Raw genomic sequence first — 57671 nt, 5'->3', positions numbered from 1 at the left:
GTTGTCATAGATTTAGTTGCTTTCTCAACCTCTTATTTTCATCATACACTAACAAACAAAAATCACCTAAAGCCGCGCTCCAGGTGTTATAATTCTTAACGGAAGCACAAGAAATCAACTTCTTTCTAACAAAAAAGCTCACATGACCGATCCAACGATACCCCCTTTAAACGAGAGTCTCTCCCGTGGTATAATGACTACTTGTTTCTTGGGTATTATGAAAGTGTCATAACCTCTATTCAGAGAAGCGTGTCTAATCGAGCGTGTTTTATTCATATAGGCAGCAGCTGCTGCCAATCCCCACAACAAATCATCAATTGATAAGGAGAAAACAAATCAATGACCTATGCACTTGAAATAAAAGATCTAAAAAAAGTCTATGCGACCGGCGTCGAAGCATTACGCGGTATCAACTTGACAGTTGAAGAAGGTGACTTCTATGCGCTTTTAGGGCCGAACGGTGCTGGCAAATCAACAACCATCGGGATCATTACTTCACTAGTAAACAAATCTTCTGGCAGTGTCAAAGTTTTCGGTTATGATTTGGACAAAGAATTGGTTCAAGTCAAGCAACAAATCGGCTTAGTTCCACAAGAATTCAATTTCAATCCTTTCGAAACAGTACAGCAAATCGTCGTCAATCAAGCGGGCTACTACGGCGTTCCTCGCAAAGAAGCGATCGCTCGTAGCGAAAAATACCTAAAGCAATCCAATTTATGGGAGAAACGCGATGTTCGGGCCAGAATGCTTTCGGGAGGAATGAAGCGCCGTTTGATGATTGCACGGGCTCTGATGCACGAGCCGCGACTCTTAATCCTCGATGAACCAACATCTGGCGTAGATATCGAACTGCGCCGAGAAATGTGGGCCTTCTTGCAAAAATTAAATAAAAATGGTACGACGATTATTCTAACCACTCACTATTTAGAGGAAGCAGAAATGCTCTGCCGCAACATCGGAATCATTCAATCCGGTGAATTGATCGAAGATACCAGCATGAAGACCCTTTTGTCCAAATTACAGTTTGAGACATTCCTCTTTGACTTAGATACCTATGTGAAACCACCTGTGATCTCCGGCTATAAAAGTGCTTTTGAAGATGATCAAACGTTAGCAGTCGAGATTGAGCGCAATCAAGGCGTTAATGATTTGTTTGAGCAATTTACTAAGCAAGGAATCAAAGTTCTTTCCATGCGCAACAAATCGAATCGTTTAGAGGAACTCTTTTTGAAATTAACCGAAGAAAAGCATGAAGCGGGGGAAAAAAATGTTTAGTCTTTATTTTACAGCATTAAAAAGTCTAGCGGTCAAAGAAACCAACCGCTATTTACGGATTTGGGTCCAAACACTCGTACCACCAGTGATAACGACTTCGTTGTACTTTATTATTTTTGGGAAAATGATTGGCGGCCGTATTGGCGAAATGGGCGGCTTCTCCTACATGGAATTTATCGTTCCCGGGCTGATCATGATGTCAACGATCACCAGTTCTTACGCGAACGTTTCGTCTTCTTTCTTTTCTCAGAAGTTTCAAAAGAATATTGAGGAACTTTTAGTTGCACCCGTACCTACTCATGTGATTATTTGGGGATTTGTTTTCGGTGGTTTGGGCAGAAGTATTTTTGTTGGTATGCTGGTCACAGTGATTTCTCTCTTTTTTGTTCCTTTGCATGTTTTTTCTTGGGTAATGGTTATTCTGACATTAGTGATGACCGCAATTCTTTTCTCACTAGCTGGTTTGCTAAATGGTATCTTTGCCCAATCATTTGACGATGTATCGATCGTGCCAACGTTTGTCCTACAGCCACTGACTTATTTAGGAGGCGTCTTCTATTCCATTTCGATGCTGCCACCAATTTGGCAAGCTATTTCTAAAGTGAATCCAATCGTCTATATGATCTCTGGATTCCGTTATGGCTTTTTGGGCACAACTGATGTGCCGATTTTAGTCTCTGTTCTGATTCTAGTTTTATTCATAATTGTTTTGTACGGTATCTGTTGGAAATTAATTGAAAAAGGCCGCGGTCTACGCAGCTAAGAAACTGACGGCTATCTTTCAATAAAAACAGGAAGGCTGTGCCAAGAACTAAGAGAGTTCTTGGCACAGCCTTTTTCTAATTCTTTTTGCCTTGTCTTTCGGGACTGACCCAAACACCGCTGCCGTGTCCCAAAATTGTTTTGACCGCTGGTATGAAGGTCGTTACGATCGTTAAAGCATTGACCATCCAATAAATCAGCATATAAAATGGTGCAAAAATGAAATACTTGATTTTTCTGCCAGCATCGTCCACCAATAAACTAGTCAACAACTGCATGATCCCAGCAACCATTTCAAAACAAACGAATAGGAAGGCCATTGTCACCATATGATACATTCGTTCAATGTTTCCTTCGAATGCAAAACGAAGAAAAGAAAAGATGAACAGTGCTGAAGAGATCCAAAAGAAGATCGACCAAATAATACTCAATGTTTGATCCACAAACATGACGGACCGACCAATATTTTGAAATGGATGAGTGAATACTTTTTTGAAATTTGTCAGCCAGACTTCTGTACCGCCTTTTGCCCAACGTTTCCGTTGGCGATAAAGCATCTTCATGGTCTCAGGAACTTCCATGAAAAACATGATCCGCGGAGCAAACAAGGACAACCAGCCTTGGAATTGGTGATCCCAGGCAATACTGATATCCTCGGTGGCACGATTTTGGCGGAAGAGTCCCACATCGATCAAAGCATTTTTTCGATACATCGTGTTGGCACCGCTGTATGCATAGATAACACCTAGCACGCCTTGTTGCGTCCGCTTGATAATACCTACGATACTTGAAAATTCAACAGTTTGTGACTTACTGACAATCGTCGTCCGATTCTGAACGTCCATGTTTGCAGTGATCGCTGAAATATTTACCGCATCTTGGCGAATAAAGTAATTGACATATTTCCAGAGTGCATCGGGTTCCGGTACAGTATCTGCATCGTTACTCAAAATCAGTTCTCCATTAGCAAAACCGATCCCGATATTAAAGGCATGGGCTTTTCCTTGGTTTTTTTGGATGCGTACCACTCGTAGATTAGGGTAGGTTTGCTGCAAACGCTTAAGGATTTCTGGTGTTTGATCCGTTGAGCCATCATCTGTGACTAACACTTCGTAACGGGTATAATTCAGTTTATTCATTAAGTAATGAATGGTATCTTTAATGACCACTTCTTCATTATGGGCAGGGACCATGGTCGTGATCATTGGCTCTACTTCTTCGGGAATGGGGATCCATTCAATCTGTTGATGCTTAAACAAATACGTATGACAAAGGACGCCAATGAACCAAGCAAAGCCGCCTAAGATTGGATAAGTAAATAAAATGGCCACTAATAGAAAAAGGAAGAAATCCACTATCGGGTATCCCGTATCGATTTGTTCAATCATAGAGAGACCCCCTTATCTTTATACAACTTTACTATTTCTGTTTCCGTTAGATTTTGTTCCGGTTTCACTTCATAATAACAAACAGAATGCCGCATCTCTTCAGGACCAAAACGGTCATCAAAAAATTCTTCCAACACTTCTTTGCGCTGTTCAAGTTTTCTTTCATCATGCAAGACTTCTTTCCGCAATGTATGGCGAAAACGCCGATTGTTCCTCACGGTCAACAGAACAAAAAGAATAACTAAAAGAACGAAGGAAATTCCTAAAAACAATGCTAACAATCTAAAAATAGTGGCTTCCTCCACATAGGTCCTAAATCGTATTTGAGCGGCTGTTTGCGGAAAGAAAACCGGGAAAGCGACCCAAACGAATGGTACGATCACAGCAATCCACGCAAGCAGTGTCAAAAATGATTGCCACAACGTTAACTTTAAATGTCCTTTTTCAAAAAACAAATCTGAAACCAGCTGTTGACTGACTTCTTCTCTGGTGATTCTTTTTTTCATCCCACATCCTCCTTTTGGCTGTAACTCTCTTCTCCATCTATACATCGCTTATTACTAAAAAGAAGCATCAACCCTGGTAGCGGTCACAAAAACACTTAATCAATAAAAGCTATATTTGACCTCTTGTAGGACTAGGTCTAAGCGAGTATACCTACATTTTAGTTGAATCGATTCGAAAGAAAAAGAAACTAGCTTGCGCCAGTTTCCTTGTGATCCTATTCTTTTAATTCGACTTCCTAAAAAGAAAACCGCTAACAACAATTTCAAAAGTTATCAGGCAAGTCCATTTTTTTGAACACCCACGAATCTTGCTTTTTAGTACCCTTTCATCCAGACAGATTCTAATTGATTTCCGTCCGGATCAAGCACTTCAAAACCAAGCATTTCTTCCTCTGGAATCCCCATCTCTACTTGAAACGACTGTCCCCCATTGGCTTCAGCCGCTTTAGCAAAGTCTCGAGCTCCTTCAGGTGTATCAAAGCTAAATGCGATCAAGGCAGCATTCGTCTTTTGCGTATCCGCAATCTTTCTACCATTTAAAAACTGTTCATAAAACGCATATTCTGACAGCATCACCCAAATCGTCTCATTCCACATCATTCCACTTGATGTTTCATTCGAAAATTCTTCATTCTTGCTAAAGCCCAACGCTTCATAAAAACTAGTAGCTCGCTTGATATCTTGAACAGGCAAATTGATAAAAACCATCTTTCCCATGCTGTTTCCTCCTTTGACAAACCCGAGCGACATGTCATTGCTCCTTTATTATAAAGGGCCGATCCAGATAAACAAAACAATCAATTTGAAGCTATTTTCACAAAAAATGCAGCGGCATTTTTCAGGATGACTCCTTTTCTCCATGCCAGCTGCATTGTTTCATATCGATTTTTCCGTTTGTTTTAAAGACGATTCCTTCTGCTAGCAGCCGCTGCTTTCGTTCTACGGCGGTAAAGCCCACGATCTCGCCGTCTGCTCGTACTACCCGATGGGCTGGTAATGACTCTGGGCAATATTTCATGGCGCGTCCTACAGCTCGTGCGCCATTCAAGCGACCTAAAGCCCAAGCTATTTGGCTGTAAGAAGCCACTTTGCCATACGGAATCTTCTTTACGAAACGATACACCTCTTCATAAAATGGATTCATACCTATCAAGCAGCTCCTTTCAAGCGTTAGCGAATTTGCTTGTTCGCTCAATGCACGATAACTTGCATGCCATAAAGGGCATGTTCATAAAACCATTTTGCATCTGCAACAGTCAAACGGATACACCCATGAGAATTGGCTTTTTGTCCTAGTTCTTCTGCTTCTTCTTCAATGTAATCTCCCGAAGCGTCAATCGGCACCGAATGAAACAAGTAGACGCCATGATCTTTCCAAGATACCCAATAGTTCGCTCCCTCACCAGAAGATTCATTAAAAAAAGTTTCTCCTCTTTCAGCTTGAATGGAATAAGTTCCTGTAGGCGTTCTTCGGTCTCCTCCTGATCCAGTAGAGCAAACCATCGTATAAAGCACTCGATTCTTCCGCATGATCTTCACCCGCTGGTTTGCCAATGAGACATCGACCCAATCACCTTCTTGTAAAACAGGATAGGCTTTCTTCTCAGATGGATGACGCCAATCTGCGACGGCTACTTCTGTCGAAGAAGAATCCTCTGAGGATTTAGACGTTCCTGATCTCTCCTTTTTAGTAATTGCATTTTTTTTCGTAGGGATCGTTGCTTTTTTAGGAATGGTCTGTTTGATCTGTTCTGTAGACTGGTTCGTCTGACCAGCGGCTACGTTATGTGATAGGCTGGCACTAACAATGAATAACAGCACAGCACTCACAAACATACCAATGGTTCTTTTAGGGTATCTTTCTTTCATTATTTCTATCCTTACTAAGCCGTCGAAAAATCTCTCAGGCACAATTTCCAGTTCATTTTACCAAAGCTGCTTCTAAAACGTGATTTTAATCAGCAGTGACAAAACAAGTTAACAGCAGATTTCGTTTCAGCGTCTCTTAAAAAACTCTTGATAAAATGATCCATTAGCAGTTTAACGCCTTTGTAACTAAAAAGCCAGTTAAAAATGAAAGAGTAGAACCAGCCTACAACATCGTGCAGCGCTTCAAACGGATGCGGACAGGCCTCATTCAATCGGGTGGTAACTAAACCCTCGTCCTAAAACTTCAGCTACATTGCTGGCAATTACAAATGCCTGCGGATCAATGCTTTCAATCAATTGTTTGATATCAGCAAATTCTTGATCGTTGACAACGATCAATAAAACTTGTTTCTCACTTCTTCGATGAACACCTTGTGCTTCTAACAAGGTTGCCCCTCTAGAAATTGCCGTTGCAATGGCCGCTTGAATCTCGTCAAGATGTTCCTCACTCATGATCATCACAGACTTCTTGCGGTCCATCCCAGTTTCGATATAATTCATCACGATCGAAGTAATCACAATCGAAAGAATCGCAAACAAAAATTCTTCAAACCCAAAAACCAGTAAACTCATTGTTACCACAACCGCATCTGTGGCTAAAAGCCCGATGGAAGGATTGATATGGAAATATTTCTGGAAGATCAGCGGCGGAATCGTAGTTCCGCCACTAGAAGAATTATTTTTATATAAAATAGCAACCCCAGCAGCAAAAATCGCACTCCCAAAAATAACAGACAGCAGACGATCACTGGCCAACATATATTCAGGCACTACGGCAATTGCTAACGGAAAAACTATGCTGCCGAACAGCACCTTGAAGAAAGGCGCTTTCCCCAAAAAAACATAGGCCAGAACCAACATCACACTGTTCAGAACCATGATCACAAGCGCACGGTCCCAGCCCAAAGCAGATTCCATCAAGATTCCAATGCCACTGACCCCTCCAGCTGCAATATGATGAGGACCTAAAAACATGTTGATGCTCACCGCTAGAATCACCAGTGCAGAGAGTATTTTACTATAAGTTATCAATTGCTTCATTGTCTTCCTCTTTTCTTTGATCATCCGAATAGAATCTGTCATTTTTTCCGAGAACTTGTGCTTTTACTATACCCTCATCTCTGAGTTGAGACGAAATTTCTGTTCAGAAGACTGAAACTTTTTTTCTTATAGGATCAAGTACAGGTAAGAAAAATTTGCTCAAAGCTTGGTTGTTTAGGAACCTTTTGACTTGCGTTCTGACGTTCATTTTCTCACAGAATCGTTGGAAAAGAGAAGCATTTTTTTCAGCCTTCTCTGAAAATGATCATCTAGAATGCTGCTGCATTTCCATCTTTTTGCACTTGACTCTCTTTAGAGATTCCCTTATTATCAAGGTTAACGATTTTAAATCAGAATTTTCTGAATTTTTAGGCGAAATAAACAAAATGAGGAAGGATGAACCATTTGAAGACAAACAAACAAACCACTTGGTCTGGCGAACCCAACGAAGCAGCAATCCAACTGCTCCAGCAAGAAGGCAAAGTCATCGTTTGCCCCACTAAAGTAGGCTATATTATTGCCGTCTCTGACAAGAAAGGACTAGAACGCAAGTTTTCTGCCAAAAATCGCAAACGTAATAAGCCAGGAGTTGTATTATGCAGCTCATTGGAACAATTACAAGAATTAGCGGAATGGAACGATGAAATTGCGGCAGTTTACCAAAAATGTTGGGACAACGATGTTCTTTTTGGCGCGATCTTACCATGGAAAGAGTCTGGAAAAGCATATATTCCTGACGGATCGCAAGAATTGATGATGGATACCAGGGAAACGAGTTGTTTCGTCATCAAATTCGGCGTTCCTGGAGAACAAATCGCTAAAGCTCTTTGGGAGGAAAAGCAACAGCTATTGTTTGCCAGCTCAGCAAATCCTTCTGGTAAAGGCAATCGTGGTCTGGTGGAAGGAATTGGTGAACAAATCGCTAACGAAGCAGACCTCATCATTGAAAGCAATGACTATGTCGCTTCGATCCAACCAGATAAAACGATAGAGACCCGCTACGAACAAGGAGTCATGGTTTCTTTCGTAGATTCTGCTGGCAAATTGATTCCTCATCAAGGCTCTCAGCGATCGATCACCCCGGCGCCTGTATTGATTCGGAAGGGTTTAGCTGTAGATAAAATCCAACTGTTTTTGTCCGATCACTTCAATTCCTGGGACTATCGCCACGGCGAATACTACTAAGCAATTCATAGATTAGGACATCAGTCCAAGCATTCAACTAACCTTAGCTACGACTCTTCGACCGTAGCTGAGACTTTAGATCGAACTGCTTACAGCTGATGTCCTAATTTTTTGAGGGTAATTCTTGCATACAACAGCATTTTCCTTTCAATACTACTCTTCACAGATCAAATCATTTCTTTGATCGTCATGATAGCGTTCCAGATTTAATGATTCAGCTTACTGGTTACATCAGTCAGTCCCCTATGAAAACAGTCTCTTCCTAAAGAATAGAGCTACTATTTCTTGATGATCATCTGAATCGCTTGTTCCAGCTTCTGTGCTTGTTCTTGAGGATCTTTTTCTGGATTCTCGAAACAATCTTTCAAGTTCTCTGCAACAATCATGCCCATCACACGATCGATACTTGAACGTACCGCACTTAACTGAGTGATGATATCGATACATTCCTTCTCTTCTTCGATCATTTTTTGAACCCCACGAATCTGCCCTTCGGCACGTTTTAAACGATTCAGCACATTTTTTTGTTCACTTCTTGTCTTATCCATCGTCTCACTCCTTTCCTATTAGAATATACCCTACAACGGTATAACGGTCAAACATTCTTTTCGTATCCGCAATGTTAATCAAATCAAATCATTGACAAATATAGAAAAACTGGGTTTAATATACCCCATACCGTATATAAAGGAGAATGTCTATGTTTTCATTGTTTCGTTCTGTCCCTTCCATCTCTATTCGTGATTTTTCCGCAGCACTAACTGCAAAAACGAAAGTTATTGATGTCCGGACGCCCTCTGAATACCGGGGTGGGCATATTCGAAATGCCGCCAATGTCCCATTAAATAAAATCGCCCACTATTCAGGAAAAAAAGAACCGTTATATGTGATCTGTCAATCAGGCGTCCGCAGCAAACAAGCTGCCAAATTATTGATTAAAATGGGCTATGATGCCACAACGATTCGCGGTGGCATGAATCAATGGCAAGGACCAATTCAAGGAGGAAAATAAAATGAAAGTACTGATTGTCGGTGGGGTCGCCGGAGGCATGTCTGCTGCAACTCGATTACGCCGCTTAATGGAAGATGCTGAAATCATTGTTCTAGAGAAAGGTCCTTATGTGTCATTTGCGAACTGCGGCCTTCCTTACTTTATCGCAGGTGAAATTACTACTCGCGATCAATTACTACTGCAAACACCAGAGTCCTTAATGGCACGTTTTGGTTTGGATGTTCGTCCAAATCAAGAAGTACTGGCTATTCACCCAGAACAAAAGACGGTGACTATCCATCGAGATTCTGAGACTTATGAAGAATCATATGACAAGTTGATTCTTGCTCCGGGAGCAAAAGCAATCATACCAAAAATCCCAGGATTAGACCGTGCCACAAACTGCCGTCAGTTACGAAATGTGCCGGATATGGATGCTATTTTGCAGAAAATCGATCAACATACCCGCCAAGCCGTCGTAGTCGGTGCCGGCTTTATTGGATTGGAAATGGCAGAAAGTCTGAAAAACCGTGGCTTAGAGGTCACCGTCGTTGAGAAAGCATCGCAGGTTTTACCTTCGATGGATGAAGAAATGGCTGCCTATGTCAAAAATGAATTGATAGCGAAGGGAATCAAGGTCATTACGGGCCAATCCGCAGTTTCTTTTGAAGAAGAAGGGAAAAAAATTCGGTTAGAAGATGACACTGTACTGGACTCAGACCTGACATTATTGTCTATCGGGGTCCAACCAGAATCAAGATTAGCAGCGGAAGCTGGGATCACTACTGGTATTCGAGGAGGAATCCTTGTAGACGAAAACTACCAAACGTCGCAAAAAGACATTTACGCTGTCGGAGATGCTATCGTCACGAAACAACAATTAACTGGAGAAGATGCGTTGATTTCTTTAGCCTCACCAGCTAACCGTCAAGGCCGGCAAGTCGCAGACGTGATCGCTGGTCTGCCAAGGAAAAACCGTGGCAATATTGGAACTGCTATCCTGCGAGTCTTTGGGCTTACAGCAGCCATGACCGGATTAAGCGAGAAAGCAGCAGTATCTGCGGGCTTGCAGCCAGCTGTGATTCATGTCAGCGGAAAAGATCATGCTGGCTATTACCCTGGTGCTAAAGATCTGCTATTGAAATTGATTTTTAATAAAGAGACAGGTACTCTCTATGGTGCTCAGGCCGTTGGACAGAGTGGCGTCGATAAACGAATGGATGTATTAGCCACAGCCATCAAAAGTGGATTGACGGTGGCAGATTTAACAGAACTGGAACTAAGTTATGCACCGCCTTTTGGTTCCGCCAAAGATCCAGTGAACCTGATCGGCTATGCGGCATTGAATCTAATCGAAGGGATCAGTGAATCAATCCAGTGGCATGAACTTTCTGCAGAATTAGCTGCCGGCAAACAATTACTAGATGTCCGCAATACAGCGGAAATGACTGGCCGCTTCAAAAACGCCCTGCATATTCCGCTGAATGAATTACGAGACCGACTGACTGAACTTGATCCGACTGCTTCTTATATCGTCAGCTGTCATAGCGGACTGCGAAGCTATTTAGCCGAACGGATTCTCAAACAATCTGGCTACGAGGCAAAAAATCTAGACGGGGCTTTTGCGCTTTATCAAACTATCAGACCGGAGGAAATCATTCATGTATCGCTCGATCACAATGCCTGAATTTTATCAAGCAAGCAAACAACAGAAGTTCCACCTGATTGATGTCAGAGAAGTCGATGAATTTATCAGCGGACATGTACCAAATGCGCAAAATAATCCGTTATCTCACTTCACTACTGCCAATTTGGAGAAAGACCTTGACTACTACGTGATTTGTCACTCAGGTGCTCGGTCAGAGCAAGCCTGTCACTATATGGACCAGCAAGGGTTCAAGGCGATCAATGTATTAGGCGGCACTTCTGCTTGGCCAGGTGAACTCGTTTAAAACACGTTACACCAAATAAAACCCAATGACCGCTACTTTGATCCAAGTAGCAGTCATTGGGTTTTGGTTTAAACTCGTCAGTTAACTATTCAAAAACAAATTGATTGTGGTAAAGTTCGGCATAAAACCCGTTTTCTGCCAATAATTCTTGATGGCTACCTTCTTCGATGACTTGCCCCTCCCGCAAGACAACGATTCGATCGGCATTCAAAATCGTCTTTAGACGATGGGCGATGACAAAACTGGTCCGCCCTTTGATGGCTTCATCCATTGCTTGCTGAATCTTCGCTTCCGTCACCGTATCAACATTACTGGTAGCTTCATCCAAAATCAATAAAGATGGATTGGTCAAAATCGTGCGAGCGATACTCATCAACTGCTTTTGCCCGGTACTGAATAGATTGTTTTCTTCCGTGATTGGTGTATCATACCCTTGTTCTAACGTCATGATAAATTCATGGATGTTGGCCTGTTTTGCTGCTGCAATAATCGCTTCCTCACTGGCATCCGGCTTACCAAAAGCAATATTTTCCCGAATCGTCCCAGAAAACAGTACCGAATCTTGCAACACGATCCCCACATGCTCCCGCAATGCATCTAAATCTAACTGTCGAATGTCCTGACCATCAAATGTTACTGAGCCATTCGTCACATCATAGAAGCGATTCAAAAGATTCATGATGGTTGTCTTTCCAGAACCAGTTGGTCCTACCAATGCCACCATTTCACCCTTTTTGACATGGATGGTGACATCTTTAAGGATTAAACGATCACTATCATAACCGAAATCAACATGATTCAATGCCACTTCTTGCTTGATACCAGTGATTTTTTCACCATTTGCCGGTTTTTCTTCATCCGGTTCATCAAACATCTCATTCAAACGACGGGCGCCAGTGATTGCCAATTGAATCATGCTGTAACCAGAAGAAATCTGCATCAACGGTTGATAGTATTGTTGAGAATATTGAACGAAAGTCACCACAAGGCCTAGAGCAACTGAACGTTCCAAATCCCCATTCAATGCTAACCAACCGCCAAAGAAAATCACGATCGCCGTGTTGACCAGCGACATTCCTTGCATCATTGGGAAAAGCAATCCTGAGTAAACTTGTCCTTTGTAAGTGGCTTCCCGAACACTTTGGTTGTGCTGCAAAAATCCATCAATCGTTTCTTCTTGAAGACCGTTGGTGATGATGATCCGTTGGCCGCTGATTTTTTCATCAATGTACCCGTTTAGTTTTCCTACTTCATCTTGCTGCAGATCGACATATTTGCGAGCTTTTTGGATCACAATGACTGCAATCAGGATGGCAATTGGTGTAGACGCAATCGTCGCCCAAGCTAATGTGACATTTTGTCGGAACATCATGATCAAAATCCCGATCATCAATACCACATTGGTCAATACTTGCAGCAATGCTTGATTCAAGCTGTTTTGAATGTTATCCAAATCGCTGGTAAAACGACTCAAAATTTCACCATCTTGATGGGAATCAAAAAATTTGATCGTCAATTTTTCCAATTTATTGAATAACCCGATTCGCATTCGATTGGTGGATTTCCCCACCACTTGCGTGAACAAGATACTATAAATAAAGTTTGCTCCACTTGCCAATACGTAAAACAGCAGTAACTTCCAGATGACAGATACGAATTTTGACTTGTCATCTACGCCTTGCATCAATCCACCAACATAATTCGCTAATTCCTGAAAGGCTTGCCCCACATAGACCGGTGCTTGGACTTGCAGATAAGTGGCTGCAATCACGGTAATGAAAATGAAAAAGAAAGAGAGTTTGTATCGTTTTAAATAGTGATAAAAAAACTTGCTTGCTTTGATCAAATCCGTCATAGTTATTCAGCTCCTTTCTGAGTCTCAAAAATTTCCTGATAAATTGGATTGTTGGCAGCTAACTCTTGATGGGTACCTACTCCAACCAGACGACCTTTATCCAACACCAGGATGCGGTCCGCATTCACAACAGAAGCAATTTTCTGTGCAATGATGATCGTGGTGGTAGCTTGCAGTTCTTTTTCAAAGGCTTCACGAACCAGTTTTTCCGAACGAGCATCCAATGCACTCGTACTATCATCTAGAATCAAGATTTTTGGTTCCCCGATGACACCTCGTGAAATAGACAGCCGTTGCTTTTGACCACCAGAAAAATTACTGCTTCGTTCCGCTACGGGTGCTTCAAAACGGTTCGTCAATTTTTGAATGAATTCACTTGCCTGCGCGATTTCTGTTGCATGGGTCATTTCAGGGACAGTGGCGTTCTTTTTGCCGTGGCGCAGATTTTGGGCAATGGTTCCGGAGAAAAGAATCGCTTTTTGTAGAACAAAGGAAACGGTTTGACGTAAGCTTTGCTCATTTACTTCTCGTAAATCGACGCCTCCAACTCGCACGGTTCCTTCTGTTGGATCAAACAAGCGCGGAATCAATTGAGCTAATGTCGATTTCCCTGCACCAGTTGCCCCGACGATCCCAATCATTTCTCCAGGAGCGATTGAAAAACTGATGTCTGTCAAAGCATTTTTCTCATCCCCAGGATAACGGAAAGAAACGTGCTCGAATGCCACACTGCCTGCTAATTCTTGCTGTGGAACATCTTTGTAGGACAAGTCTGGTTCGGTAACCAGAATTTCTTTCAATCGTTTGAGAGAGACCGCTGCCCGAGAAGTCATCATCATCATCATACCGCCGATAATGATCGCCATCATGATCTGCATCAAATAATTCATGAAAGAAGCGATTCCCCCGATCAATGTCGGATCGTCTTTTGCAAGGTCGCTGACAAAGAAGATCGCGCCTACGACCGCTAAGTTGGCTGCCAGCATAAAGGACGGAATCATCACAGAGAAAAGCGTACCAACGATGATGTTGTGTTTTGTTAGTTCGTCGCTGACTTTCGTGAAACTGTTCAATTGATTTTTTTCTTGAACAAATGATTTCACCACACGAATCCCTAAAAGGTTTTCTTTTGCTGCACTATTGATTTTGTCGATCAAATTTTGAATGATCATGAAATGTTTGCCCATCTGTGTAAAAGAAAGACCAGTAATGATCACTACTGCAACGATCAATGCGACGATTACCCACCAAAGTTGAGGCATCGTGGTCATGGCTAAGATAAAGGCACCAATAAATAAGAAAGGAATCCGAAACAACGACTGCAAGGAGATCATCACTAAATTTTGGATTTGGGTGATGTCATTGGTCAGTCGAACCACCAGATTTCCTGCTGAGAATTTCTCGATATTACCAAACGAGAAAGTTTGGATTTTACGAAAGGCTTCTTCACGAATATCCGCACTGACTCCTTGCGCTACTTTGGCAGAGAAAATAGTATTGATGACCCCAGCCACCAGCCCAAACACGGCTAGACCGATCAATTGGACCCCAATCGATTTCATTTCATTGTCGTCTTCTTTAATGATTGCTTCCAATACTTGTTGCAGCAGCTTCGGCTGCCATAACGTAGCCAGTACCATGACAGCTACAGAAACCAGCGCAATGAAGACAGCGCCTTTGTATTTCTTTACATGGCGTAAAACAAGATCCATCTTAAAACACACTCCTTTACAGTTTGACAGGCATTATTTAACACTGTAAAATAAAGCCGGACAATAATTTACCATTTTTAGAAAAATGTTGCAAGCGAACAAAGGATGATTTTTTTATGGAACAAAAGTTATCAAAAGAATCAATTATTCATGCGGCTTTTGCCTACCTAAAGGAAACATCTGACCTTTCTCAGTTAACCATGCGCAAATTGGCAAAAGTACTTTCTGTTCAAGCACCGGCATTGTATTGGTATTTCACGAATAAACAAGAGCTGTTGCAAGCGATGGCTGAAACGATGGAAAATGATCTGCCGGATGTCCCTGCGGGTAGCTGGCAAGAACAGTTGCAAACCTTTATGGCCAATTACTACGATCTCTATCTCCAATATCCCTGTGGTGCAGAACTAGAGATTCATACGATTCCTTCCTATCCTAGCCGACTGCTGCATTTAGAGCAAATGATCACTATATTGATCGAAGCCGGCTTCACTCCTGCCCAAAGCCGTCAAACCGTTCAGGCATTGCATCATCTCTTATTGGGACACTTACTCGATCGTCAAAAAGAAGAACAATTACGAGCAAAAATTGTAACTGGCGATGAAAAATTGCGGGCACATGTCTCTGCTATGCGCAGCTATGCTGTTGAGAATCATTTAAATGGGATGGCAGAAGGCATCCAACAACGCAAACAAATCGACGAACGTCAAGTTTTTCTGGAGAGTATCGCGATTTATCTGGCTGGCTTAAACAAGCGAAATACCTCTCTAAAATAAAAAAACGCCAACAAATCTCACTAAGTTTCCTTAAATCGCTTTCCGATTTCAAGGCACGAGGCTCGTTGGTGTTTTTGTTGCGTTTTTTAAAGCGTTGTTAGTTCTTCTTTTTGTTTTTTCGTCAATTTCTGATAAACCAGTTCATAAGAGGTCAAAATCAACTGTTCAATTTGTTCGTCTGTTACCTCATCCGCTGCTAGACGAATAGAATTCCAGTGGGTTTTATTGGCATAGTATCCGGGAATAATCGCCTCAGGGTATTGTTCACGTAATTCTTCATTGACTTCCGGTTTATTTTTCAACGTAATGATCGCATCATCATTCGCTTCAGGACTCATCATACCAAACTGTTTGCCGATTAGACCAAAATAAATCGTCCCCCAATCCTCACGATAGGCCACATTAGCACCTGCCAATGACTGACCGTAACTTTTCAGGCGATCGATTCGTTGTTGGATCTGATTATTCATTGCCATCCCTCCGGTTTGAAACTGATTTTTTCTTTAGTGTACCATATCTTAGAGGGTTTCTTTCATAAGCAAACTGTTGATTTAGATAAAAAAACAGACCCGCTAAGCGAGTCTGTGATACGTATGAATGTTTGGCTTGATTAATACCAACCGTTAGCTTCCCAGAATGCTTTTGCTGCAGACCATGAACCATAACGTGAAGCAACATAATTATCGGCTACTTTTTCTTGATTGGCCGCTGAATAGTCCCCATTCAAGTAAGAGTTAGTCAACTGATAACGTCCATAGTATTGGCCATTTGTTGCTGTATAAGAACCGCCAGATTCTTTGTTCGCGATCCATTCTTTAGCTGAAGCTTCTGAGCCTGTTGCTGCAGAACTGCTTGATGCAGATGAGCTTGGGCTTGTTTGTTGGCTGCTGGCAGGTTGTGAAGCTGGTTCTTCATAAGTGACTGATGATTCTGCAGCTGCTGAAGAACGTTCAATTGTATAGCTGGCATCGTCTGTTGGTAAGACCAGTGTTTCACCAACATAGATCAAGTTTTTGTTCGTAATGCCGTTTGCTTCAACAATTTTATCAACGGCTTCTGAGGTGCCAAAATAGTTATAGGCAATCGTAGATAGTGTATCCCCAGATTGCACCGTGTATTCTTCATCAGCAAACGCATCTTGTCCACCTAGAAACACACCCAGACCTGCAAGGACAGCTGTACTAAGCAAAACAGTTTTCAATGACTTCATAAAATAATTCTCCTCATCTTGTAGCGTTTATAGTCTATCGCAGGAGAAATCTCCAACGCATAGACTAGTCTAACACCAGAGAATATTTCATAGGTGAAAATCTCGTTACAGATGATTACGAATGCGTCGAGTTCCTTACGTTTCGTAAGCGTCGCGTAATTCCTTTTGAATCAACAACGATTATCAACATAAAAATATAAATTAGTTATTTTATTTCAATAAAAGTGAATCCCCTCTTTTTTATTTGTGAATTGTTACAAATTGGATGAATTTACACACAGTCGTAACAAAAAAAGCTGCAGCTGAACAGCGCGTTTCCATGAATGCTTGTTGCATCGATTGGAGCAGGCGTTCACTTGCTGCAGCATCTTTCGCTGACACTTTATCAAACCGTTTTTTTCACTGGAATCAACTTATTCATCACAATAGCAGCAATCGCACTTAACGCAATCGGTGAATCCAATAAGTATTGTAGAAATTGCGGAGTTTCTTGTTTGATCTCAGCCGGCATGAACAAAAGACCGATCGCTAAGATTAGCGGAACACCAATAATATAGAGTTCACGTTCAGAAAACTCTTCATTCTTGATCACTCGAAAGCCGCTAAGCAAAATGATCACACAGACAACTGCGAAGACACCACCGATTACCGCTGAAGGTACGGCATGGATCAACGCTGATAACTTGCCGACAAATGACAAGAGGATGAACCAGCAGGAAGCCATCACAAAGACTTTTTTACTGGCAACCCCAGTAATGGAAATGATACCGGCATTTGTTGAATACCCCGTCACTGGTGTCGTTCCTACTAAAGCAGCCACCAGGCAACCGATTCCTTCACCAATGACACCTTTATTGATTTGTTCATCTGTCACAGCTTCCTCAGTGACAGAGCTGACGGCATACCAAGTTCCTGTTGTTTCTGCTAGTAATACCATATAAATCACCAGCATCGTCAAAATAGCTGAAACATCAAAATGAAGACCATAATTGACGAAAATAAGTTTTGGCAAACTGAAAAATGAAGCATCCGCAACAGACTGGAAGCCTACGCCGCCCATGAACCAAGCAATCAGCGTCCCGATCATTAAGGCAATAATCACCGAGCTAATCCGGAAATATTTACCTAAACGAGGGAAGTAATCACCTAACATCGAGAATAAAATCAAAATTGCTGCTGTCACTGCAGCCAAAAACATGTTCTGATTAGCCGATAATGTCTCAGTAGCTGGATAAATGTTGCTGGTAAAAGCTGTAGGTAACAATGTCAGTCCAACGATCATGATAATCGTGCCACTGACGATCGTGGGAATAAAGTTGCGGACAATATACTTATAGATCCCTGTCATCCCTAAAAGAATAACAGCCAATGCCCCGACAATACTAGCTCCTAAGACAGTATCCATACCTTGCGCTCCAAAATAGATACCAATGATTGCGCCTACTGGTACAAAGGACGGCCCTTGACAGACGGGCAATTTCAAGAAAAAGAGAACTTGGATCAGCGAAGCAATCCCAGCACCTAAAAAGGTGGATTGGATCAGCCCGGCTGCATCCGACGAGCTCATGGCAACAGCAGTTGCAATAATAAAGGGTGGGACATACACATCCATTGCCAACACGTGTTGTAAGCCAAGAACAATGGCTTGTCCTAAAGGTATATCTTCATTCATTCCGATCGTTAAACGATTACTTCTGGTTTCCACAGTATCAATCTCCTCATTTTTCATGTACTTTTTTTCCTTGCACCCAGACCTGACGAATGTTTTCAGCCGTTGCTAGATACAAAATCTTTTGTAATTGTTCTTTCGGTTGGTTCAGTACACCAAAAGCTGGCAATGGATTACCAGAATAACAAGTATCGATCACTTGAAGGTCGCAAGCGTAGCCTTCCTTGATAAGACCAATCGGTAGTCGTAGCGCTTCGCCCCCTCCTTTTGTCGCCAATGAAAAAGCGTCGATGACTGAGATACGCGCATTCGCAACACCTCGATTCGTTTGGGGCAATGTAACATCCACACCGTCTTCTAACATGCGGGAAGACATAACAGCTTGCTTGATATTGTCATACAAACTTGGAGAAAAGCCGCCGGAGATATCTGTGCCTAGTCCAATCGTTACGCCTTGTTCTTTAAGCCGATTGATAGGGATCACACCATTGGCAAAGTACGCATTGGAAATCGGGCAGTGAGCAACAGCAGTCCCTGTTTCCACAAAGATCTCACCATCTTTTTCATCGATAAAATTACAATGAGCCATCACAGCTTTTTCTCCCAGTAAGCCAAAATCCCGCAAGACTTCTGTGTCGGTTTTACCAAATCGTTCCAAGACGTGATCGTGTTCCCATTGGCCTTCACTGCAATGGGATTGTACATGGACATCGTATTTTTGTGCGAGTTGTCCTAACCCAGCCAGACCTTCATCCGTGCAGCTTGGGACGAATCGTGGTGTCACTACTGGATAGACTCCTTGACGTGTCGTTTTTGCCAACTTTTGGACTTCTTTAATGAAGGTTTCGGTCTCTGCTAGTGCCGTAGCAGTTGAGGTATCTCGATAAAAATCTGGGTTCGCGTCGGGATCATCCATGACTACTTTCCCCACTAGCCCTCGTTGACCCTTCTCAGCACAAATCTTGGCTAATTGTACACTTGCTTCCAAATGAACGGTCGCAAAATAAAGAACCGTCGTTGTTCCTCGAGCCAGTAGTTGCGCAACTAAATCTTGGTACACTTCTGAAGCAAAACTTGAGTCCGCGTATTTTGCTTCCAACGGGAAGGTACACTCATCTAGCCATACATTCAACGGCTCATCCAATGCAACTCCTGCTTGCGGCCATTGGGGTGCATGAACGTGCAAGTCGACGAATCCCGGTAAAAAATACTGTCCCTTCTGCAATTCAACTAGCATTCCTTGTTTGGCAGCTGCCAGCATTTCTGGATAGTCTGATTGTTCTGTTGTGACCACCCTTTTGATCATCCCTTCAGCATCCACGCAAATGAGGACATCCTCTAAGTATTCCAGCACGCCATCTGTGGGTGTATGAAATATAGAACCTTTAAAATATTTTGTTATTGACATAAGTTTTCTCCTTTAACAAACTGCATCAGACTGCTGCTTTGACATTAGCAGTTTTCATTAAAATAAGCATCAATGGTTTTATTTTACATTCATTCGGATTTTTTTCAATAAAAACCGTACATTAATCCTGACAAAAAGAATCTAATGTTCGTTTTTAAGGCAAAAAAAAGACATTTGGTGTGTTCACCAAATGTCTTTCCTTCACTTAAAGCTGAATTGTCGTACCACTATTGCCAGCTAAAGTTTCCGCCGCTTTTTCCAATGAAGCGATCACTGCTTGACGCCCATCCTTGGAAGCAGCAAATGCGATCGCTGCTTCCACTTTTGGCAACATACTACCAGGTGCAAATTGATTTCGGTCAATGTACGTTTGCATTTCAGCGACAGTGGCTGTTGTCAATCCTCGTTGATCTGGTTGACCATAGTTGACAAAGACTTGGTCAACAGCGGTTAAGATAATAAAGATATCCGCATCGATCAGTACCGCCATCTTGGCTGCAGCAAAGTCTTTGTCAATCACCGCGTCAACTCCTTTATAGCGAGTGCCTTCATAAACCACTGGTATGCCGCCTCCGCCACATGCAATCACCACTTGACCTGCATCTACTAATGTTTTTAGACTGATTTTTTCATAAATGTCCACTGGTTTAGGAGAAGGAACGACCCGACGCCAACCTCGGCCTGCATCTTCTATATAAGTGTCGCCGCTTTCAGTCATTAATTGCTGAGCCTTAGCTTCACTATAGTAGCCACCGATTGGTTTCGTTGGATTCGTAAAAGCTGGATCAGCTGGATCGACCACCACTTGCGTCAACATGGAAACGACCGGAATATGTGCCAATCCGCGAGAAACAAGCTCTTCATCAATCGCTTGTTGCAAATGGTAACCGATGTACCCTTGACTCATAGCTGTGCATTCAGGAAATGGCATGACGTCTTCTTGCGTTTTGCTGGTTTCCTCAAATGCTAAGCGAATTTTGCCAACTTGAGGACCATTCCCGTGAGCAATCACCACGTGATGGCCGTCACTGATTAGATCAGCAATCGATTTTGCTGCCACTTGGGCTTTGGTCAATTGTTCGTGCGCAGAGTCGCCTAAAGCATTTCCGCCTAAAGCGATGACAATTTTTGACATACGTCTCCTCCTATCTTTGCGGTTGTTGTTGCGTGATACAGTGAATATTCCCGCCACCGTATACGATCTCAACTGTATTTACGCCCACAACTTCTTTATCTGGGAAAATCTCTGCTATTTCTTCAAGTGCCCGCGCATCATTTTCGTCTCCGTATTGAGGAACGATCACACCGTTGTTTGTAATTAGAAAGTTCATATAAGAAGCAATACAAATGTCGCCATCTTCTCGCGGCATGGTTCCTTCTACGTAATCAATCTTGAAATCCCCATTGATCGTGACATTTTCTACTGGGCAGCAAAGCTTATGAACTTTTAATTTGCGGCCTTTGGCATCGGTCATTTCATTCAAACGCTTGTATGCAGCTTGAGCCGCTTCATAAAATGGGCTGTTTTTATCTTCAGTATAGATACAAGCCACTTCTCCAGGACGTACAAAACATGCCACGTCATCCACATGTCCATTGGTTTCTTCCGGATCGATCCCGTCAGCTAACCAAAGGACCTTCTCACAGTTCAAGTAGTCGCATAATTTTTGTTCGATTTCTGCTTTTGTCATATGGGGGTTCCGGCCATCACTCAACAAACACATCTCCGTCGTTAACACAGTGCCTTCCCCATCGACATGGAAGGATCCCCCTTCTAAAATAAACCCTTCCGTCCGATAAGAATCCACTTGCTCGATCTCACAGATCTTTTGAGCAACTAAATCATCTTGATCCCAAGGAAAATACAAGCCATCGACTAATCCGCCCCAAGCATTAAATCCCCAGTCATTGCCTCGTAATTCGCCTTTGTCGTTGATGACAAAGCTAGGACCACAGTCACGAATCCATGCATCGTTATTGGACATTTCATAGACAGTGATGTCTGCAGGCAATTGACGACGGCAGTTTTGATATTGTTGTTGCGACACGACCACATTCATTGGCGTGAATTTGCTGATCGCTTTTGCGACTTCAGCAAATGCTTCTTGAGCTGGTTTGCCCCCATCACGCCAGTTATCCGGGCGCTCTGGCCAAATCATCCATACTTTCTCTTGTGGTTCAAACTCTCCGGGCATTCTAAACCCGTCTTGTTTCGGTGTGGTCTTTTCGATTCGTTTCGCCATGATACAGCACTCCTTCTTTTTTGATTTTTTTGATCCAGATAATGGCTTCACCAACGAGGGCAAATACAATTGCTCCAATCGTGATTGGTAATTGCTGACTCAGTGATTCAGCGTCAAATTGCAAAGGAAGCGCTGTGAAAATCAATGAGATCACGATCATGATCATCGGTAGTGCGACTAATACCTTCAAGAACAAATCGCTGCCGCTCACCTTGAAAGGTCGAGGTGTGTCTGGATCAATTTTACGTAATTTATAAAACGCAGGAAACACAGGGACATACGATAGTAGGAACATTACTAGGTTCAGTGAGAAAAATGCCCAGAATAAATCTTGATTTGGTAAAATTGGGGCGATGACGACGACGATAGAAGCAACGATACCATTCATAATTGCCGCACCAGTAGGCATGCCATTTTTTTTGCTGCGTTTGGCAAATACTTTCGGCATATCGCCATTTTCGGCCGCATAGCAAGCAGTATTATTGACCCCTAACGACCAAGAAATCATGTTGCCAAACAATGTCAGCAAGAACAAAAAGGCCATCGAAATAATGAACCAGCCGCCTGTTGATCCTGTCAATAATTTAAAACTATCCATCAATCCACTGCCGGTACTGATTTGATCCGTAGGAATCGCTACACCGATCCCGAAAGCAGAAAAAATGTAAATGGCGGCAATCACCAGTCCACCGGCAATGATCGATTGAGGAATTTGCTTCTTAGGGTTTTCCATGTCACTTGCAAATGTACAAATCACTTCGAATCCTAATAAGTTAAAAATGATTACCGAGATAAAAGACAAACTATTCAAATTGAAGCTTGGCACCATCGAAGAAAGAGTGAACTCATTCGCAACACCTTTGGTAAGGGCCGTATAGAGACCTAAGCCACCAATCAAGATTGCTAACAGCATCTTGATCACTGCTGCCCCATTCAAAATCCACACACTGTCACTGACCGGATAAAAACTGATCCAAACGATGACCCATATAAAAATCAGTTCGATCACGATAGCAGCCACCGTGGAAAATTCACGACCTGTGATAGTCGTCAACAAGTCAGGACAGACTACGGCTAGAGAGGCTAACCATAATGGATAATTGATCCAGTAGTACCAAGAAACCCGAGAACCCCAGCGATGACCGAAAGCTTGTGTCACCCAATCATAAATACCGCCATCACCAATATACGTTGTTCCTAATTCTGATGAGATTAACCCATAGGGCAAAAGGAACGCAACCAATAGAAAGATCCACCAAAAAAACTGTGAATTTCCGATTGCTGCTACCGGTGCAGCCGCTTCTGCCACAAATACAACACAAATAACCGATAAGATAGCACTCATCAAACTAAATTTTTTCTTTTCTCCCATTGTTTTCTTCCTTTCCGGTACAAGGGAATAAGGGTTGACCAACGATTGAAGGATTCTTGCAACTAGCGGATTTCTCTCTCGTGAATCCCAGTTCAGCACATAAGCTGCGACATTATTAGAACGAGCTTCCGCTCAAAAGAATCGATTCGCAGTTCGTTGGCCCCTCCTCAAGAACCAAAACAGTCTTCACGCATCCCCTTGATACGCAGACTATTTCCTTTCCTCATCTCTTGCGTCTAGTTTCATCTAACAAAACTTCCAAGTCTTTTTCAGCCGCTGCTTTTTTGGTCTCGTCGATTGGATTTTTATCCGCATAATCTCGCATCAAGTACACTAAGAGACCGCGAATCGACGTTAACCGGTTTTCTGCTTCATCAAAACAGATCGAGTTTGGTCCATCCATGACCTCATCCGTGACTTCTTCTCCACGAGTGGCAGGTAAGCAGTGCATAAATTTCGCTTGTTCACCAGCGCGTTTCATCAAGTCAGCGTTCACTTGGTATTTAGGGTAAAAAATACGCATGCGTTCCTCTTCTGATAATTCTGCTTCATACAGTCCATACCAAACATCTGTATAAACAAAATCCGAACCTTCGATCACATCGATTTGATCTGATATCGTATAGGAACCGCCAGAATCTTTACAAATCGCGTCTAATCGTGCGCGATGGTCTTCGTTTAACTGGAACCCTTCTGGACCAAATTGAACGAATTCCATCCCCATTTTTGTTGCAATCAATCCTAAAGAGAAACAGACTTGTGTGGCATCACCAATAAAGGAAATCTTGCAGTCTTCGATTTTTTTGCCTGCTGGAAGATGTTCGATCATGGTGCAAAGATCGCCAAGTTCCTGCGTTGGATGGTTGAAGTCAGACATACCATTAATAACTGGGATCGTCGCATTCGTTGCTAAGTCATACACACTATGATGCCGTTCCACGCGAGCCATCAAAATGTCAACTAAACGAGAAAGAACACGGCTTGTGTCTTCTATTGTTTCATGACCACCCAATTGAATTTGTCCTGGTGCGAGATATTCTGCATGTCCTCCTAATTGTGTCATTGCTGTTTCAAAAGAAACCCGAGTTCTGGTAGATGATTGTTGGAAAATCATCCCTAATACTTTGTTCTTTAGTAAAGGGGGGTAATAACCATTTTTGATGGCCGCTTTGATTTTCAATGACAGGTCAACGATTTGTTGGATCTCCTCCTTCGTGTAATTTTCCGTTGTAATAAAATCTCTTTTTTCCATAATGAAACCTCCTAAGTGATTTGTTTGCTTTTGCATCTTCACTTTAGGTAAAAAAGGCGGAGTTTACGATAAGCTATTAGTTGTAAACGTTATCACACTTATTCTATACTTGCTGAGGACAAGTTTATTTTTGGATATAAACCAGTTATTTTCCAAGGGTTTACAAAAGTTTAGAGGAAAGTTTAGCGGAATTAAAAGTAAAGAAAAAACAAATGGTGTTATAATTAGGATAAGAAAATTGGTGTAAGAAAAATTGAAAGGGGATTCAATATGATAGCTATTTTTATATACAATATTTTATTGATCATTCTATATTCAATCACGATGACTTTTGCTATTTATTCTTACTTAAAAGAAAAAAACAAATTATTTCTTTGGATTAGTTTGTATCTGGCATTCTTTATTTTTGACAATACAATTATTTATATGACGGAATTTCTCAATTCCTTTGCCCAAAGTTATGATCAAGCATTTATGAGTGCACCAGCAGTTAAAACTATTATATTTATGGGAAATGCCTTTTTCTCCATTTCTATTCTTGCCGAACTACACAAAGAAAAACCCTCTCCCCTCCATTATACGCTATTGATCGTTTTGGCCATTTGGATGATTACGACCCCACTGATGGAAAACTCAGCATTTAAAGTTTGGCTCTATTATCTGGGTAATCAACTCTTCCTTTTTTATCTAGGAATTTATTGTTGGCAAGGGACCAAAAAGAAGCTCCCTCTACTGAACAAACGCTATTTAAAACAGTTGATGATCATCAATCTCTTCTTTAGTATTTTGATCATAATTGAAGATAGCTTCGTGATTTTCAATGTCGACCAGTACAGCTCGTTAGCGACAAAGATTTATAATCGCAGTATTTCAGAGGATATCTTTTCGATTGTTGTTTGTATATTATTACTGCACTTCTTTATCAAAGAACGCCAACCACAGGAAGAAAAACCGCAAGAGCAAGACGCCTCTCTCTTGATTCAAAACTTTTGCCGTATTCATCAGTTTACCCAACGAGAAACGGAAATCTTTGCGTTGCTGTTGTCCCATCAAACCAATCAGGAAATCGCCGATCAGCTCTTTCTTTCATTGGGAACGGTCAAAACCCATGTTCATAACATTTTTATCAAACTTGAGATAAAAAAACGCACGCAAATTATGATTCTTTTTGAAAAGTACAAAGAGACCCATGAGGCAGCTGCCTAAAAAAGACCTGGAAGGATCGCTTCCAGGCCTTTTAAAGTTTAAAAACCAGTCATTCATTGCTCTGAACGGCTTATTCTTCCATATATGCATACTTGATGATCGTTGACGGTCCGAAAGTTGGATAGTACACACCTTTCAGGGAAGGATTGACCATAATACTACGAGCTCTTTGGTAGATTGGGACAATCCCGGCGGTTTCTTCTACTAATAGTTTTTCTGCTTTGATCATCGTATCCCAACGTGTCGCTAAATCATTGGCATAGGTCGTATTGCTATCAGCAATCAACTGGTCATAGTCTTTATTTTCATAATTCGTGTTATTCGGTGAAACGAGATTGTAAAGGTACGTCATCGGGTCTTGATAATCTGGTCCCCATGTTCCGATAGCTAACTCGTAATCGCTTTTTCGTGTCAATTCAATCGAATTATTCAATGGGACAGACTTGATTTCAACGGTCAAGCCCGGTAAGACTGTCTGTAACTGATCCTGGATGAATTCAGCCACTTTTTTATCTGCATCAGTGTCTTTGGTTAACATCTCGATGGAGATCTTATCCCCAATATCAGCAGTGGCTTTTTGCCAGTAAGCGAGTGCAGTGGCTTTATCCGGTCCTTCGAGAGGCGCATCTTCTCGAAAATCTTTGCCAGTTTCCGGATTGAAGACAAAGTTATTCGGAATAAACCCATTGATTGCTTCTGATCCATCTGATAAGACATCTTTGACTAAAGCTTCTTTATCAATCGCATAATAAACGGCTTTTCGTACATTTTCATTGGCAAAGATCGTATCTTTACCATCTCTTTTCTGATTCATCTTGAAATAGTGGATATAAGAGGTCAGCACCGTCTGTAGTTCTTCGTTAGCGGCATTTTGCTTCACGTATTCCCCATAAATATCCGCCATATCCAACTGTCCTTCGTTGAAAAGATTATATCCTGTAACAGCTTCTTTGATCACTTCATAATGGATATTCTCCAGTTTGATGGCATCACGATTGTAGTAGTCTTCATTTTTTTCCAAATCCCATGTAGAGGAAGCTTGATCCCAATTTTTCATCAAAAAGGGGCCATTAGTTAAAATATTTTCACTTGATGTGCCATAAGCATCCCCTTTTTCGGTGACAAAAGCTTCATTTTGTGGAAAAAATGGAGTAAAGGCCAATATCGAAGTCAAATAAGGAACTGGCTGTTCCAATTGGATCTCGATCGTGTACTCGTCCGTAGCTTTCGCACCTAGTTCAGAAGGGTCTTTTTCCCCATTGATGATTTCGGTGCCATTTTTAAATGTACCGTCCAATAAAAACATGTAGTTTGCTTGATTGGCTGGCGTGGCTAGCCGTTGCCAAGCATAAATAAAATCTTTAGCCGTCACTGGCTCCCCATTACTCCAAGTAGCATCTTCTCTCAACGTGATTGTGTAAGTCAGACCATCGTCGGATATGTTGGGGAAATCTTTGGCGATAGCCGGTGCGACCTTATTGGTGTCATCGATTTGATACAATCCATCAAAGACATTGACTTGGGCATTGATACTTGCCGTATCTTGTGTAGAGAGTGTATCCATTGATCCGATTTCGCTTTGTTCCATCAAATTGACCACACTGCTCGCTTGGGCAGTCGCTTTGGATTCTTTCTGATAACTACAACCTGAAAAACCGATGACGCTAGCAACAACCAACAAAAACATCATTCTTTTTTTTCCTTTATTCCTCATTTACGTCCTCCTTTTTTACATGCGTCCCAACCGCTTATCGAAGCGCTTTTTCTAAAATCGTCATCTCAATCAATTCAGCTTGCCAATCCAGCTCATCATATCGGTAGCCTTTCTTGGCAGACTCAAATTCTCCCCGCTGATTGTCGATGGGGTCTGCTCGTAAGAATTGCTTCGCTACGGTAAATCCCCCTTGAATACAGTTATTAGCAGGTAAGCGAAAAATATCTAGGTTTCCAAAATAATAAAGCCAGCGCTCTTCATTTCCGCCTCGAAATGCGCTGCCCCCAAACGAAACATCTACATAAAGCCAACCGTACTCTGGTAGATAGAAGCGCGCCCAGTCATGAGGGCCCACAAAAAATTCTGAAACATATAAACCCGACTCCCATTCAGCTGGGATATTCGCCATACGACACAAAGTGATAAATAAAAGTGCTTGAACCCCGCAGTCTCCTTTCTGATTGACTGCGCAGTACTCACTGATATTCGGAATCGCATAATATTCTCGCATAAATGAATAGGTCACTTTGGTGGTCACAAAATGATAAATCGCATACGCACGTTCCAAGGGATTTTTTGCTTCCGGCAAAATTTCCTGCAATAATTGCTGTAGAAAAGGCGTAAATTGAATATGGGGAGCGAATTCATTGAGCGCTGATGCAAATGCGTTTTTTTCCGACTCAGTCAACTCACGAATCATGGTTTGCTCATCCAACAACTGGAATAAATCCGTATAAACAGCCGTCAATTCATAGCTGTGTTCCACAGTCGCTTCAATTGAGGAAGGGTCGTTGGTTTCAAATGCGATCGTTCGCTGTGGTGCAGCGAAGGGATCAATCTGCTTGACCGCTCCTTTTGTCTGAAGAATCTTGGCATTTGCTACCTTTCCAGTGTCTCGAGGCAAAGGAATGTGCGTCAAGAAAGGACCGTCTTCTTTATTAAGCGTTGTTAGTGGTCTAAGTGATTGTTTCAAAACGATTCGAGCAGTCCTTTGTCCGAGTTGTTTCATTTTTTCTACATTCTCATCCAGTTCTACTTGTCTGGCACTGTCAATTCCGTTTTCTTCCTCAAATAAATAGCGCGTATAATAGTCTGAGCGCGTCTTAACGAGATTAGCAATAAAGCGTTCATGGAAAACTTTTTTGCCGTTCAAGTAGATCCATTCAACCTCTCCTGCTTCCACTAAGCGATCCAGTTCTTCTCGCTGAAAATCGACAAAGGACTGTTGCATCATCTCCAGAGCTTTCGTTTCTTCATAGGGATATTGCTTTGCTTCAAAAACAGTCAAAACCTTTAATTCCGTTTGCAAACGATCTTTTAAGACTTCACTGATACGGGCATTGTTCAGCTTCTGATGAATGAGTCTACGTGTTAAAGAAAAATCACCAAAATCTTTGGCTCGTTGAATGTCTTCTGGCAAAGGAACCACTAGATTGGATAGATCATTAGGATCCATACTCACTGCGCCACCTCCTCTTTTTGTTTAACGCCTAATCCAGCCGCTTCATTAAGTTGAATCACCGGTGTTTTTTCTGTACCAACAACCCCTTCATACGCAAGAACTGCTAAATCAAACGTCGCGTCAAGGTCAGCGAAACGAACATTTTTTTGTGCAGCAACAAAGTGAGCTGCCGCTGCGATACTAATATTGGTCTCCCCTGCCATACAACCTACCATACAAGGGATATTCGCAGCTTCGCAAATACTATTGATCTGTAACGCTGGATAGATGCCGCCACATTTCATCAATTTGATATTGACCGCATCTACTGCATCTTTTTTGATCAATGATAACGCATCTTGGGGTACAAATGCCGCTTCATCTGCCATGATCTGTTGGTTGACTTGAGTTCTGATAAAGGCTAATCCATCAATGTCACTAGCAGGTGTTGGTTGCTCAAAAAAAGCGATGTCATATTTCTGCAACTGTTCAATCATTTTTATTGCCTGCTTTGCTCGCCAACCTTGGTTGGCATCAATTCTCAATTCGATGGCTGGACCGACAGCTGCCCGAATTTGTTTTACTCGTTCAATATCGTCTTTCTCATCCAATCCGACTTTGATCTTCAGTGCAGTAAATCCTTGTTCCACAAACAATTGAGCATTCTCTGCCATCACTTCTGGAGTATCGATGGAAATCGTCATATCTGTCTCTACTTGGTTATCCTGACCGCCTAACAACTGGTACAAAGGCAGTCCTGTACTTTTTCCCAATAGATCATAGCAAGCCATATCGAGAGCTGCTTTGGCAGACCCATTGCCTTTCATGCACTGGTTCATGATGCTATGGATCCGGCTTAATTGCCGTGGATCTTCTCCAGTTAATGCATCAGCCAATAACTTTAGAGCAGCTTCACAGCCTTCAAGTGTCTCCCCTGTCACTAAGGGTTCAGGTGTTGCCTCACCGATCCCAAAGTCCCCTGTGTCAGTGATCACTTTAATGGTCAAATTGCTGACCTCAGTAATAACGCCTAATGCAATTTTAAATGGCTTGCGCAGCATCATTTTATTTGCAGCAATTTCCACACGTTCAATTTTCATCTTCATTCCCCCCTCTAACTTAAAACTGACTATATCATTCCGTTTTTTTCTTTTCAACACTTTTTCTGAATTTTCTGAATTTTATTTTTATACAGATTATGCATAACTCTACCAACTTATCTCCTTTGAGCAGTAAATTTAATAACAAAAAAAGAGCACAAATTTGCTCTTTTAATCAGATAATTGTATTTTATTAATAATCGTCGGATGCCAACGAACATTGATTTGTTTGATTGTATCAAGCGGACACTTTGGTTGTCGATCAGCTGTTAACAAACCGTTTTTTTCCTGTTCCACATCCGTCAACTGCGTATAACAAAAGCCGTGAAGAATTTCTGACTGATAGACAGCATCAATCACCCGCTGATAGTCCTGAATAAACTCTGCTTCATTAGCTGCATTGGTATATCCCCAGCCTTGAGCCCCTGTATCATAGCCGATCCCGCCAAATTCTGTTAACAAGATAGGAACATCTTGATGTTGAAATCCTGGACAATAAATTTTTCTGCGATTGGGTTCAGAAGTTAAAATCGTATCTTTTGTTCGCAAACTCGCCGCAAAATGGTCGTATTTCTCCAGTTCTTCTTTCGTTCCATGAACATAGCTGTGAATCCCACAAATATCACTTTCTGTCATCTCCCAGCCATCATTTGAGATAACCAATCGAGTAGGATCTAAAGAATGGATCAAGTGATAAATCGCCTGCGAAAAATGCTGTTGCTGACGATCGACACTAATGTTCGGTACCCCCCAGCTTTCATTGATCGGTACCCAAGTTGTGATACAAGGATGATTGTAGTCACGGTCGATGATCTCTTGCCATTCAGCCATCACTTTCCCCCCGCTAGTTCGTGTATAAACACTCGGTGAGGCACATTCTCCCCAAACAATGAATCCTAACTGATCTGCCCAAAACAAAAAACGGGGGTCCTCTACTTTTTGATGTTTGCGACAGCCGTTGAAGCCCATTGCTTTGGCTAATTCGATATCTTTCTTGTAATCTTCATCTGTAGGAGCTGTCATGAGACTTGTGGGCCAGTAGCCCTGATCCAACACTAGTTTCTGATAATACGGGCGGTTATTTAAGTGGACCATGCCATCTTGAATATGAATTTTTCGCATGCCAAAATAGCTTTTAACGGTATCGATACACTTTCCTTGTGACCAAACATCAAAGACGACATCAAAGAGATTCGGGGTCTCTGGAGTCCAAGTCCATCCGCGACCGTGAAAGTCACTGCGGTCGATCTTTTGATTGAATAGACTGTAAGAGCGTGTGAACTGGTGCTCGGTCAACTGCTGGCGATCAGAAACGATCAGCTCTTCGCCGTAATAAATTCTGGTACACAATTCTTTATCCGTCAAATCACCAGCATAATGATAGGCGATCTCTACGGATCCCCGATCAAACTCACTGGTATAAAAGACCTTTTCTAAATAGCCGTTTTTGTCAACTGCCTCCAACCACACCGTCTGCCAGATACCCGTTGTTCGGGTATACCAGATAGCAGCAGAATGTTCCTGCCAATATTGCTTGCCTCTTGGTATTTCTTCATCTGTTGATTGATCAAAGACCTTTAGTGTGAGTAGATCTTTGTCAAAGGTCAAATAGTGAGTCACATCAAAAGAAAATGAGGTGTGTCCGCCAATGTGTTCCCCTACTAACTGATGGTTGATGTAGACCCAGCAATGGTAATCGACAGCGCCGAAATGTAACAATAAACGTTTGTCTTGCCAAGTATCTGGCACCATCAGCTCTCGCTGATACCAAACACCGTCATGAAAGCTTTTGATTTCAATTCCACTTTGCTTGGACTGAAAGACATAAGGAACTTCGATCATCTGTGTCAATGCTTGTGGCTGTTGTTCCTCTAAGTTGTCGGTAAAATCAAATTGCCACTTACCGTTTAAATTCAGCCATTTCCTTCGTTCAAATTGTGGGCGCGGATATTCTGGTCTGTTCATAGTCGTCCTTTCCTTTTCAATTTTTTTTATTACGAGGCAAACTAGCCTTTGCTTCCAGAAGTAAGACTGATTCCTTGAATGAAATACTTTTGACCGAAGAAAAACAAGACTAACGCAGGAATCGTCATTAATGTAGAAGCCGCCATCATGATATTCCATTGAGAAGAAAATTGCCCTTTTAGTTGCAATAATCCGAGAGCTAATGTTTGTTTGCTAGGATCATTCAAGTAAATCAAGGGGCCAAAAAAATCATTCCAAGTATTCATAAACGTAAAAAATCCTACAACCATCATGGCAGGTTTAACTAACGGAAGCATGATCTTATAAAAAATCTGCCAGTGGGTTGCACCATCCAGGATCGCCGCTTCATCTAATTCTTTTGGGATACCAGCAAAAAATTGTCGCATCAAAAAGACATTGAACCCACCACCGCCAAAAAAGGCTGGGGCGATCAAAGGTACAAAGGAATTTACAAATCCTAATTTATTCCACATCATAAATGTCGGAATCAACGTCACTGCACCTGGAAGCATCATTGTCGCAATGACCATCGCAAACCACATATTCTTGTATTTAAAGTTCAAGCGGCCAAATGCGTAACCGCATAAGCAAGAAGTAAAGACATTCCCGATAATGCAGGGAATAATAATCAAAAACGTGTTAACGAGATAGGTCTTTAGATCCAAAACTTGAAAGACATCTGCGTAGTTAGAAAATAATAATTGATCAGGCAGCCACTTAGGGGGGAACTCAAAAATTTCATAGGAATCCATAAACGAGCTGCGTACTAGCCATAAAAATGGAACCAATGAGATCAGTCCAATCACCACTAATGGAACATACATCATGTATTTTGCTTTTCTCATGGTCATTTTTCTTGCCCTCCATAATACACCCAATTTTTTGCCGTACCAAAAACCAGCATCGTAAACAAACCAATAATCACAAATAGGATCCATGCTAATGCGGATGCATAACCAAACTGATTTTCTTGGAATGCTTTCCGGTAGATCAACAATGCGTAAAACAAGGTCGCATTATTGGGGCCGCCTCCAGTCATAATGTATGCTTGCGAGAATGTCTGGAAAGACCCAATCAACCCCATCACCAAGTTAAAGAAAATGATGGGAGAGATGGCTGGCAATGTCACATACAAAAATTTATGGCGCCAATTGCCGCCATCTACTTCCACAGCCTCCATTAGGTCTTGGGGAACATCCTGCAGCCCAGCTAAGAAAACCAGAGCGGTACCGCCACATCCCCATACGGCCATTAAAATCAAAGATGGGATCGCTGTTTGTTCATCAAAAATCCAGTTAGACGGCGGCAAATGGAAAAATTGCAAAACAGAATTCAGCAAGCCAAAATCCGGGTTGAATAACCACATCCATAAAATGTTTGAAGCCACCGCTGGAACTACCACCGGCAAGTAGAACAATGTTCGAAAAAATGCCTGTCCTCGAACTTTGACATTCATCAACAATGCGATCACTAGTGCAGCGATCAAACTACTTAGCGTACTGCCAAAAGCAAAGGTGAATGTCACAACCACCGATTTTTTGAAAAAAAGATCATCCATAAAAATCGTACGGTAGTTATCGATGCCGGTAAATTTGAAATCACCGATGACATTATAATCTGTAAAACTAAGAATCAGACTAACGATCATTGGGATGATGGTAAAAATCAATAATCCGAGAATTGCAGGGGCTGCAAAAGCATACCCTGCACGATTCTCTTCTTTGTGTAAATCATATTGTTTCTTTTTAGATTGTTCATCTGTTTTAAGTGTGATCATTCCTTCGTCCACCTACTTCACATACTCGTATTTGTCCCCGAACTGTTTCTCTAGTTTTGGCAAAATGTCTTCCTCAACTACTTCTCTTGGAGCTTTCTTGCCAGTCCAGACCTGTTCTAACGCGGGGTTCACGATTTGCTCGATCGAAGCAGCATCTTCACTGTAGAAGGCCTTGTTTTTTGTCAACGCTTGCTCTTTCGCTTCAACCAGTGCTTCTTTTTTATATTCTGGTGAACGATCGCTTACGGCCCATTTTTGAAGGTACGTTTCATCTGAGAACCAATTGTCTTGGTTAGGTAACCATAATCCTGAATCGATGACATCTAAACTATTCTCAGGGTCTAAAAGATACTCTAAAAATGTTTTGGTTTCTTCCCAATGTTCTTGTGTGTTTTCATTATCAAAAACCACGATTGGCGGACCAAAATTCATTTGAACGACTTTTCCCATTTTTGGTAAAACACCCATACCTAACGCTAACCCTTTTTGTTCGATAGCGTCCCCCAGGGAACGTAAGTCCCAAGATCCTGTGATCGTCATCGCTACTCTATCTGTCAGCATTGCGGTATCAGTTGAAGGAATCGTACTTGCCTGTGAGGGTTTCGGCATCACATAATCTTTGTACATCAAATCCTGAATTTTCTCTAACGCTTCAATCGAAGCATCTGTTCCAATCAGGATTTTTTTGCCGTCCTGACTAAGCACCCCACCGCCATTGCTGATTAAGAAAGATTCATAGCCTAGACCAGTAAAATTGGAGATCCCATAGGTTTTGATATTTTTTTCGTCAAAACCAGCATCGCCTGGATGATTGCCATTTCGGTCGACTGTCAGTTCTTTCAGAATGGATACAAATTTATCCCAATCCCACGCTTGATTGACGTCATGAGGTGGAACTTCAACCCCCTTTTCTTCAAAATATTTCGTACTGTAGAACAGTGTAAGCATTCCTGGCCCTGCAGGCGATCCAAAGACTTTCCCGTTGTACTCCGAGCGTGTCTCTGCGATTTTGTTCTCAAATGGTCCTCCTGATTCATACAGCTCTGTCAGATCCCTTAAGTTGCCGCTCTTCCCCCACTCTGCCGTGCTTGTTTCAACCATATAGCCGACATCTGGAAGTGTTTTGGTACTAGCTTGTGTGTTTAGCTTCTCCATATAATTGTCATAAGGGATCTGCTGCGCTTTTACTTGGATCTCGTCTTGTGATTCATTAAAGTTTTTGATTAATTTATCGATCGAAGCTTTCTCCAATGTATCGCCCCAAAAAGAAAAATTGAGGGTAACTTTACTCGCTTGATCACCAGCATCATCATTGCTCCCACATCCCGATAATAAAAAACTTCCGCCTATAACCAATGTGGAAATGAGTAGACCAATTTTTTTCATCTTCTTTGCTCCTGCCTTTTTATATTCCATTTGTATGCGCATACAATAGTTCAAAAAGAAAATCAGACGGATTATTTTTTACAAAATGATTGCTTCATGTTGCCAAAATAATGCTGTCTGTTTTTCTTTACAATTTATACTATACAAAACGAAAATACATATTTCTTCCCGAGTTATGTGTTCCTTATTCCCGATTTTTGTTTGGCTCTATTTTCTAAATTAGAAATCGATTACATTTATTCTATCAGGCATATCACACAGTAAAATAAAGAGAGCAACACCGCATCACTATCTATAGAACAAAGGAGTAGAATACATGAGCTTATACTTGGAAATTCCTGAAATCAATCCGCTGTTCCCTTTCAAAACCTTTACAAATGAAGGGTGGTCGATCACTTATCCTCACTGGCACAAAGAAATTGAATTTATTTATTGTTTGGAAGGAACTGTCAGATTAGGGGTGGATGACGAGATCATTCAAATGCATGAAGACGAGATCTATTTTTTTTCTAGTGGTGAACCGCACTTCTTCTTGTCTTCGCCAAATAGTGAACGAATCGTTTATCAATTTGATATCAAACTCTTTCAAGGGCATGACAATATCTCGCCAAATGATCGTCCATTGGCCAAAGTATTTGAGACCGTCGTCAATTACAGTAAAGATTGGCCTACCCCGATCCAAAAAGAGATCCAGACTATCTTGCTTTCTATTTATCATGAAAACCAGAAACAGCGTGAAGGGTATCAATACAGTATTTTGAGCAGTTTGTATAAATTAGCGAATCTCTTGTACCAACTGCCATTGAAGAACAAAAAAACAGAAAAAGCCGCTTTAGATAGTACATTAAAAAATCGCGAGACATTGTTCCAGATCGACACCATCCTCGACTATATTGAGTCCAATTATTTACATGCGATCACGATTCAGGATGTTGCTGATCATGTGGGGTTTAGTCCTAGTTATTTCTCACGCTTCTTCAAAAAAAATATCGGGATGTCTTTTACCAGTTATCTGGCAGAATACCGCATCCATCGGGCAAAGTATATTTTAGGAACAGAGCTGGTTCCCATGGCAGAAGTAGCTGCCCGCTCAGGTTTTTCTAGCGTCAAAACCTTTCATCACGTCTTTAAATCAATGGTTGGCACTTCTCCTATGAAATTTCAAAAAAATATTTTCGGCTTTCACTAAATAACTACGCAAACAAAACCGAAATAGATTCCAAATCGTTGAAACCGCATTTATCATTTTTATCTAGAATAGGCAATAGTTCATCAGAGAAAAAGAGATCGGAGACTTCCAGATCTCTTTTTTGTTCTCTCGAAGGAGTAATAAAAAAGCGGGGGAGACAGGAGGGTTAACTGCCGAGATAACAGAGGACTCCACGAAATTTGCTTTTCAATTTTTGGGGTATTTTGACTTATTTTCGAAGATGCTGCTTCTGCTCCCGCTGTGTAGGCGTGTTTAGAGCGTGGAACAAAAGGAAAAAACTTTTGTTCCACGCTCTAAAGAAGAATGACTTGCTACCCAAATGCCTCATCTACACAGAACTTCCTTGTACGGATCAAATAGAATAAACAGCACTCAATTAATTGGTAGAGAATAAATAGTCCCCCGTTTTTACTTGCTCTTGAATCGTTTTAGCAAAACTACCATGTTCGGGAGTATTTGTGACAATGACAGGTATCGTTACATCATATCCCGCTTCTTTGATTTGTTGTCTGTCAAAAGAGATCAGCGGTTCACCTGCTTTCACATATTGATTTTCTTCCACATGAAGAGTAAAGCCATCCCCCTCCAGACGTACCGTATCGATCCCAATGTGGATCAAAAGTTCCACGCCATTCTCTCCTCTTAATCCGATAGCATGTTTTGTTGGGGTAGTCATGATGATGTAGCCATCGAATGGAGCATAAACGACGTCATCCTCAGGGAGAATCGCAATGCCGTCTCCCATCATTTTCTCTGAAAACATCGGGTCATTCACTGATTCCAAAGAGACAACCGTTCCTTTTACAGGGCTATTTATTTTTACAGCTTCATTCGCCTGATTGAGTTTATTTTCTCTAATACGCTTCTTTTCCATGAAAACAGTGAGAGTAAATGAGACACAAATCGCAAGCAGAATAACAATGATCGAAAACCAGAAGTTTGCGTTAAAGCCAGAGCCATCTGTTGGGATGAATGTCGGAATGGCAATTAATCCTGGTGATACGACTGCGTACTGCTTCAGTTGAACAAATCCAGCTAAAATACCGCCAACTGCTCCACCTGTGATTGCCCCGATAAAGGCACTGCGGTAATTGATCAAGACACCAAAGATAGCAGGTTCAGTGATTCCCATCACGCCAGTTAATCCAGAAGAGAGTGCTAGGGCCCTTTTCTCGGTATTCTTTTCACTATACGCAATCGCTAACGCTGAAGCACCAACGGCGACATTCGCTGCTAACATTGCTGGCATGACAAATGAGTCATAGCCATAATCTCCTAGCATTGCAAAAACGAGTGGAAACAATGCTTGGTTTGTTCCTGTCATCACAAGTAAAGGTGTCGTTGCCCCCAACAAACCAACGGAAAACCAGCCTAATTTATCATACAAAAAGCTCAAGCCATTAGCAATATAGCCTCCCACTTCATTTCCGATAGGACCTAATAGAATCAAGGTTACCGGTACTGTGATCAAAATGACAAGCAATGGTTTAACAAAGTATTTGATAGACTGGGGAATCAATTTATCCGCGATTCGATCAATCACTGCCATAAATAATACCCCGAATATCACTGGAATCGTTGTGGTATTATAACTCATTGTCGGTACAGAAAGGCCTAAGAAGGTAAGTCCTTCTACACCATTGATCAGTGAATGAACAAGAATTGCCCCTAGGAACATCCCCATCATGCCATTGATACCTAATTTGCGAGCAGCACTAAATCCAATATAAATAGGCAAAAAATAGAATCCAGCATCATTCACTGCATTTAAAATCGTATAAGTTCCACTTTCTGCAGATAATCCGAAAAAGGTCACACCAATAGTTAAAACGGCAGATACCAATCCGGCTGCTACAAGGATAGGCAATACTGGAACAAAGGTACCACTGATAAAGTCAACGACTAATGCCCCATAATCTTTTAACCTTCTTTTTTTTCGATCAGTGGATGTGTTTTCACTTTTATGCTCTAATTTCTCCATAAACATTGCATATACCTTAGGGACATCTGGTCCAATGATTAATTGAACATCGTGATCTCTTTTTACTGTACCTAAAATCAGTTTATTTTTCTTCAGCTGATCATCATCGAAGGCGGATGGATCATTCAATTGGAGTCGTAATCTAGTAGCACAATGGTTCGCTGTTTGCACGTTTTCGATTCCGCCGATGTGATCGATGATATACTCAACTAGTTCACTATAATTTGTCATAGCCGATTCATCCTCATTTCATTTTATAAATCGCTTTCATTTCATTTGATAATCAAAACTGGATCATCTGTTTCTTAGCAAACTGCCTATCCGAACGATACTGATTTTGCTCCTAGGAACCGCAAGATCAGTGTCATAAAAATACGATTACTCGCACCGTTCAATGACTATCGTTCGGATAGTATAGTGTCTACTGTTTTATGTTACAAATTTATAGTTGTACCCCGTTTCCTTCTCACTCTGGACGTTTCAGGGACTGCCCATTTGAATGAATCACTTCTTTGTACCAATAATAAGAATCTTTAAGAATTCTTCGCAAATCAAGCAATTCGTCATCTGTCGTATTGATATAGACAAGTCCGTAACGTTTTGCCATGCCATTTCCCGTGCTCAATAAATCCGTAAAGGACCATGGATTGTAACCAAATACTTTTGCCCCATCTTCAATGGCTAGACCAACTTGGTAGATTTGGTCATTCAAGAATGCAATTCGTTCTTGATCATGGACTTTGCCGTCTTCTCCTAACGTTTCATGGGCACCGTAACCATTTTCCGTTATAATCATCGGCAAATGATAATGATCCTCCATATAGCGTAATAAGTAACGCATGGCAACGGGATCGATCTCCCAGTCCCAATCCGTGGTCTCTACAAATGGATTCACTGTTTGAGCAAAAATACCTGGATAATTTGGATAAACGAATTCTCCTTTTTTCCCAGACTTATTCAACCCAATTTCTTGACGTTGTGAATCAGCTGGTGATTCTTTTGCAACATTGCTGCGATAACAATTAATGCCAAAGAAGTCAATTTTTGCTTGGGCAACGAGTTCCATGTCTCCAGGGCGAATATCTGGATCAATATTGTGTTCTTTCCAGTAACGTTTGATAAATCCATTGTATTCACGATTGGCATTGAAATCATTCCAAATTTTTTCGGTTAATTCTTCGGCATTCATTGCTGCAATCTGATCTTCTGGTTTAGCAGATTCAGGATAAAACGGAACCATCCCAGGAACGGGTCCAATTTTCCCATCCTCAACTAACTCATGACAAGCAATAACTGCTTTAGCATGACAGAGATTCATAATATGGTTGACTCTCCATTTGTCTTCGAACCACGTCTCTGGATACTTACAGACACCTAACCAATCACCATAGACGATCTGCATATTTTGTTCATTGATTGCTAGCCAGTATTTTACACGGTCTCCAAACGCATTGAAGCAGGTTCTGACATACTGATCGAAGGCATCGATGATCCCACGATCATACCAACCATTAAACTCTTCATCTACCCATACCGGCATGTCATAGTGATACAAGGTAACGATTGGTGTAATCCCATGAGCAACGAGTTCATCAATCAACTGATTATAGAAATCAATGCCTAATTGATTCGGAACACCAGAATTATCTGGATAAATTCTAGGCCAAGCAATAGAGAAACGATAAGAGGTAAATCCTGCGTCAGCCATCAATTGAACGTCTTCTTTGTATTTATGATAATGATCAGCTGCAATCGAATTATCGGTATAGGGCTTTTTTTTCTTACTATTCAAGTCAATGATCGCTGTAGAACGACCATCCTCTGCCACTGCGCCTTCTACTTGCCAAGCAGCGCTTGATGCTCCCCACAAAAAATTATCTGGAAATGTTGGTTGATCTTTAAAATGCATGACCTTAGCCTTCTCTCTTATATTTAAGTAAATAACCGTTGAATAATAAATCAAGGACAAAATCAATGCCATAGGTATAGTAAAGCAACTCATTGATTTCTTTCTCATGTGTTTGTGAACTTAAATGATATAATTTGTCAAAGTAACGATTGTAAATTGGGTTGCGGTTGTTGGTAAACAAGATCGCTGTTGCTGGAATCTCTTTAAATACATCTAGCATGGAAGAAACAAATAGACCCGAAAGTGAAAAAACAATGATCAGTGGCTCTTTATAAGTGGTTAATGCGACAGTTAGATCATCTTTTGAGGTTAGTAATGTGATTCGTTTGCCAAAAATAACCATCCGTTGCTGAAAAGTTTTGACGCTCCCTGCGATATTGCTGGAGCATAAAATCATTACCTCCTGATTGCTATTGATCAGTCGAACCAAGCGATCGACTTCTTGTGTGTTAAAGCGTAAGCTGAGTTCTTCCATTAAAGAAACAATGTTGCTTTGAAGCTTCGACAAGAAATCCTCATACCCATAAAATTTCTGAAATTCACTGATGCCATCATCAAATGTTTCTGCGTTTCTTTTCATTTCCAAAAAATTTTCGTACCCTAATTGTTTGGCAAACCTTCTAATTGAAGCTCGCGAGACATGCTTTTCTTCCGCAATTTGATAAATGTTCCATCGTGCCACACTCTTAAAGTTATCCAAGAAAAATTTTGCCAACTCAAATTCCACTGTTCCTACTTCATTTTCGTTCACAATATGATTCAGCTTATAAATAAAATTCAATCGATTATTATCCATTTTTTTAATCTCCCTTGGCCAAGTTTGATTGTATCCATAGTATAGCGTATCCGTTTACAAAAATGGGGTGCATATCTTGCACCCACAAGGAATATCCTAGGAAATCAACTAAGTTTGTTGCCCTTCCCTTCCAGTTTATCAATCAATCACGACTCCTTGATTAGAAGATTCATTGCATGTCACCTGAAGATAGCTTTTAAACAGTTCGTATTGCTGGGGCATAGAGTTTGAATAAAATGGGGGCCTTTTTACGAAAAAAAAGAATCAATTGGTTTTTTTACCAATTGATTCTTGCGAATGATCCAGCAAACAGTTGCTCACGGCTTACAACCTCAGAGCGGTTGCTGACATCTGCTCATTATAGAATGTTGTCATGCTCTATTTACAGACCTTCTTTCAGATGTTCTTTGCTAGTTTTTCTCACCCAGATGTCTTTACCAGTTTGTTCAATAAATACTTCAGTTTCAGGAGCTAGCTGACAGTCAACTTTACCTTCCTTTAAAGTAATTCGCAATTCTTCCCCTTGATAAAAAAGCTTAAAGGCAAGTTCTGTTATTTCTTTTGGTAGGTGATTGGACAAGCGAATGCCTTCATCATAATAAAGACCAGCAAAACCATAAATCAAACTTAGCCAGCTGCCTCCCATATTTGCCGCATGGATGCCATCGACGACGTTTTTTTGCAGATCAGTCAGATCCATCAATGCCGTATCCATGAAATAGCGATATGCTTTTGCTGTTTCTCCGATACGACTAGCCATCACACTGAAAATCGAACGAGACAGCGAAGAATCATGAGTGGTGACTTTTTCATAATACTGATAATCTTGTTTTAGTTGTTCTAGGGTAAAATCACCCGTAAAAAGCATTTGCGCTAATACGGTATCCGCTTGTTTGCAGACTTGATGTTTGTAAATTATCATCGGATGATAATGCAACAATAAGGGATAGTTAGCAGCTGGTGTCTCTTCAAAAGGCCAGACAGATTGTTCAAGAAATACATCATCTTGCTTGGTAAGTCCACGAGACGTATCATAACCGAAATACATGAGGTCTGCGGCTTGCTGCCATTGATCGATCAGTTCCATATGCTTTTCGTATCGTTTCGCCAGTTCAATGGCATAATATAAATTGTTTTGAGCCATTTTGTTGGTATAAAAGTTATTGTTGACCAATGCACTGTATTCATCAGGTCCGGTGACCCCATTGATACAAAAAGAAGGTTTGCCGTCTTTTTCGATGAAATCACCATAACTCAACCAAAATTTTGCCGTTTCGAAAACGACTTCACTGCCGACTTCTTCAATAAAGCGGACATCTCCTGTGACCCGTTCATAGAGTTGAAAAGCATAAACGATATCGGCATTGATATGCAGTTGTGCGGTTCCGGCAGGATAATAGGCACTCGTTTCTTGACCATCAATGGTGCGCCATGCAAACAGTGCACCGTCTTGGCTCAGCTCTTGTGCCCGTTTTTGCGCTTGCGGTAAAATAGTTGCTCGATAAGTAAGCAATGCTTTCGCAGTGTCTGGATTGGTGTAAGTAAAAAAAGGCAACAAATACATTTCAGTATCCCAAAAATAATGACCTTCATACCCTTCACCTGTCAACCCCTTGGCGGCAAAATTGGTTCTGCCATCACGTCCTGCCCCCTGATTCAGGTGAAACAGATTGAAGCGGATCCCCTTTTGTAGTTCTTGATCACCCGTGATCTCGATATCACTCGCTGCCCAAAACTGCTGATAGCTTTCCCTCTGTTCGGCAACAAATGTTTCAAAATCAACCGCTTCTTGATAAAAGGGTGCGCCCTCTGCTTCTTGTAATCGCAGTTGAAAAATCGTCGTCAGGGATTCTCCAGATTGGATCTGACCATCGCCGCCTATCACCCGAATCGCCAGTTTTTTTTGACTATGAGGGGCTGTCCAAATGGCATAGTCGCCATGCTCTTCTTTCAGAAGCTGATGCTCTTTATTCGCAACACGAGGATCATCTGTTTGATTGACTGTGAAGCGCTGGTCCAATGGATGGGAAACAGTGATTGGCTTTGTGAAATTTGCATTTTTGATTGTGTAACGACAAACATAAAATTCACTGCGCGTCATGGAGGCAAAAGATTGCATCTCAAGATCAAAGCTTTTTCCTAATGGGGTTTCTACATGGTAAGACTCATGAAAGATGCCTTCTGACATATCTAATGTCAGCTGGATTTGTTCCGTCTGCCAAACGCCGTCCGACGACTGCTCTTGTCCGATGCTTAAAGAAAGCCCCCGCAGGTTGGGTAACTTGCAGATGGTTTGGTGTTCTTTAGCATAGCCATAAGCCCATTCGCCGTATTGGATCGGTTCACTGTCAAAAAAACCATTGACAAAAGCCCCGGGATTCCCAGGATAGTTCGCATTCACTTTAAGGGGATGCCCTGCTCGGACACCGATTTGACCATTCCCCACAGCAAACAGCGTTTCTAAATATTCCGGTTTCTGATGAGAGAGTTCTTGTGCCTGCAATAAAAATCGTTTGTCCATCTCTGTTCGTCTCCTCCGCTTTTTTCTTTCAGTTCTATCCTACACTACTAAACACCCATTGCAAAGAATCCGACTTCAGCTGGGAAGGGCATCTACTTTGGTTCTTCTGACAGAGTATGGTACCATGAAACAAACTTGAAAGAAGGCGATTACTTGGATTTATGGCTAACAAATATTCGAATGGAAACAAGCTACATCAAAGAAAATGGCTGGACCTCTGGCAGCCAAACCAAACGGGCGGCAATTGGGATCAGTGAAGAAAAAATTACCGAGATCCTTCCCATGGATGAATGGAAAGACACGCCAGGAATAACTGTTATCGATGGTCAAGGCCAGTTATTATTACCCGGCTTGATTGAAAAACACTGCCATTTGGATAAAAGCAAATTAGGAACTCCATGGCGTCCTGTCACACCGGCAGCCAACTTAGTAGAACGTTTTGAAACAGAGATTCCTCAATTGGATGCATTGCCTCTTTCGATTAAAGAACGGGCACAACAATTGATCGATTTGGAATTGCCTCATGGTGTCGTGTCCTTTCGCTCCCATATTGATATTGAACCAATGACTGAACTGCGCTATTTTGATGCACTAACTGAATTGCTTGCTGACAAACCATTTGGTTCGGAACTTGTTTTGTTCCCGCAACACGGTCTGCTGCGATCAAATGCCGTCGCATTAATCAAAGAAGCATTAACTACTGGTAAAGCTGCATTCATTGGTGGGGTCGATCCTTATACATTAGATCAAGATTATCAGCAATCATTAAAAACAACCTTTGAGCTGGCAAAAAAAGGCAATGTTGGCATAGACATTCATCTGCATGACCGCAAAGAAGCCGGTCGTGCAACGATCAAAGAAATCATTCGGCTGACCAAAGAATATGCTATGGCAGGCAATGTCTTCATCAGCCATGCCTTTGGCTTAAATGATTTTGAAGGAGCTGAACGCACAGAAGTTTTTCAAGCTTTAGCAGATCAGGACATTCATATCGTTTCAAGTATTCCAATCAGTCAGGGAACGATTCCTCCCCTTAAAGAATTACAAAGTTATGGGGTTGCTGTTCACATTGGTTGTGACAATATTTATGATTCTTGGTCATCACTGGGTGACGGCTCCTTGCAAGAAAAGCTCGCTCGTTATTTAGAGATTTTTGGCGTTCAATCACAAGAGGCATTGACCCAGGCATTAGGCTTGGTAACAGATGGCAGAGTGCCATTAGATCAAGAAGGAAATCAACAATGGCCAAAAGTTGGCGATTCTGCTGATTTTCTTTTGACCCCTGTTTCTTCAACGGCTGAATTTGTCGCCCGCAAAGGTCACGTCAGCTGCAGTTTCTTTAAAGGACAACCAATCTACAACGCATAACCAATAATTACTGACAAACAAGCCGATTTGCTACAGAGCTGAGAATCTCGCTATCGGATTTAAAGGATGTCGACAAGGTCCAGATAAACGGCAGAACCGTTGTCAAACTGATCAGAATCACCAAGCAATACCAGATGAATGACTGCATATGTTTTGTTTTAGCCATCGTTTTTTCTCCTTTAGTTTGTTTCTGTATTGGTCAAACGCATATTCACCAGTGAAAAAATGAAAATGATCATGAACAAGATAAATGACAGCGCAGAAGCATACCCCATTTCTAGTCCACCAAATCCTTTATTATAAATATAGTAAACAAGGGTGATTGTGGAATTTCCAGGTCCGCCTTTTGTCAGCATATAGGCTTGGTCAAATACTTGGAAAGCGCCGATGATCAATTGTGTGCTAACTAAGAATGTTGTTTTGGATAATTGGGGCCAAGTGATACTCTTAAATTTTTGCCACGCATTTGCGCCTTCAATATCTGCTGCTTCATAAAGAGCAGGATTGATCCCTTGTAAACCCGCCAAGAAAATCATCATGTTTCCGCCAAAACTCATCCAGACACTCATAATGACGATTGCAGTCATTGCCCAATTGGAACTATACAGCCAAGCTGGACCATTGATTCCAATCAAACTAAGCAACTGATTGAGCAAACCATACTGTGGATTTAAGAGCCAATACCAAATGGTTGCTGTAGCCACCGATGAACATAAGACTGGCAAGTAAAAAAATGTTCGGAAAAGACTGGTGGTCTTCATTTTGCGATTCAGCAACATGGCGGCTGCTAGAGAGACGACTAATCCCAATGGCACATACAGTAAGGTGTAGACGATAGTGTTCTTTAAGGAAATAAAGAAAAATTCATCTTGAAAGATACGCGTGAAATTCTTTAAACCGATCCAATTGGGGCTTTCAATGATCGTATAATCGGTAAAACTATAGAAAAGTGCCATCACTATCGGGATAATTGCAAAAACAACTAGTAGAAGAACAGGAACCAGAATAAATACATAGGCAATGTTTTGCTGTTCATTGATCCCTCTCTTTTTCTTTCCTAACTCCATTTATTAACCCCCTTATTAAATATAATATAAAACTATTTAATATATTAAATATCTTTACAAGCGAATTATATAGAATTAAAAAGAATATGTCAACGGTTTCATAAAAAGTTTTTTTGATTAAACTGCTTGCTTTATTAATATAATATATTTAATATATACATAAATAGTTCTTTTATTTTTTGAGAAATGGAGGCGCATGCATGAGTAAACCTTTGTACCAAACGATTTATGAAGATTTGAAACATCAAATCGAAACAGGCACTGTCGCAATCAATGACACACTGCCTACTGAAAAAGAATTATCAACTACCTATAGTGTTAGTACGATCACGGTCAAAAAAGCACTGGATCTGTTAAAAGAGGATGGCTACATTGTCAGAAAGCCTCGAAAAGGTTCTGTCGTTGTCACAAATAAGAAGGCAGACATTGTTCCGAACAAACTCATTTTCGGATTGATCATCACCAACTTTACAGACTTTTTTGGCGCTCAAATACTGCGAACAGTTCTAGAAACAAATACTGAAGAAATCAATTTCATCGTCAAGATCAGTTATGGTGATCCTGATCGCGAAAATGAGTTGATCCAAGAATTGATTGAAATGGGCATTCAGGGTTTGATCCTACTGCCGACATCATCAGAATATACCTCGCCAAAAATCTTAGAATTGATTTCTAAAAATTTCCCGATCGTTGTAATTGATCGTCTGATGGCAAATTTGCCGATCTGCAGTGTGCAAACGGATAGCTTTGCTGCTGCAAAAGAATTGACAAATTATCTCTTTGCCAAACACCATGACAAGATTGGCTTGATTACTTCCGATAGCAGTGTTTCAACGATTGATGAACGAGTCAATGGTTTTCTCTCTGCGCATGTGGATGCCAACCGGGCTGTCAGCCAAAAGCAGATCTTGTCGAGGATCGACTCTGTGGTCCCCAGTTCTTCTCGCAAGATCGAAGATGATGTGGCACTTATCGTGGCCTTTCTTCAAAAGAACCCAGAGATCACAGCTCTTTTTACCACAGAATACAATATTGCTTTACTTGCCAAGAGTGCGATCGAACAATTGGGAAAGCAGGTCCCACATGACTTTTCAGTTGTTTGCTTTGACCATCCTACCGTCAACATTTTTGACTTGAATGCTTTTATTTTCACTCATATCGAGCAAGACCAAACAGCCATCGGCAAGCATGCCATTGATCTTTTACTGACAAAAATTGCTCATCCTGATACGATTGAAAAGATCAACCTCGGCTATCGGTTGATTGAAGGAGATTCCGTTATTTCTAGATGATCGTCTGATCCTCTATCGAAGCAGTACATTAGCGATCCAACTACAAATAGACAAAAAAACACACCTCTGTTCTGACTCGCTGAACGAGTCAGAACAGAGGTGTGTTTATTGGGATAGCTGTCATTCTTTAAACTAGACAGTCCTCCTTTTAGTTATTCTCGATGACTGCGACTTCTTTTCTTGTAGGCATCCCCGTTTGGGCACCTAATTTTTGAACAGAAAGTCCTGCACCAAGATTCGCTAAAACGACCGCTTCTTTAAATGGCACCCCATCACTTAATGCAGCCGCTAAGATACCATTGAAGGTATCTCCTGCACCGGTAGTATCAACGACGGTGACTTTCTTTGATGCCACGGTCACGATTTTACCGGAATCAACGAAACTTACCCCTTGACTGCCTCGTGTCACTACCAATTTGGTAGCGTGCGTTTGCTGCCAAGCTAGAATCGTTGCTTCGATTTCAGGTTCAGGGATCAATTCTTTACCGATCAATGCGGCAAATTCCGTCTCATTTGGCGTTAAGATATCGACATAAGGCAGTAATTCCCCTACGATATCATGATAAGGTGCGGGATTCAGTAGTGTTGTCACGCCATTTTCCTTTGCGAGCTGTAACGCATACCGAAGCGTATCTACCGGAATCTCAATTTGTACCAGCAAAACATCGCTTTCTATGATTTTATCAGCTATTTGATCTACATATTCACGATCTACCAGTCCATTGGCACCGGAGATTACAGTGATGCAATTATCTTGCGGTAATTTAAAAATACTTGCGATACCAGTAAAGATATTTTTTTCTTGTGCAACTGACTGGACATCCAGTTGCTCTTCACTTAAGTGTCGATAGACTTTTTCCCCAAACGTATCTTGACCAATTTTTCCTAAGAATGTCGTTGTTCCGCCAAAACGGGCGGCTGCAACTGCTTGGTTGGCCCCTTTCCCGCCGACAAAATAATCAATTTGATCTCCTATGATCGTTTCGCCAATTTTTGGCATTCGCCCAGTCGTGATAACAATATCCATATTCACACTGCCCAAAACTGCTATTTTACCCACTAAATCACCTATTTCTTTTGTATATATAGAACGGGCCAAACGCTTCGCGACCCGTAACAGAAGTTGTCTCTATCAAAGAAAAACCGGTTTTCTCAAATAAGTGCTGCATCGGCTTATTCGTATGGTTGGTCAGAGAATAAATGGCATCCCCTGCTTTACAAAAGTCTCTTAGACAATTTTTCAACCAAGCCGAGCCCAACCCATTCCCCATTTCTGATGCTTTTGTCACGAGCCTTTGGATACATTTTGTATGTTCATTATACCCATGACTCTCTTCTTGCGCCAAAAATTCTGGACTAAGGGTTCCTGCACTAACGATTTCTCCTGATTCATTTTTATGAATCAGTAATTGTTTTTTACAGATATCTGTTTTGACGATCTCCTTATCAGGGTAACTGCTTGTCCATTGGCAAATCCCCTGTGTCTCCATATTTTTTTTTGCATCAACAAACAACTGCCAAATTTCATCCAGTTCTTCATGGCATGCATATATTAACTTATCCATCAAATCAATAAGGCAGTAACAACAGCGACAAGACAACTACTAGGATAATTCCTATGATCGTAGGAACACTGGTCCGTTTCAGCAAACGAACCGGACTCACACCAATCGATGACGAAACGATCATGACAACTGCTGCAACTGGTGAAATCGTCCGCGCTAAGTTAGCAATCATTTGCATTGGCAGCGCAATCAAGATACCATCGATACCGGCTTTTTGGGCAATATTGGGAATCAGCTCGATCACAGCATAGAACATGGCTAATCCACCACCACTCAAAATACCAAATAATGCTGTCGCGCCACTGAAAATCAATGTGGTTAGAACACCGGCAGATTGAGAGTTTTCAACCGCACTCATCAAAGAATCGATCACGCCTAGACTTTGAATCGCTGTGGTGAATAAGGAACCCCCGACTACTAACATAACGACTTGGCTGAAACCTTGTCCCATTCCTTTGAACAGTTCGACTGCACTTTCTTGGGCAATCTTAAATGATTTCTTACGGAACCCTTCAATGATCAATGCTACGAAGAATGAGATCATTGTCAAAACAAAAATGTCCATCGTCACATTTTCTCTAAAAATACCAATAATTCCAACGATAATGATCAAGACTAAAGGTAATAATGGCAAAATGGCATAAAATGTCGGGACAACTTTTTCATCCGCCGCACTTTCAACTTCTTTCATCTCGACAAACGCTTCTGAACCTTCCTTTTTATCGCAATACGTTTGCCAGAAGTAGTGGACAACAGCTAAAATAAGTAAGGTTGGGATCGAGACCTTCGCATGATACAGCACATAAGTCAGAATGTTGTAATCCAACGTTTGTGCAGCAATCACATTGTCTGCTCCTAATGGTGTTGGCATGATCGTTGCGGTCATTGCAATGACCCCTGCTGCTGTCATTGATGAAATTCCAATACCTTGTAAGAGCGGATACAAAATAGCCATTAAAATAATTGCTAAACTAGAGGCACTTGGAACAACTAGAGACATCAAATTTCCTAACAGGAAAACAATCGGTATAAACAACGCTTTGGATTTGATTTTGGTCATTGGCTTGACTAAGATATTGACCGCTTTTTGATTGGCACCAATCAAATTCATATAGCCGGAATAGCCAAATAAAATCATGATCACTAATCCTGCTGAGCTAACTTGTGAGATGATCGTGTCTTTCAGTTTCAGAAAAATATCAAAGAAAGCCAGACCAGTTCCTTCTCCTTCAGGATAAAGAGGATTTCCCAATGCCACCGACGCACCTAATAAGACAATCGCACCGATAATCAAAATAAGCGCTGGATTATAACTCTTAATAATAAAATAACCAACGATACCTAAAACAACTAATACTAAAATTGCTTCAATCATTTTTTTCCCTCCTATTTACACTGACTGATTGCATGTAAAAACCATTCCTTGAATTTATTCTCATCGACATCGACACAGACACGGCAATTCTTTTCTTTGCCAAGTTTATTATTCAGATCGATGATCGTAGCGCCAGAAGTATACTCCCCTTTTGTTTCTACTGCGACAAAGGTTTCTTTGATCTCAAACATTTCCGGACAAAGAACGTAAGCTAAAGCACAGCTGTCGTACATTTTTAATCCGGTACCAAAACTTCCACCTCGATATTTCTTGAAAAGGTGGTACATCATATCTCCAGTTTGATTCATGTCTTTGATTTTTTCGCTGTCTTCAGGATAAACCAGTGCTTTCAATCCGACATCTAATGGTGCGCCTGCTAGCGAAAGACCGCTTTCAAAAACGATTTTGGCTGCTTCCGGATCAATCGCGATATTGAACTCTGACAAAATACCAAAGTTTCCTCTGCCTAGCGCACCACCCATTAAAACCAATTCTTCAATTCTTTCTTTGACTTCAGGATGCGTTTTAAGAAGAAGTGCAATATTAGTCAGTGGTCCGATTGCGATAATCGTCATCTTCTCTGCAGAAGCCATCAATGTGCGATGCATGGCTTCAACGGCACTCTCTTCCAATAAACAACTGCAATTTGGTGTTGGAAACTCGTACCCTGCCATTCCTGTTACACCATGAATATCGCTGGCATCTTTTACTTCACGAAGCAAAGGTCCAGCTGCGCCTTGGGCCACAGGAATTTTCAAGTTCCAAAAAGTCAGCAACTTCAACATATTTTCCGTCACATATTTGATCCCTACGTTTCCAGCAACTGTCGTGATTAATTTCACGTCTAACTGATCACTGAACAAGCCAATTCCTAATGCTACTGCATCGTCAATTCCCGGATCCGTATCAATAATTACTGCTTTGTTCATAAGTAAACCCCTTTCGTTTTTGATAAAACGTTTTATCAATTGGCTAAAAATAAAAAACGTTTGATAAAACGTTTTATCATTTGTTCTCCCAAAGAATACCACTTATGTAAAGCGCTGTCAATAACGAATACAAAAAAGCTTTCCATAAATTTGCGCTGAATTCTAACCTAGACAATCGTTGTGTTGATCAGTTAAACAGCTACGTCCTGATATAAACACAACGATTACCTTTTTCATTCTATCTTTGATTCCAACCGTTTGCCAACGCTTTTTTTTCGTACGATTTTTGGCGTCAATTGAAGATAACGCGGCGCTTGTTCTTTCATCGCTGATAATAAAGAAGCAACTGCTTTTTCCCCCAGAACTGTCACATCTTGTTCGACAGAAGTAAGTGGTACTTCTAATAAATCATTTAAAATCAAATTATCATAGCCAACGATGGACATTTCTTCTGGGATATTGATTCCTAACTCCTTGGCTCTTTTCATGATCCCTAAAGCAATCAAATCATTTCCCGCCACGATACCGGTGATTGCTTGATTGTTCAAAAGCTGTTCTGCTTTGTCATAGGCATCTTCAAACTGAAATTTTGTGACCACCCGCCAGCTTTCTTGCTGGGGCAGCTGCGCTTCTTTCAGAGCATCCAGATATCCTTGGTAGCGATAAATACAGTTGATATTTTTATCGGGGTTCATCATAATACCAATGTTTTGATGGCCATTATTGATCAATTCCATGGTCGCAAGATAGCCGCCTTGTCGATTATTATAAAACACTTGTCCAACCGGAAAATTATCCAACCCTCGATCAACCAGCACCAATGGTACAGAAATACTGCTTAAAAACTCTTTCAACTCTTCTTCGTAAGTATAAGATTCACTCGAAAGGGCTAGTAACAGTCCATCCACATTACGATCGATCAATAATTGAATCAATTCTTTCTCTGCCGCAAAGTGATCATCTGAATTGACTAAAATCAAAAGGTAACCAATTTTTCGCAACTGGTCTTCCAGTACTTTTGCTAATTGTGCAAAGAAAGGATTATTGATGTCTGGTATGACCAATCCGATCGTATTTGTTTTGTTTAGCACTAAACTTTTTGCCGCAATATTAGGCGAATAATTATTTTCCTTCGCTAATTGTTTGATCAAGCGTTTTTTCTTTTCCGAGATGCGAATCGGTTTGTCATTTAAGACTTGTGAGACAGCAGCGATCGAGACGCCTACTTCTTCAGCGATATCTTTCAAGCGGATCTTCACTCTTCTTCTCCTCGCTTTCCTGTTTTATTCTACGCCAGTCCTTAAGGATCGTCCTTTCTCTATTCTATCATAGCTCTGTTTATGTAAGACATTCAGAATCAAACGATTGGCTATTTTTTCTGACATGAGTATTTGGAATTCGCCTACGTAAAGAGCGCCTATTGCGTTTTTAAAATACAGCACCCATGAAACATAACAATGACCGGACGTTCTTTTGGGTTTCGAGAAGTCCGGTCCTGTTCTTTTACACGTTTCCTTAGTTTAATCATTCTTAGCGTGAGTGATCTTGGTTCAAACTAAATATTAAATCGAACCCAATCGGCAAAGAGCTCGGGCCAACGAACCACCGAGTCTTCAATGGCGTGTTCGCCACCACTGGCCGTTTCTTTGGTTCCGAGACTTAGACCATGCCCACCTCTAGGAAAAATGTGTAATTCATAAGGAATGTCAAACTTACGCAGTTGTTTTGCAAACAAGAGACTGTTTTCTGCCGGTACCAGACCATCTTCTAATGTGTGCCATAAAAATGCTGGTGGTGTGTTGCGACTTACTTGCTTTTCAAGGGAAAGCTGCGCCTTTTGTTCTTCATAACGGTTTCCTAAAAGAGCACGGAAAGACCCTTCATGAGCAAATTCACCGCTTGAAAGAACCGGATAACTTAGCAACAACCCATTTGGGCGCCATTCGTGATTGGCTCCTGACAATGTTTCTGTTAAAAAGTCTTCTTGCCAAAATACGCCCAAACTTGCTGCTAAATGCCCACCAGCCGAAAAGCCCGCGACAATGATTTTCTCCGGATCAACGTGCCACTGTGAATGATTTTGGCGAATCAATTGAACGCTCGCAGCAAGCTCTTGCAATGCTAATGGGTACACATGGGGCTTGATACTATAGTGGAGAACAAATGCCTGAAATCCAAAACTCATCATCTTGATTGCTATGGGTTCAGCCTCACGGTCTGATAAAAACTCATAGCCTCCGCCAGGACAAATAATGATTGCCGGTCGCAACCGATCCTGCTCCATCTCTTCAGAGTTGTCAATCGCATAGGTAGTAAGCGTTGCTTCACTTTTAGAAAACGGTTGGATCACTTCATGGATCATAGTAATTGCCTCATTTCATGATAATTTTGCTAACAACTGGTTCTTTGATTTGTAGATGAGTATACTAGATTTTTAGACCAGCTGTAGTTACTTGTCAAGTCAAGGAACGATCGATGGCGAATTTCTCTTGTTTTTTTCAAAGGGGCTGCCGACAATTTGAGAATAGGTATCCCAGATCGAAAGTCCTTTGCCCCTTCATTCCAGGCTCCTTCAATCTGGTACGCGGCAGCAATCGCCCCATGAAAATCCCGAGGAAAAAGAATCCCGTTTACTGTAAGACCTGTTCATAATCCTTCCCAGCAATCACAATAAAACGATTACATATGATCGTATCATATTTTCAATCATACATAACAGATTTTTGTTTTTTTCATAAAAAAACTGTGGCATAAGTTGAACAAATAATTACCCGATCAGAAGGGTCGCCTCCTGACGAAAATGGTCGATTTGCCTCAAAAAGCCATAACTTGCTGACTTCTCTGGTAGCAATTAGGTAGTTATCTGTTTCGGCTTATGTCACAGCCTATTTCATTAAATCAAGTAATCATTCAAACGAGATTTCACGTATTCAATGTGGCTAGATTCCAGCTCCACTTGATCATGTGCCAATGCGTAATCCGTTAAGCTTTCAAGATCCTCCTGATCTGCCACGATCTTTGCGCCGATCCCTACGTTAAATGAGGCATAGCGTTTTTCCTTCAATTCATCTAAGAAACGATCTTCTTTGATTTTTGCTGCGGCTTTCAATGCTCGTGCATAGGTATCCATCCCAGCAATATGTGCCAATAGCAAGTCTTCCATTTCAAAAGATGAACGACGGACTTTGGAGTCAAAATTGATCCCGCCTGGTGCGATACCGCCATTTTCCAATACTTCGTATAATGCCAGCGTTGAGTCAAAAACATTCGTTGGAAATTCATCGGTGTCCCATCCTAGAAGCATATCTCCTTGGTTAGCATCTAAAGATCCTAATGCATTATAGCTACGAGCAACAGCAATTTCATGTTCAAACGTGTGCCCAGCTAAAGTTGCATGATTGGCTTCAAGATTCAACTTGAAGTCGCCTTCTAAGCCATAATGTTGGATAAAGGCCATCGTCGTTGCGGCATCAAAGTCATATTGATGTTTCGACGGTTCTTTTGGTTTAGGTTCTAATAGAAATTGCGGTTTGTGACCAATTTTTTCTCCATAAGCAATTGCCATTTTAAATAGGCGGGCAATATTGTCTTGTTCGAATTTCATATCTGTGTTCAACAACGTTTCGTACCCTTCACGACCACCCCAAAAGACGTAGTTTTCACCGCCTAGTTTTTTAGAGATATCTAACCCTTTTTTGACTTGGGCAGCTGCATAGGCATAGACTTCTGCATTGTTCGTTGAAGCAGCACCGTTGTTAAATCGTGGGTGAGAAAACATATTGGCTGTGTTCCATAACAATTTGATGCCTGTTTGATCCATCTTTTCTTTAATCAGGTCTGTGATCACATCTAAATTTTGGAAGAACTCCTCTAAAGTTTCACCAGCTGGTGCTACATCAACATCATGGAAACAGAAGAATTCAGCGCCTAGCTTCTCGCAAATTTCAAAGAATGCTTCTACTCGATTTTTCGCGGTTTCCATTTCCGTTTCACCGAACCAAGTGCGCTGATTGACCGGTGCTCCGAAAGGATCTGAACCATCTTGTGTCATAGTATGCCAGTAGGCAATCGCAAACCGTAAATGGTCTTTCATTTTCTTGCCTAGGACTACTTCTTCTGCATCATAATGCCGAAAAGCAAACATATTGGCCGTTTCTGGACCTTCATACTTGATTTTATCAATCGTTGGAAAATAATTCATTTTGGTTCCTCCATTTTTAGTTTTTAACATAACAAACTAACTTACTTCTAAAATAAGTTACATGAAACCTTTAGTAGTGGCGATTCTTTCGTTGATTACTCTGACTGCAATGCTGCCAATTCGCGACAAAGAGGTGCTGTTTGTTGATACACTTTATGATAAACAGAATAGATCCGTTGATACTCCGTTACATTTTCTGCGATTGGCTGGATTACTGACCCATACTTTACAAAAGCCTTCACACAAGCCGCTTCGTCAGGATAAAGTCCGCTTCCGATTGCCGCTAACATCGCGGCCCCCATGCCGGGACCTTGCTCTGTGGATAATGTTGTGATCTCTGCAGCAAAAATATCTGCCTGCATCTGAAGCCACTCTTTGTTTTTCGCACCCCCACCAACAGAAACGATTTTGCTAAATTTCCGTTTTGCTTCTTCTTCCATGATCAGTTGAGAGTCTTTCAGAGAAAAAGTGATGCCTTCCAAGACCGCTCGGCTGAAATGCCGACGTCGGTGATGGGTATCGATCCCTATGAAGCTTCCTCTGACAGTGCTGTCCGTATAAGGTGTTCGTTCACCAACAATATAAGGGGTGAACAGCAGACCATCTGCTCCGGGAGAAACCTCCCCAATATCTGCTAGCAATTCGGAGAAGTCTACTCCTTCTGCGAATGTATCTCGGTACCAACTTAGTGAGTTACCGGCAGCTAGTGTGACACCCATCGAGTATTGTTTTTTTGCCACTGCATGATTGAAAACATGCAATTTCCCTTGGTAATCAACCTTCTGCGCTTCAAAAGATAAGAATACACCGCTAGTACCGATCGATACCATCCCAATGCCTTCGTCAATAATCCCAGATCCTAGCGCGGCACATGCGTTATCGGCGCCGCCAGCAAAGATTTTGACTTCTTTTTCAAAGCCAAATTCTGTTTGTAAATCAGGGACCAGTGTCCCGACTTCAGCTGCTGATTCAAAAAGTGTCGGTAAGATTTCTTCTGGAATAGCAAACTTGTTGAGGATTTCTGCAGACCAACAGTTCTTCTCACTGTCCAGTAGTAATGTCCCAGCAGCATCCGAATAATCCATTGAATAGGTACCTGATAACCACAATGCTAAGAAATCTTTCGGCAGCATCAAGTGCTGGACCTTCTGCCAATTCTCAGGCTCATGTTCTTGAACCCAACAGATTTTAGGTAATGTGAATCCTTCTAGTGCAATGTTCTTTGTGATTGAAAGAATCTCTGGCATCTCTTCCATGATTCGCTGACATTGCTTCGTCGTCCGAACATCGTTCCACAAAATTGCTGGTCGAATGACCTTGTTTTGTTCGTCTAGCAAGACTAAACTGTGCATTTGTCCTGAAAAGCTGATGCCGATCAATTCTTTGCGCAACTCAGGCACTTTATCGATCAACGCTTTAATGACTGCATGAGCCGCTTGACGCCAATGATTAGGATCTTGCTCACTGAATCCAGGTCGGGGGGACGACAATGGATAGTCTGCACTAGCAGTGTCAATCAGATTCCCTGAGTGATCAAAAACCAATCCTTTCAAAGAACTCGTTCCTAGATCCAGTCCTAGTAAATAAGCCATATTCTTCTCCTTTGCTACTGATGAAATTCTTATTTGTTATGGTTTACAAAATATTGCTTTTAGGTTAATTTGCTTAAAAAACTAACTAATTGGATAGTAAACGACCCATCCATTTTTGTCAAGCGCTTTCAACAGTTATTTGAGACTTTTTTAAGCACCTAACTGAGTAATATCTCCTTTTACAGATAAACTTGCACTTTATTAATTTGCACGGTAAACTAACATTACTATAGACGAAGAAGGAGATACTATGATTATTAACAAAATGGGCATCCGAGAGCAGAATGAAGCTGCCGTCCTGAAAACCATCATTGATAACGAACATATTTCTAGAGCTGAAGTTTCCAACTTAACGAATCTTAACAAAGCCTCTGTTTCGCAAATAATGAAAAAATTGATTGAAACCGATTTTGTCAAAGAAGTAGGAATTGGTGATTCCACATCGATTGGTGGACGCAAACCTATCCAGCTTCAGTTCAATCATCAAAGCAGCTTAGCGATTACGTTTGATATTGGGTATAATTATGTCAATGGCATGCTATCTTATATCAATGGTCAACGAATAGCCATTTTGGAAAAACAAGATATCTTGATTACAAAAGACAACGTATTCACCACGATTGATTCGATAATGGCTGAATTTACCCCCAAGATGCCTCCTACTACCCATGGATTGGTTGGTATTTGTTTAGCGATCCACGGTATCGTTAATCAGGAGAACATCACTTTTAC

At 41.3% G+C, this 57671-nt stretch carries 49 protein-coding genes (1 of these 49 cut by a window edge); 12 read left to right on the top strand and 37 right to left on the bottom strand.

The window, feature by feature from the left end; genetic code table 11:
- Positions 1–339 precede the first annotated feature (339 nt).
- Together DVW06_RS00805 and DVW06_RS00800 are read left to right on the top strand one after the other, a co-directional pair.
- On the top strand, positions 340–1275 hold the full coding sequence (locus DVW06_RS00805; protein ID WP_137264307.1) for an ABC transporter ATP-binding protein: 936 nt from the start codon (positions 340–342) through the stop codon (positions 1273–1275).
- Positions 1268–2038, top strand: a complete 771-nt coding sequence (locus tag DVW06_RS00800) for an ABC transporter permease (protein ID WP_086269026.1) — start codon at positions 1268–1270, stop codon at positions 2036–2038. The genes DVW06_RS00805 and DVW06_RS00800 overlap by 8 nt, the downstream gene beginning before the upstream one ends.
- A 76-nt stretch (positions 2039–2114) precedes the next feature.
- Here DVW06_RS00800 and DVW06_RS00795 read toward each other — a convergent pair whose 3' ends face one another.
- The 6 genes from DVW06_RS00795 to DVW06_RS00770 form a co-directional block, all read right to left on the bottom strand.
- Positions 2115–3425, bottom strand: coding sequence for a glycosyltransferase family 2 protein (locus DVW06_RS00795; RefSeq protein ID WP_003125654.1), 1311 nt, complete (start codon positions 3423–3425; stop codon positions 2115–2117).
- Positions 3422–3931, bottom strand: coding sequence for a hypothetical protein (locus DVW06_RS00790; RefSeq protein WP_005470580.1), 510 nt, complete (start codon positions 3929–3931; stop codon positions 3422–3424). Before DVW06_RS00790 ends, DVW06_RS00795 begins: the two co-directional genes overlap by 4 nt.
- Positions 3932–4246: 315 nt before the next feature.
- Entirely contained in the window at positions 4247–4648 is a 402-nt protein-coding gene (locus DVW06_RS00785) for a VOC family protein (protein ID WP_003125651.1), read from the bottom strand.
- 121 nt (positions 4649–4769) lie between these two features.
- Positions 4770–5075, bottom strand: coding sequence for an MGMT family protein (locus DVW06_RS00780; RefSeq protein ID WP_003125650.1), 306 nt, complete (start codon positions 5073–5075; stop codon positions 4770–4772).
- A gap of 47 nt (positions 5076–5122) precedes the next feature.
- A complete protein-coding gene (locus tag DVW06_RS00775) occupies positions 5123–5800 on the bottom strand; it encodes a L,D-transpeptidase (protein ID WP_086269025.1) in 678 nt (225 codons plus the stop codon).
- A gap of 264 nt (positions 5801–6064) precedes the next feature.
- Entirely contained in the window at positions 6065–6901 is an 837-nt protein-coding gene (locus tag DVW06_RS00770) for a YitT family protein (protein ID WP_029486479.1), read from the bottom strand.
- A gap of 396 nt (positions 6902–7297) precedes the next feature.
- Between DVW06_RS00770 and DVW06_RS00765 the strand changes: the two genes are divergently transcribed.
- Entirely contained in the window at positions 7298–8086 is a 789-nt protein-coding gene (locus tag DVW06_RS00765; protein WP_003125646.1) for an L-threonylcarbamoyladenylate synthase, read from the top strand.
- A gap of 278 nt (positions 8087–8364) precedes the next feature.
- Here the strand turns inward: DVW06_RS00765 and DVW06_RS00760 are convergent, their stop codons facing one another.
- On the bottom strand, positions 8365–8634 hold the full coding sequence (locus DVW06_RS00760) for a metal-sensitive transcriptional regulator (protein WP_021150309.1): 270 nt from the start codon (positions 8632–8634) through the stop codon (positions 8365–8367).
- Positions 8635–8786: 152 nt separating this feature from the next.
- On the opposite strand from DVW06_RS00760, the gene DVW06_RS00755 reads away from it, so the two are divergent.
- The 3 genes from DVW06_RS00755 to DVW06_RS00745 are packed head-to-tail and all read left to right on the top strand — an operon-like array spanning position 8787 to position 11029.
- Positions 8787–9098 (top strand): rhodanese-like domain-containing protein, encoded by a 312-nt coding sequence (locus DVW06_RS00755; RefSeq protein ID WP_003125644.1) that lies wholly within the window; start codon positions 8787–8789, stop codon positions 9096–9098.
- Position 9099: 1 nt separating this feature from the next.
- Positions 9100–10764 carry an FAD-dependent oxidoreductase gene (locus DVW06_RS00750; protein ID WP_137264306.1) on the top strand — a complete coding sequence of 555 codons (1665 nt, stop codon included), beginning with the start codon at positions 9100–9102 and terminating at the stop codon, positions 10762–10764.
- On the top strand, positions 10739–11029 hold the full coding sequence (locus DVW06_RS00745) for a rhodanese-like domain-containing protein (RefSeq protein WP_003125640.1): 291 nt from the start codon (positions 10739–10741) through the stop codon (positions 11027–11029). Before DVW06_RS00750 ends, DVW06_RS00745 begins: the two co-directional genes overlap by 26 nt.
- Before the next feature lie 85 nt (positions 11030–11114).
- Here DVW06_RS00745 and DVW06_RS00740 read toward each other — a convergent pair whose 3' ends face one another.
- Positions 11115–12884 carry an ABC transporter ATP-binding protein gene (locus DVW06_RS00740; protein WP_003125639.1) on the bottom strand — a complete coding sequence of 590 codons (1770 nt, stop codon included), beginning with the start codon at positions 12882–12884 and terminating at the stop codon, positions 11115–11117.
- 2 nt (positions 12885–12886) lie between these two features.
- Positions 12887–14596 (bottom strand): ABC transporter ATP-binding protein, encoded by a 1710-nt coding sequence (locus tag DVW06_RS00735; RefSeq protein ID WP_005470568.1) that lies wholly within the window; start codon positions 14594–14596, stop codon positions 12887–12889.
- 116 nt (positions 14597–14712) lie between these two features.
- Between DVW06_RS00735 and DVW06_RS00730 the strand changes: the two genes are divergently transcribed.
- Positions 14713–15369, top strand: a complete 657-nt coding sequence (locus DVW06_RS00730; protein WP_029486477.1) for a TetR/AcrR family transcriptional regulator C-terminal domain-containing protein — start codon at positions 14713–14715, stop codon at positions 15367–15369.
- 86 nt (positions 15370–15455) lie between these two features.
- On the opposite strand, the gene DVW06_RS00725 is transcribed toward DVW06_RS00730, so the two are convergent.
- The 8 genes from DVW06_RS00725 to ptcA form a co-directional block, all read right to left on the bottom strand.
- Entirely contained in the window at positions 15456–15839 is a 384-nt protein-coding gene (locus DVW06_RS00725; protein WP_003125636.1) for an MmcQ/YjbR family DNA-binding protein, read from the bottom strand.
- 140 nt (positions 15840–15979) lie between these two features.
- Positions 15980–16579 carry an aggregation-promoting factor gene (gene apf, locus DVW06_RS00720; protein WP_005470564.1) on the bottom strand — a complete coding sequence of 200 codons (600 nt, stop codon included), beginning with the start codon at positions 16577–16579 and terminating at the stop codon, positions 15980–15982.
- A 385-nt stretch (positions 16580–16964) separates the two neighbouring features.
- Entirely contained in the window at positions 16965–18251 is a 1287-nt protein-coding gene (locus DVW06_RS00715) for a uracil-xanthine permease family protein (RefSeq protein ID WP_172956421.1), read from the bottom strand.
- Between the two features lie 46 nt (positions 18252–18297).
- Positions 18298–19656, bottom strand: a complete 1359-nt coding sequence (guaD, locus tag DVW06_RS00710; RefSeq protein ID WP_137264305.1) for a guanine deaminase — start codon at positions 19654–19656, stop codon at positions 18298–18300.
- A 205-nt stretch (positions 19657–19861) separates the two neighbouring features.
- Positions 19862–20791, bottom strand: a complete 930-nt coding sequence (gene arcC / locus DVW06_RS00705) for a carbamate kinase (protein ID WP_003125631.1) — start codon at positions 20789–20791, stop codon at positions 19862–19864.
- A 10-nt stretch (positions 20792–20801) separates the two neighbouring features.
- The gene (gene aguA, locus DVW06_RS00700; protein WP_003125629.1) at positions 20802–21899 is read right to left on the bottom strand and encodes an agmatine deiminase; all 1098 of its coding nucleotides are present in this window, start codon (positions 21897–21899) and stop codon (positions 20802–20804) included.
- Complete coding sequence (locus tag DVW06_RS00695; RefSeq protein ID WP_003125628.1) at positions 21853–23271, bottom strand: APC family permease; 1419 nt, start codon at positions 23269–23271, stop codon at positions 21853–21855. Before DVW06_RS00695 ends, aguA begins: the two co-directional genes overlap by 47 nt.
- 223 nt (positions 23272–23494) lie before the next feature.
- Positions 23495–24523 carry a putrescine carbamoyltransferase gene (gene ptcA, locus DVW06_RS00690; protein WP_003125626.1) on the bottom strand — a complete coding sequence of 343 codons (1029 nt, stop codon included), beginning with the start codon at positions 24521–24523 and terminating at the stop codon, positions 23495–23497.
- A 270-nt stretch (positions 24524–24793) separates the two neighbouring features.
- Here ptcA and DVW06_RS00685 point away from each other — a divergent pair, with 270 nt between their 5' ends.
- Positions 24794–25729: a response regulator transcription factor gene (locus DVW06_RS00685; protein WP_005470561.1), complete on the top strand. Its 936-nt coding sequence runs from the start codon at positions 24794–24796 to the stop codon at positions 25727–25729.
- A gap of 70 nt (positions 25730–25799) precedes the next feature.
- On the opposite strand, the gene DVW06_RS00680 is transcribed toward DVW06_RS00685, so the two are convergent.
- The 7 genes from DVW06_RS00680 to DVW06_RS00650 all read right to left on the bottom strand — a co-directional run bounded on the left by DVW06_RS00680 (position 25800) and on the right by DVW06_RS00650 (position 35133).
- Positions 25800–27443: a peptide ABC transporter substrate-binding protein gene (locus DVW06_RS00680; RefSeq protein ID WP_003125623.1), complete on the bottom strand. Its 1644-nt coding sequence runs from the start codon at positions 27441–27443 to the stop codon at positions 25800–25802.
- A 34-nt stretch (positions 27444–27477) separates the two neighbouring features.
- Complete coding sequence (locus tag DVW06_RS00675; protein WP_005470557.1) at positions 27478–28899, bottom strand: transglutaminase-like domain-containing protein; 1422 nt, start codon at positions 28897–28899, stop codon at positions 27478–27480.
- 2 nt (positions 28900–28901) lie between these two features.
- Positions 28902–29984, bottom strand: coding sequence for a dipeptide epimerase (locus tag DVW06_RS00670; protein ID WP_003125621.1), 1083 nt, complete (start codon positions 29982–29984; stop codon positions 28902–28904).
- Between the two features lie 171 nt (positions 29985–30155).
- Positions 30156–31949 (bottom strand): glycoside hydrolase family 2 protein, encoded by a 1794-nt coding sequence (locus DVW06_RS00665; protein ID WP_137264304.1) that lies wholly within the window; start codon positions 31947–31949, stop codon positions 30156–30158.
- Between the two features lie 41 nt (positions 31950–31990).
- Entirely contained in the window at positions 31991–32821 is an 831-nt protein-coding gene (locus tag DVW06_RS00660) for a carbohydrate ABC transporter permease (protein ID WP_003125619.1), read from the bottom strand.
- Complete coding sequence (locus DVW06_RS00655; RefSeq protein WP_003125618.1) at positions 32818–33747, bottom strand: carbohydrate ABC transporter permease; 930 nt, start codon at positions 33745–33747, stop codon at positions 32818–32820. Before DVW06_RS00655 ends, DVW06_RS00660 begins: the two co-directional genes overlap by 4 nt.
- 12 nt (positions 33748–33759) lie before the next feature.
- Entirely contained in the window at positions 33760–35133 is a 1374-nt protein-coding gene (locus DVW06_RS00650) for an ABC transporter substrate-binding protein (protein WP_086269021.1), read from the bottom strand.
- A 316-nt stretch (positions 35134–35449) separates the two neighbouring features.
- Here DVW06_RS00650 and DVW06_RS00645 point away from each other — a divergent pair, with 316 nt between their 5' ends.
- Positions 35450–36322, top strand: a complete 873-nt coding sequence (locus DVW06_RS00645) for an AraC family transcriptional regulator (protein ID WP_029486470.1) — start codon at positions 35450–35452, stop codon at positions 36320–36322.
- 397 nt (positions 36323–36719) lie between these two features.
- Here the strand turns inward: DVW06_RS00645 and DVW06_RS00635 are convergent, their stop codons facing one another.
- The 4 genes from DVW06_RS00635 to DVW06_RS00620 form a co-directional block, all read right to left on the bottom strand.
- Complete coding sequence (locus tag DVW06_RS00635; RefSeq protein ID WP_029486468.1) at positions 36720–38555, bottom strand: beta-glucoside-specific PTS transporter subunit IIABC; 1836 nt, start codon at positions 38553–38555, stop codon at positions 36720–36722.
- Between the two features lie 235 nt (positions 38556–38790).
- Positions 38791–40233 (bottom strand): glycoside hydrolase family 1 protein, encoded by a 1443-nt coding sequence (locus tag DVW06_RS00630; protein WP_137264303.1) that lies wholly within the window; start codon positions 40231–40233, stop codon positions 38791–38793.
- 4 nt (positions 40234–40237) lie between these two features.
- A complete protein-coding gene (locus DVW06_RS00625; RefSeq protein WP_029486465.1) occupies positions 40238–41029 on the bottom strand; it encodes a MurR/RpiR family transcriptional regulator in 792 nt (263 codons plus the stop codon).
- Positions 41030–41411: 382 nt separating this feature from the next.
- Positions 41412–43550, bottom strand: coding sequence for a glycoside hydrolase family 65 protein (locus DVW06_RS00620; protein WP_086269020.1), 2139 nt, complete (start codon positions 43548–43550; stop codon positions 41412–41414).
- 153 nt (positions 43551–43703) lie between these two features.
- On the opposite strand from DVW06_RS00620, the gene DVW06_RS00615 reads away from it, so the two are divergent.
- Positions 43704–44918: an amidohydrolase family protein gene (locus DVW06_RS00615; protein WP_005470546.1), complete on the top strand. Its 1215-nt coding sequence runs from the start codon at positions 43704–43706 to the stop codon at positions 44916–44918.
- A 179-nt stretch (positions 44919–45097) separates the two neighbouring features.
- On the opposite strand, the gene DVW06_RS00605 is transcribed toward DVW06_RS00615, so the two are convergent.
- Positions 45098–45985, bottom strand: coding sequence for a carbohydrate ABC transporter permease (locus tag DVW06_RS00605; protein ID WP_003125604.1), 888 nt, complete (start codon positions 45983–45985; stop codon positions 45098–45100).
- Positions 45986–46185: 200 nt separating this feature from the next.
- Here DVW06_RS00605 and DVW06_RS00600 point away from each other — a divergent pair, with 200 nt between their 5' ends.
- A complete protein-coding gene (locus DVW06_RS00600) occupies positions 46186–47277 on the top strand; it encodes a GntR family transcriptional regulator (RefSeq protein ID WP_034704034.1) in 1092 nt (363 codons plus the stop codon).
- 148 nt (positions 47278–47425) lie between these two features.
- On the opposite strand, the gene rbsK is transcribed toward DVW06_RS00600, so the two are convergent.
- From rbsK to xylB, 8 genes are all read right to left on the bottom strand, one after another.
- Positions 47426–48337, bottom strand: coding sequence for a ribokinase (gene rbsK / locus DVW06_RS00595; RefSeq protein ID WP_113849332.1), 912 nt, complete (start codon positions 48335–48337; stop codon positions 47426–47428).
- Between the two features lie 4 nt (positions 48338–48341).
- Positions 48342–48842, bottom strand: a complete 501-nt coding sequence (locus DVW06_RS00590) for a GNAT family N-acetyltransferase (protein WP_137264302.1) — start codon at positions 48840–48842, stop codon at positions 48342–48344.
- 4 nt (positions 48843–48846) lie between these two features.
- Entirely contained in the window at positions 48847–50217 is a 1371-nt protein-coding gene (gene dcuC, locus DVW06_RS00585) for a C4-dicarboxylate transporter DcuC (protein WP_003125600.1), read from the bottom strand.
- 11 nt (positions 50218–50228) lie between these two features.
- Complete coding sequence (gene rihC, locus DVW06_RS00580; protein WP_137264301.1) at positions 50229–51146, bottom strand: ribonucleoside hydrolase RihC; 918 nt, start codon at positions 51144–51146, stop codon at positions 50229–50231.
- A 233-nt stretch (positions 51147–51379) separates the two neighbouring features.
- Positions 51380–52405 carry a LacI family DNA-binding transcriptional regulator gene (locus tag DVW06_RS00575; protein ID WP_137264300.1) on the bottom strand — a complete coding sequence of 342 codons (1026 nt, stop codon included), beginning with the start codon at positions 52403–52405 and terminating at the stop codon, positions 51380–51382.
- 296 nt (positions 52406–52701) lie between these two features.
- Positions 52702–53508, bottom strand: coding sequence for an alpha/beta hydrolase (locus tag DVW06_RS00570; protein WP_003125596.1), 807 nt, complete (start codon positions 53506–53508; stop codon positions 52702–52704).
- Between the two features lie 531 nt (positions 53509–54039).
- Entirely contained in the window at positions 54040–55347 is a 1308-nt protein-coding gene (xylA, locus tag DVW06_RS00565) for a xylose isomerase (protein ID WP_003125594.1), read from the bottom strand.
- A gap of 95 nt (positions 55348–55442) precedes the next feature.
- Positions 55443–56939: a xylulokinase gene (xylB, locus tag DVW06_RS00560; protein WP_103300222.1), complete on the bottom strand. Its 1497-nt coding sequence runs from the start codon at positions 56937–56939 to the stop codon at positions 55443–55445.
- A 250-nt stretch (positions 56940–57189) separates the two neighbouring features.
- Between xylB and DVW06_RS00555 the strand changes: the two genes are divergently transcribed.
- Positions 57190–57671, top strand: partial view of an ROK family transcriptional regulator gene (locus DVW06_RS00555; protein WP_003125592.1) — the beginning only. It continues 685 nt past the right edge of the window; only the first 482 of its 1167 coding nucleotides appear in the window; the start codon lies at positions 57190–57192; the stop codon falls past the right edge of the window.

Origin of the sequence: Enterococcus sp. ARL09-542 (assembly GCF_005234805.1) — a bacterium.
GTDB classification, from domain to species: domain Bacteria; phylum Bacillota; class Bacilli; order Lactobacillales; family Enterococcaceae; genus Enterococcus_D; species Enterococcus_D gallinarum.
Note: the sequence above shows the minus strand (reverse complement) of the source record. Positions and strands in the feature narration are given on the sequence as shown.

Excerpts from the sequence above, each read along its gene's own strand:
- aguA (WP_003125629.1), bottom strand. The coding sequence starts at position 21,899 with ATGGCGAAACGAATCGAAAAGACCACACCGAAACAAGACGGGTTTAGA.
- DVW06_RS00685 (WP_005470561.1), top strand. The coding sequence starts at position 24,794 with ATGATAGCTATTTTTATATACAATATTTTATTGATCATTCTATATTCA.
- DVW06_RS00800 (WP_086269026.1), top strand. The coding sequence starts at position 1,268 with ATGTTTAGTCTTTATTTTACAGCATTAAAAAGTCTAGCGGTCAAAGAA.
- DVW06_RS00805 (WP_137264307.1), top strand. The coding sequence starts at position 340 with ATGACCTATGCACTTGAAATAAAAGATCTAAAAAAAGTCTATGCGACC.
- DVW06_RS00745 (WP_003125640.1), top strand. The coding sequence starts at position 10,739 with ATGTATCGCTCGATCACAATGCCTGAATTTTATCAAGCAAGCAAACAA.
- DVW06_RS00660 (WP_003125619.1), bottom strand. The coding sequence starts at position 32,821 with ATGACCATGAGAAAAGCAAAATACATGATGTATGTTCCATTAGTGGTG.
- DVW06_RS00570 (WP_003125596.1), bottom strand. The coding sequence starts at position 53,508 with ATGATCCATGAAGTGATCCAACCGTTTTCTAAAAGTGAAGCAACGCTT.
- xylA (WP_003125594.1), bottom strand. The coding sequence starts at position 55,347 with ATGAATTATTTTCCAACGATTGATAAAATCAAGTATGAAGGTCCAGAA.
- DVW06_RS00785 (WP_003125651.1), bottom strand. The coding sequence starts at position 4,648 with ATGGGAAAGATGGTTTTTATCAATTTGCCTGTTCAAGATATCAAGCGA.
- DVW06_RS00675 (WP_005470557.1), bottom strand. The coding sequence starts at position 28,899 with ATGGATCCTAATGATCTATCCAATCTAGTGGTTCCTTTGCCAGAAGAC.
- DVW06_RS00780 (WP_003125650.1), bottom strand. The coding sequence starts at position 5,075 with ATGAATCCATTTTATGAAGAGGTGTATCGTTTCGTAAAGAAGATTCCG.
- arcC (WP_003125631.1), bottom strand. The coding sequence starts at position 20,791 with ATGTCAAAAATTGTCATCGCTTTAGGCGGAAATGCTTTAGGCGACTCT.
- DVW06_RS00635 (WP_029486468.1), bottom strand. The coding sequence starts at position 38,555 with ATGACAAATTATAGTGAACTAGTTGAGTATATCATCGATCACATCGGC.
- DVW06_RS00695 (WP_003125628.1), bottom strand. The coding sequence starts at position 23,271 with ATGGGAGAAAAGAAAAAATTTAGTTTGATGAGTGCTATCTTATCGGTT.
- DVW06_RS00680 (WP_003125623.1), bottom strand. The coding sequence starts at position 27,443 with ATGAGGAATAAAGGAAAAAAAAGAATGATGTTTTTGTTGGTTGTTGCT.
- dcuC (WP_003125600.1), bottom strand. The coding sequence starts at position 50,217 with ATGATTGAAGCAATTTTAGTATTAGTTGTTTTAGGTATCGTTGGTTAT.
- DVW06_RS00605 (WP_003125604.1), bottom strand. The coding sequence starts at position 45,985 with ATGGAGTTAGGAAAGAAAAAGAGAGGGATCAATGAACAGCAAAACATT.
- DVW06_RS00740 (WP_003125639.1), bottom strand. The coding sequence starts at position 12,884 with ATGACGGATTTGATCAAAGCAAGCAAGTTTTTTTATCACTATTTAAAA.
- guaD (WP_137264305.1), bottom strand. The coding sequence starts at position 19,656 with ATGTCAATAACAAAATATTTTAAAGGTTCTATATTTCATACACCCACA.
- DVW06_RS00670 (WP_003125621.1), bottom strand. The coding sequence starts at position 29,984 with ATGAAAATTGAACGTGTGGAAATTGCTGCAAATAAAATGATGCTGCGC.
- DVW06_RS00650 (WP_086269021.1), bottom strand. The coding sequence starts at position 35,133 with ATGAAAAAAATTGGTCTACTCATTTCCACATTGGTTATAGGCGGAAGT.
- DVW06_RS00770 (WP_029486479.1), bottom strand. The coding sequence starts at position 6,901 with ATGAAGCAATTGATAACTTATAGTAAAATACTCTCTGCACTGGTGATT.
- DVW06_RS00765 (WP_003125646.1), top strand. The coding sequence starts at position 7,298 with ATGAACCATTTGAAGACAAACAAACAAACCACTTGGTCTGGCGAACCC.
- DVW06_RS00590 (WP_137264302.1), bottom strand. The coding sequence starts at position 48,842 with ATGGATAAGTTAATATATGCATGCCATGAAGAACTGGATGAAATTTGG.
- DVW06_RS00755 (WP_003125644.1), top strand. The coding sequence starts at position 8,787 with ATGTTTTCATTGTTTCGTTCTGTCCCTTCCATCTCTATTCGTGATTTT.
- rihC (WP_137264301.1), bottom strand. The coding sequence starts at position 51,146 with ATGAACAAAGCAGTAATTATTGATACGGATCCGGGAATTGACGATGCA.
- DVW06_RS00620 (WP_086269020.1), bottom strand. The coding sequence starts at position 43,550 with ATGGACAAACGATTTTTATTGCAGGCACAAGAACTCTCTCATCAGAAA.
- DVW06_RS00665 (WP_137264304.1), bottom strand. The coding sequence starts at position 31,949 with ATGAACAGACCAGAATATCCGCGCCCACAATTTGAACGAAGGAAATGG.
- DVW06_RS00735 (WP_005470568.1), bottom strand. The coding sequence starts at position 14,596 with ATGGATCTTGTTTTACGCCATGTAAAGAAATACAAAGGCGCTGTCTTC.
- DVW06_RS00600 (WP_034704034.1), top strand. The coding sequence starts at position 46,186 with ATGAGTAAACCTTTGTACCAAACGATTTATGAAGATTTGAAACATCAA.
- DVW06_RS00750 (WP_137264306.1), top strand. The coding sequence starts at position 9,100 with ATGAAAGTACTGATTGTCGGTGGGGTCGCCGGAGGCATGTCTGCTGCA.
- DVW06_RS00730 (WP_029486477.1), top strand. The coding sequence starts at position 14,713 with ATGGAACAAAAGTTATCAAAAGAATCAATTATTCATGCGGCTTTTGCC.
- DVW06_RS00775 (WP_086269025.1), bottom strand. The coding sequence starts at position 5,800 with ATGAAAGAAAGATACCCTAAAAGAACCATTGGTATGTTTGTGAGTGCT.
- DVW06_RS00715 (WP_172956421.1), bottom strand. The coding sequence starts at position 18,251 with ATGAATGAAGATATACCTTTAGGACAAGCCATTGTTCTTGGCTTACAA.
- DVW06_RS00760 (WP_021150309.1), bottom strand. The coding sequence starts at position 8,634 with ATGGATAAGACAAGAAGTGAACAAAAAAATGTGCTGAATCGTTTAAAA.
- xylB (WP_103300222.1), bottom strand. The coding sequence starts at position 56,939 with ATGGCTTATTTACTAGGACTGGATCTAGGAACGAGTTCTTTGAAAGGA.
- ptcA (WP_003125626.1), bottom strand. The coding sequence starts at position 24,523 with ATGGAAAAAAGAGATTTTATTACAACGGAAAATTACACGAAGGAGGAG.
- DVW06_RS00630 (WP_137264303.1), bottom strand. The coding sequence starts at position 40,233 with ATGCATTTTAAAGATCAACCAACATTTCCAGATAATTTTTTGTGGGGA.
- DVW06_RS00725 (WP_003125636.1), bottom strand. The coding sequence starts at position 15,839 with ATGAATAATCAGATCCAACAACGAATCGATCGCCTGAAAAGTTACGGT.
- DVW06_RS00790 (WP_005470580.1), bottom strand. The coding sequence starts at position 3,931 with ATGAAAAAAAGAATCACCAGAGAAGAAGTCAGTCAACAGCTGGTTTCA.
- apf (WP_005470564.1), bottom strand. The coding sequence starts at position 16,579 with ATGAAGTCATTGAAAACTGTTTTGCTTAGTACAGCTGTCCTTGCAGGT.
- DVW06_RS00795 (WP_003125654.1), bottom strand. The coding sequence starts at position 3,425 with ATGATTGAACAAATCGATACGGGATACCCGATAGTGGATTTCTTCCTT.
- DVW06_RS00655 (WP_003125618.1), bottom strand. The coding sequence starts at position 33,747 with ATGATCACACTTAAAACAGATGAACAATCTAAAAAGAAACAATATGAT.
- DVW06_RS00645 (WP_029486470.1), top strand. The coding sequence starts at position 35,450 with ATGAGCTTATACTTGGAAATTCCTGAAATCAATCCGCTGTTCCCTTTC.
- DVW06_RS00625 (WP_029486465.1), bottom strand. The coding sequence starts at position 41,029 with ATGGATAATAATCGATTGAATTTTATTTATAAGCTGAATCATATTGTG.